This is a genomic window from Histidinibacterium aquaticum (assembly GCF_008710275.1).
In the GTDB taxonomy this organism is placed as follows: Bacteria; Pseudomonadota; Alphaproteobacteria; order Rhodobacterales; family Rhodobacteraceae; genus Oceanicola; species Oceanicola aquaticus.
The window spans coordinates 1-56,846 of sequence record NZ_VYQE01000008.1 but is presented as its reverse complement, the minus strand read 5'-3'; the positions used below and the strand labels follow the sequence as shown (position 1 = coordinate 56,846).

The 56,846-nt window shown below is 62.0% G+C and carries 52 protein-coding genes and 1 pseudogene (1 of these 53 running past the window's edge); 28 read left to right on the top strand and 25 right to left on the bottom strand.

From position 1 onward, the window contains the following. The 3 genes in view from F3S47_RS18860 to F3S47_RS18850 are tightly spaced (each overlapping or abutting the next) and all read right to left on the bottom strand, a layout consistent with a single transcriptional unit that may run on beyond the window. On the bottom strand, positions 1 to 935 hold the 5' portion of the coding sequence (locus tag F3S47_RS18860; protein ID WP_150446872.1) for a glycosyltransferase family 2 protein. 31 nt of this gene lie to the left of the window's left edge; only the first 935 of its 966 coding nucleotides appear in the window; its start codon is at positions 933 to 935; the stop codon falls past the left edge of the window. Further along, positions 932 to 1,456: a hypothetical protein gene (locus F3S47_RS18855; RefSeq protein WP_150446871.1), complete on the bottom strand. Its 525-nt coding sequence runs from the start codon at positions 1,454 to 1,456 to the stop codon at positions 932 to 934. Before F3S47_RS18855 ends, F3S47_RS18860 begins: the two co-directional genes overlap by 4 nt. Continuing rightward, a complete protein-coding gene (locus tag F3S47_RS18850) occupies positions 1,437 to 3,308 on the bottom strand; it encodes a glycosyl transferase (RefSeq protein WP_223877884.1) in 1,872 nt (623 codons plus the stop codon). The genes F3S47_RS18855 and F3S47_RS18850 overlap by 20 nt, the downstream gene beginning before the upstream one ends. 202 nt (positions 3,309 to 3,510) lie before the next feature. Here F3S47_RS18850 and F3S47_RS18845 point away from each other — a divergent pair, with 202 nt between their 5' ends. Next, positions 3,511 to 4,443, top strand: a complete 933-nt coding sequence (locus tag F3S47_RS18845) for a hypothetical protein (RefSeq protein ID WP_150446870.1) — start codon at positions 3,511 to 3,513, stop codon at positions 4,441 to 4,443. A 10-nt stretch (positions 4,444 to 4,453) separates the two neighbouring features. On the opposite strand, the gene F3S47_RS18840 is transcribed toward F3S47_RS18845, so the two are convergent. Beyond that, on the bottom strand, positions 4,454 to 5,566 hold the full coding sequence (locus F3S47_RS18840) for a hypothetical protein (RefSeq protein WP_150446869.1): 1,113 nt from the start codon (positions 5,564 to 5,566) through the stop codon (positions 4,454 to 4,456). A 202-nt stretch (positions 5,567 to 5,768) separates the two neighbouring features. Then, complete coding sequence (locus F3S47_RS18835) at positions 5,769 to 6,683, bottom strand: putative nucleotide-diphospho-sugar transferase (RefSeq protein ID WP_150446868.1); 915 nt, start codon at positions 6,681 to 6,683, stop codon at positions 5,769 to 5,771. Between the two features lie 319 nt (positions 6,684 to 7,002). On the opposite strand from F3S47_RS18835, the gene F3S47_RS18830 reads away from it, so the two are divergent. Continuing rightward, complete coding sequence (locus tag F3S47_RS18830) at positions 7,003 to 7,449, top strand: hypothetical protein (RefSeq protein ID WP_150446867.1); 447 nt, start codon at positions 7,003 to 7,005, stop codon at positions 7,447 to 7,449. Here the strand turns inward: F3S47_RS18830 and F3S47_RS18825 are convergent. From F3S47_RS18825 to F3S47_RS18815, 3 genes are all read right to left on the bottom strand, one after another. Beyond that, entirely contained in the window at positions 7,418 to 8,635 is a 1,218-nt protein-coding gene (locus tag F3S47_RS18825) for a hypothetical protein (RefSeq protein WP_150446866.1), read from the bottom strand. The two genes, F3S47_RS18830 and F3S47_RS18825, sit on opposite strands and share 32 nt — an antisense overlap. 30 nt (positions 8,636 to 8,665) lie before the next feature. Further along, positions 8,666 to 9,772, bottom strand: coding sequence for a UbiA family prenyltransferase (locus F3S47_RS18820; protein WP_150446865.1), 1,107 nt, complete (start codon positions 9,770 to 9,772; stop codon positions 8,666 to 8,668). A 65-nt stretch (positions 9,773 to 9,837) separates the two neighbouring features. Continuing rightward, a complete protein-coding gene (locus F3S47_RS18815) occupies positions 9,838 to 10,599 on the bottom strand; it encodes an FkbM family methyltransferase (protein ID WP_150446864.1) in 762 nt (253 codons plus the stop codon). 229 nt (positions 10,600 to 10,828) lie between these two features. Here F3S47_RS18815 and F3S47_RS18810 point away from each other — a divergent pair, with 229 nt between their 5' ends. The 4 genes from F3S47_RS18810 to F3S47_RS18795 all read left to right on the top strand — a co-directional run bounded on the left by F3S47_RS18810 (position 10,829) and on the right by F3S47_RS18795 (position 15,001). Then, positions 10,829 to 11,416, top strand: coding sequence for a hypothetical protein (locus F3S47_RS18810; protein ID WP_150446863.1), 588 nt, complete (start codon positions 10,829 to 10,831; stop codon positions 11,414 to 11,416). Positions 11,417 to 11,461: 45 nt separating this feature from the next. Further along, a complete protein-coding gene (locus F3S47_RS18805; protein ID WP_150446862.1) occupies positions 11,462 to 12,397 on the top strand; it encodes a hypothetical protein in 936 nt (311 codons plus the stop codon). A 116-nt stretch (positions 12,398 to 12,513) separates the two neighbouring features. Continuing rightward, complete coding sequence (locus tag F3S47_RS18800; protein WP_150446861.1) at positions 12,514 to 13,335, top strand: cupin domain-containing protein; 822 nt, start codon at positions 12,514 to 12,516, stop codon at positions 13,333 to 13,335. Between the two features lie 217 nt (positions 13,336 to 13,552). Beyond that, on the top strand, positions 13,553 to 15,001 hold the full coding sequence (locus F3S47_RS18795; protein ID WP_223877886.1) for a helix-turn-helix domain-containing protein: 1,449 nt from the start codon (positions 13,553 to 13,555) through the stop codon (positions 14,999 to 15,001). A 36-nt stretch (positions 15,002 to 15,037) separates the two neighbouring features. Here F3S47_RS18795 and F3S47_RS18790 read toward each other — a convergent pair whose 3' ends face one another. The 4 genes from F3S47_RS18790 to F3S47_RS18775 form a co-directional block, all read right to left on the bottom strand. Beyond that, positions 15,038 to 15,910, bottom strand: coding sequence for a CsgG/HfaB family protein (locus tag F3S47_RS18790; protein ID WP_191090251.1), 873 nt, complete (start codon positions 15,908 to 15,910; stop codon positions 15,038 to 15,040). Positions 15,911 to 16,013: 103 nt separating this feature from the next. After that, on the bottom strand, positions 16,014 to 16,334 hold the full coding sequence (locus tag F3S47_RS18785; protein ID WP_150446858.1) for a curli assembly protein CsgF: 321 nt from the start codon (positions 16,332 to 16,334) through the stop codon (positions 16,014 to 16,016). A gap of 188 nt (positions 16,335 to 16,522) precedes the next feature. Next, positions 16,523 to 17,125 carry a hypothetical protein gene (locus F3S47_RS18780; RefSeq protein ID WP_150446857.1) on the bottom strand — a complete coding sequence of 201 codons (603 nt, stop codon included), beginning with the start codon at positions 17,123 to 17,125 and terminating at the stop codon, positions 16,523 to 16,525. Between the two features lie 146 nt (positions 17,126 to 17,271). Next, the gene (locus tag F3S47_RS18775; RefSeq protein ID WP_150446856.1) at positions 17,272 to 17,907 is read right to left on the bottom strand and encodes a hypothetical protein; all 636 of its coding nucleotides are present in this window, start codon (positions 17,905 to 17,907) and stop codon (positions 17,272 to 17,274) included. A 545-nt stretch (positions 17,908 to 18,452) separates the two neighbouring features. Here F3S47_RS18775 and F3S47_RS18770 point away from each other — a divergent pair. Both F3S47_RS18770 and csgH (F3S47_RS18765) read left to right on the top strand, forming a co-directional pair. Beyond that, a complete protein-coding gene (locus F3S47_RS18770; protein ID WP_150446855.1) occupies positions 18,453 to 18,914 on the top strand; it encodes a hypothetical protein in 462 nt (153 codons plus the stop codon). A gap of 84 nt (positions 18,915 to 18,998) precedes the next feature. Then, positions 18,999 to 19,361: a curli-like amyloid fiber formation chaperone CsgH gene (gene csgH / locus F3S47_RS18765; RefSeq protein WP_150446854.1), complete on the top strand. Its 363-nt coding sequence runs from the start codon at positions 18,999 to 19,001 to the stop codon at positions 19,359 to 19,361. Positions 19,362 to 19,819: 458 nt separating this feature from the next. On the opposite strand, the gene F3S47_RS18760 is transcribed toward csgH (F3S47_RS18765), so the two are convergent. The 5 genes from F3S47_RS18760 to F3S47_RS18740 all read right to left on the bottom strand — a co-directional run bounded on the left by F3S47_RS18760 (position 19,820) and on the right by F3S47_RS18740 (position 25,076). Then, on the bottom strand, positions 19,820 to 20,512 hold the full coding sequence (locus F3S47_RS18760) for an invasion associated locus B family protein (RefSeq protein ID WP_191090250.1): 693 nt from the start codon (positions 20,510 to 20,512) through the stop codon (positions 19,820 to 19,822). A 513-nt stretch (positions 20,513 to 21,025) separates the two neighbouring features. Beyond that, positions 21,026 to 21,232 carry a hypothetical protein gene (locus tag F3S47_RS18755; protein WP_150446852.1) on the bottom strand — a complete coding sequence of 69 codons (207 nt, stop codon included), beginning with the start codon at positions 21,230 to 21,232 and terminating at the stop codon, positions 21,026 to 21,028. A 654-nt stretch (positions 21,233 to 21,886) separates the two neighbouring features. Further along, positions 21,887 to 22,561, bottom strand: coding sequence for a response regulator transcription factor (locus F3S47_RS18750; protein ID WP_150446851.1), 675 nt, complete (start codon positions 22,559 to 22,561; stop codon positions 21,887 to 21,889). 541 nt (positions 22,562 to 23,102) lie between these two features. Next, positions 23,103 to 24,575 (bottom strand): helix-turn-helix domain-containing protein, encoded by a 1,473-nt coding sequence (locus F3S47_RS18745; RefSeq protein WP_150446850.1) that lies wholly within the window; start codon positions 24,573 to 24,575, stop codon positions 23,103 to 23,105. 198 nt (positions 24,576 to 24,773) lie between these two features. After that, positions 24,774 to 25,076 (bottom strand): hypothetical protein, encoded by a 303-nt coding sequence (locus F3S47_RS18740; RefSeq protein WP_150446849.1) that lies wholly within the window; start codon positions 25,074 to 25,076, stop codon positions 24,774 to 24,776. Between the two features lie 403 nt (positions 25,077 to 25,479). On the opposite strand from F3S47_RS18740, the gene F3S47_RS18735 reads away from it, so the two are divergent. The 6 genes from F3S47_RS18735 to F3S47_RS18715 all read left to right on the top strand — a co-directional run bounded on the left by F3S47_RS18735 (position 25,480) and on the right by F3S47_RS18715 (position 29,478). Further along, complete coding sequence (locus F3S47_RS18735) at positions 25,480 to 26,364, top strand: hypothetical protein (protein WP_150446848.1); 885 nt, start codon at positions 25,480 to 25,482, stop codon at positions 26,362 to 26,364. Between the two features lie 94 nt (positions 26,365 to 26,458). Further along, the gene (csgH, locus tag F3S47_RS19755) at positions 26,459 to 26,821 is read left to right on the top strand and encodes a curli-like amyloid fiber formation chaperone CsgH (RefSeq protein WP_396280132.1); all 363 of its coding nucleotides are present in this window, start codon (positions 26,459 to 26,461) and stop codon (positions 26,819 to 26,821) included. A gap of 4 nt (positions 26,822 to 26,825) precedes the next feature. Next, positions 26,826 to 27,389 (top strand): hypothetical protein, encoded by a 564-nt coding sequence (locus tag F3S47_RS18730; RefSeq protein ID WP_150446847.1) that lies wholly within the window; start codon positions 26,826 to 26,828, stop codon positions 27,387 to 27,389. Between the two features lie 116 nt (positions 27,390 to 27,505). Beyond that, on the top strand, positions 27,506 to 27,892 hold the full coding sequence (locus F3S47_RS18725; protein ID WP_191090249.1) for a curli assembly protein CsgF: 387 nt from the start codon (positions 27,506 to 27,508) through the stop codon (positions 27,890 to 27,892). Between the two features lie 75 nt (positions 27,893 to 27,967). Then, positions 27,968 to 28,906, top strand: a complete 939-nt coding sequence (locus F3S47_RS18720) for a CsgG/HfaB family protein (RefSeq protein WP_150446845.1) — start codon at positions 27,968 to 27,970, stop codon at positions 28,904 to 28,906. Between the two features lie 2 nt (positions 28,907 to 28,908). Further along, positions 28,909 to 29,478 (top strand): invasion associated locus B family protein, encoded by a 570-nt coding sequence (locus tag F3S47_RS18715; RefSeq protein WP_150446844.1) that lies wholly within the window; start codon positions 28,909 to 28,911, stop codon positions 29,476 to 29,478. A gap of 67 nt (positions 29,479 to 29,545) precedes the next feature. Here F3S47_RS18715 and F3S47_RS18710 read toward each other — a convergent pair whose 3' ends face one another. Together F3S47_RS18710 and F3S47_RS18705 are read right to left on the bottom strand one after the other, a co-directional pair. Next, positions 29,546 to 29,866 (bottom strand): type II toxin-antitoxin system RelE/ParE family toxin, encoded by a 321-nt coding sequence (locus tag F3S47_RS18710; protein ID WP_150446843.1) that lies wholly within the window; start codon positions 29,864 to 29,866, stop codon positions 29,546 to 29,548. Next, positions 29,853 to 30,089: a type II toxin-antitoxin system ParD family antitoxin gene (locus tag F3S47_RS18705; RefSeq protein ID WP_317978267.1), complete on the bottom strand. Its 237-nt coding sequence runs from the start codon at positions 30,087 to 30,089 to the stop codon at positions 29,853 to 29,855. The genes F3S47_RS18710 and F3S47_RS18705 overlap by 14 nt, the downstream gene beginning before the upstream one ends. A gap of 346 nt (positions 30,090 to 30,435) precedes the next feature. Between F3S47_RS18705 and F3S47_RS18700 the strand changes: the two genes are divergently transcribed. From F3S47_RS18700 to F3S47_RS18660, 9 genes and pseudogenes are all read left to right on the top strand, one after another. Then, a complete protein-coding gene (locus tag F3S47_RS18700; RefSeq protein ID WP_150446841.1) occupies positions 30,436 to 30,870 on the top strand; it encodes a curlin in 435 nt (144 codons plus the stop codon). Between the two features lie 63 nt (positions 30,871 to 30,933). Continuing rightward, positions 30,934 to 31,317: a curli-like amyloid fiber formation chaperone CsgH gene (gene csgH, locus F3S47_RS18695; protein ID WP_150446840.1), complete on the top strand. Its 384-nt coding sequence runs from the start codon at positions 30,934 to 30,936 to the stop codon at positions 31,315 to 31,317. Between the two features lie 990 nt (positions 31,318 to 32,307). After that, positions 32,308 to 32,554: pseudogene (locus F3S47_RS18690) on the top strand (GDP-mannose 4,6-dehydratase); the annotation flags it as partial. A gap of 96 nt (positions 32,555 to 32,650) precedes the next feature. Then, complete coding sequence (locus F3S47_RS18685; RefSeq protein WP_150446839.1) at positions 32,651 to 33,745, top strand: polysaccharide biosynthesis protein; 1,095 nt, start codon at positions 32,651 to 32,653, stop codon at positions 33,743 to 33,745. Then, a complete protein-coding gene (locus F3S47_RS18680) occupies positions 33,742 to 34,893 on the top strand; it encodes an NAD-dependent epimerase/dehydratase family protein (protein WP_150446838.1) in 1,152 nt (383 codons plus the stop codon). Before F3S47_RS18685 ends, F3S47_RS18680 begins: the two co-directional genes overlap by 4 nt. Positions 34,894 to 34,938: 45 nt before the next feature. Beyond that, entirely contained in the window at positions 34,939 to 35,682 is a 744-nt protein-coding gene (locus F3S47_RS18675; RefSeq protein WP_150446837.1) for a phosphoadenylyl-sulfate reductase, read from the top strand. Between the two features lie 322 nt (positions 35,683 to 36,004). Beyond that, positions 36,005 to 38,125 carry a glycosyltransferase family A protein gene (locus tag F3S47_RS18670; protein ID WP_191090248.1) on the top strand — a complete coding sequence of 707 codons (2,121 nt, stop codon included), beginning with the start codon at positions 36,005 to 36,007 and terminating at the stop codon, positions 38,123 to 38,125. Next, positions 38,122 to 38,571: a hypothetical protein gene (locus F3S47_RS18665; protein ID WP_150446835.1), complete on the top strand. Its 450-nt coding sequence runs from the start codon at positions 38,122 to 38,124 to the stop codon at positions 38,569 to 38,571. The genes F3S47_RS18670 and F3S47_RS18665 overlap by 4 nt, the downstream gene beginning before the upstream one ends. Positions 38,572 to 38,703: 132 nt before the next feature. Next, positions 38,704 to 39,702 carry an NAD-dependent epimerase/dehydratase family protein gene (locus F3S47_RS18660; protein ID WP_150446834.1) on the top strand — a complete coding sequence of 333 codons (999 nt, stop codon included), beginning with the start codon at positions 38,704 to 38,706 and terminating at the stop codon, positions 39,700 to 39,702. 42 nt (positions 39,703 to 39,744) lie between these two features. On the opposite strand, the gene F3S47_RS18655 is transcribed toward F3S47_RS18660, so the two are convergent. Continuing rightward, complete coding sequence (locus F3S47_RS18655) at positions 39,745 to 41,625, bottom strand: glycosyltransferase family 2 protein (RefSeq protein WP_191090247.1); 1,881 nt, start codon at positions 41,623 to 41,625, stop codon at positions 39,745 to 39,747. 186 nt (positions 41,626 to 41,811) lie between these two features. On the opposite strand from F3S47_RS18655, the gene F3S47_RS18650 reads away from it, so the two are divergent. The 3 genes from F3S47_RS18650 (at position 41,812) to F3S47_RS18640 (ending at position 48,468) form a co-directional block, all read left to right on the top strand. Then, complete coding sequence (locus F3S47_RS18650; RefSeq protein WP_150446832.1) at positions 41,812 to 43,182, top strand: hypothetical protein; 1,371 nt, start codon at positions 41,812 to 41,814, stop codon at positions 43,180 to 43,182. Continuing rightward, positions 43,183 to 45,561: a glycosyltransferase gene (locus tag F3S47_RS18645; protein ID WP_150446831.1), complete on the top strand. Its 2,379-nt coding sequence runs from the start codon at positions 43,183 to 43,185 to the stop codon at positions 45,559 to 45,561. It abuts the gene before it with no gap. 411 nt (positions 45,562 to 45,972) lie between these two features. Then, positions 45,973 to 48,468: a glycosyltransferase gene (locus tag F3S47_RS18640; protein ID WP_150446830.1), complete on the top strand. Its 2,496-nt coding sequence runs from the start codon at positions 45,973 to 45,975 to the stop codon at positions 48,466 to 48,468. Here F3S47_RS18640 and F3S47_RS18635 read toward each other — a convergent pair. Genes F3S47_RS18635 through F3S47_RS18625 form a run of 3 tightly spaced genes read right to left on the bottom strand, consistent with a single transcriptional unit; the run spans position 48,465 to position 51,504 of the window. Further along, entirely contained in the window at positions 48,465 to 49,421 is a 957-nt protein-coding gene (locus F3S47_RS18635; protein ID WP_191090246.1) for a formyltransferase family protein, read from the bottom strand. The two genes, F3S47_RS18640 and F3S47_RS18635, sit on opposite strands and share 4 nt — an antisense overlap. After that, positions 49,421 to 50,161, bottom strand: coding sequence for a polysaccharide deacetylase family protein (locus F3S47_RS18630; protein WP_150446828.1), 741 nt, complete (start codon positions 50,159 to 50,161; stop codon positions 49,421 to 49,423). The genes F3S47_RS18635 and F3S47_RS18630 overlap by 1 nt, the downstream gene beginning before the upstream one ends. 50 nt (positions 50,162 to 50,211) lie before the next feature. Further along, positions 50,212 to 51,504 (bottom strand): nucleotide sugar dehydrogenase, encoded by a 1,293-nt coding sequence (locus F3S47_RS18625; RefSeq protein WP_150446827.1) that lies wholly within the window; start codon positions 51,502 to 51,504, stop codon positions 50,212 to 50,214. A gap of 734 nt (positions 51,505 to 52,238) precedes the next feature. Here F3S47_RS18625 and F3S47_RS18620 point away from each other — a divergent pair. Then, on the top strand, positions 52,239 to 53,072 hold the full coding sequence (locus F3S47_RS18620) for a hypothetical protein (protein WP_150446826.1): 834 nt from the start codon (positions 52,239 to 52,241) through the stop codon (positions 53,070 to 53,072). A 65-nt stretch (positions 53,073 to 53,137) separates the two neighbouring features. Next, positions 53,138 to 54,028, top strand: coding sequence for a class I SAM-dependent methyltransferase (locus F3S47_RS18615; RefSeq protein WP_191090245.1), 891 nt, complete (start codon positions 53,138 to 53,140; stop codon positions 54,026 to 54,028). A 428-nt stretch (positions 54,029 to 54,456) separates the two neighbouring features. Here F3S47_RS18615 and F3S47_RS18610 read toward each other — a convergent pair whose 3' ends face one another. Then, positions 54,457 to 55,398: a hypothetical protein gene (locus F3S47_RS18610; RefSeq protein ID WP_150446824.1), complete on the bottom strand. Its 942-nt coding sequence runs from the start codon at positions 55,396 to 55,398 to the stop codon at positions 54,457 to 54,459. 170 nt (positions 55,399 to 55,568) lie between these two features. Continuing rightward, positions 55,569 to 56,846 (bottom strand): glycosyltransferase family 2 protein (locus F3S47_RS18605; RefSeq protein WP_223877883.1); only part of this gene is annotated, 1,278 nt, incomplete at its 5' end.

Sequence of the window (56,846 nt, the reverse complement as noted above, 5' to 3'; positions counted from 1 at the left end):
AGGATGTCGCGGGCCAGCACGGGGTCCTCCATGGCGATCCGCGCGTAGAAATCGGGCCCTACATGCCGGGCGAAGAAGCGGGCGGAGAGGGCCTCAAGCCTCGGATGCAGCTCGGGCACGATGTTCTCGCGGAGCCAGCCGAGCAGGTAGCCCACGAAGCGCAGGAAGGGCAGGGCGAGCGGGCGGTCGGGCAGCAATCGCCTGGCCAGCACATCGAGCGACTCGAAGACCGCCAAGCGCGCTTCGCCAGTCTGGTTGGTGAGGCGGCCCCCGCCGGGGCGGACGATGTGCAGGGCGCCGATGCGCCCCGAGGCGAGGACGGTCCGGGCCGCGTCGAAACTCTCCCAGTGCAGGGCGATGTCGTTGTGCACCGGGATCTCGGAGCAGCGGATGCCGTTCTCGCGCAGGAAGGCGGTCCGGTAAATCTTGTTCCAGGGATAGTTCGCCGCCTGGGCGAGCCGGGCCGAAACAGCCTCTGAAACGGGCCCTGACAGGGCCGTGGCCGAGAGCCCGGAGGCGGCCCAGAGCGCCTCGTCGGCATGGGGCTGTGCCCAGCCGCGCCAGAGCATGCGGCTGTCGGCATGCCGGAAGATGCAGAAGTCGTAGTCGCGCCCCGCGAGATCCGCCCAGAGCGGGCCGATCTCCGGGCTCAGCCGATCGTCGCCGTCGAAGTAGAGCAGGTGGGAGGCGCTCACCGCCTCGAGCCCCCGGTTCCGGGCGCCCCCGGCCCCGCGGGAGACCTCTTCGCGCAAGAGCGTGACGGGCAGGCCCCGGGCGGCGCGGCGCAGCGCCCTTTCCTTCAGCGGCGGGTCGCTTCCGTCGTCGACCACCACGATCTCGCTGACGGCCTTCGTCCCGGCGGCCTCGCGCAGGAGCCGTGGCAGGTCTGCGTGGTCGTTTCGCGTCGGGACGACGAGGGCGAGACTCTCGGTCATGCCGTGAAGACCCTGAAATCGAGGAGCGTCGCGCGGAAGGGGCGGGTGGGGAAGAAGAGGATCACCTCGCGCCAGGGCGGGTCGGCCGGCGCGTCGGACCGGTCGCCCAGGGCGACCGCGTCCATGTGGCTGCCGATCTCCGGGCGCAGCAGCAGGTGCTTGTCGAAGAACCGGTCAACGAAGCCCTCACGGGTGCCGGAGCGCAGGCATGCCCGGGCGCGGGTGATCTCGGGCGCCACGCCGCTGCACATGAGGCCCAGGAAGCCCGCCTCCTTCAGGAGACCTCCGGAGAAGCGCATGTGGAGGGCGCACCAGCCGCCCGGCCCCGAGGTGCGCACGTCCAGTTCGAGCAGGCGTCCCCGCGGAGAACGCCACTCCCCCTCGATGCCGAGCGCCGGATCGGCGTCGACCCGGATCCGGTGAGCGAGACGGGTGCGGGAGGACAGCGTGCCCGAGGCCTCGCGCCGTACCAGGGCCGCGATCCGCCGGTTGGTGCGATCCTCAGGCCGAGCGAACAGCACGGGACGGACTTTCGGGTGTCTTTGAGAGGCTGGCGGCTCGCGGTTCGAGCTCGAGGGCCTTCTGCCAGAACGCCTCGCTCGTCAGCCGTGGATAGGCCGCCTGCCAGTCCGACTTCAGGCCGGAATAGTGCCTGTTCAGGCGCAGGAGATTGCGCAGGAGGCGCCAACCCTCCCGGAAGGCGGCGCGCTTGGAATGGCGGACGGTGTAGCTCTGTCCGCTCTCCGGGTTCACCGTGGTGATCTCGGCCGCGCCCCAGACCCAGCGGATCCGCGACCGGGCCTCGGATGTCATGGTGATCCGGTTGCCGATCCGCGCGAAGCCCGGAAGCAGGTGTCCGTTGACCGTAAGCTTCATCAGCCAGCGGATGACCGGGTTCCACGGGGAGAACCGCTCCCGCTCCGGAGGCAGCGGGCCGTCCATGGGGGCCCAGGCCTCCTCCCGGCGCAGGGCGGCGAGGTCGGCGCGGCGCTGGCTCATGTCGGCGTTCGCCGCGAACCAGTCGGGCCCGCGCATCACGTCCTCCACGGCGAGGTTGATCGCCGAGAGGGTCTCGTAGTGCATGCGGATCACGTTGCGGGCCCAAAACCAGACCGGGATCTTCAGCAGCCGTAGCCGGCCGCGGTCCATCTTCGGCAGGCTCAGGTGGTGGGCCAGGTGGCTGCGCAGATCGAGGTACCAGGTGAGGGGGCTTTCCTTGCCGGTGAATCCGTCCTGGAAGGAGGCCACGCCGTTCAGGGTGACCGGTGCGAAATCGTGGGCAAGGGCGAAGCTCACGTCGTCGCCGCGCACGAAGAAGGGGAAGGGCAGGTGGCGCACCGCCTCCAGCGGGAAGGCGAAGTACCACCAGCCGCCGTAGAAGTTGGGCGGGTTGGGGCCGGCCGCGTCGAACTCGATCTCGCGGACCTCGGAGAAGCGCCGCAGATCCGCCGCGAGGTGCTGGGGGATGCAGCGCCCGTCGAAGAGCGCCCCGTTCTCCCAGAGCCGCCAGGGCTGATCGACGGTGATCATCGCGCCGGCGACGGCGGTGGCGGGATCGGTGGCATAGGCGAGGAAAGTGCGGGTGCGCTCCAGCGCCTCCATGTGCACCGAGGCGTCGTCGTCCATGAAGAGGCAGTGGCTGGCCCCTTGCTCGCGCGCCTCCAGGAGCCCCCGGGCGAAGCCGCCGGCGCCGCCGAGGTTCTCGGAGGGGATCACGGTGACGGTGTCGGAGGGGGGCAGGTCGAGGCTCTGCCCGTTGTCGACAATCTGCATCCGAATCCGGTCTTTGAGCTCCGGATGTGTCTCTATCCAGGCCTGAAACCGCTCCGCCGTTCGGGTGGCGGCAGCCTCGCGGCGGAAGGTGGTGACCGAGACCACGAGCTCCGGATCGCGGAGGGGTGCCTGTGCGGTGAGCCAGTCAGCCGCCTCCAGCCGCGCCGGACCGAGGGCAGTGAGCTGCAGCGCCAGGATCCGCCGGTCGTCCACCGGGCCGGGCAGAAGGGCGTCGAGATCAAGGGTCGCGGGGTCGCTCTCGGAGAGGGTCACCACCTCGGTCCTGACCGGCGAGACCGGGCCCCGGGGCCGAGTCTCAAGCAAGCAGACCTCGAAGCGCCCCTCCCCCGCGAGTTGCAGCGAGAGGCTCTCCAGCCCCGTGCGGTTGCGCCACTTGCCCAGGGCGAAGAGGTTGAACCAGGTGTCGAACCGGACCCGCCCGCCCCCGCCAAACTCCAGCCGCCGGTCTTCTTCTGAGAGCCCGACGCCCCCCCAGCTGTGGAGGTAGAGCGCACGCTCGGTGCATAGACCCTGTTCCGGCCAGATCAGGCTTTGGAGAAGGTGGCCGTCCCCGGCGGTGGTCAGCTGGCGATCTTGCACGTCACGGCCCCTGCCTGCGCGGTCCAATGGCAGCGTTCTACCGGTGGCCCTTGGGGGGCGCAACGGACCGGGCCGGGGCCTCTCCAGAAAGCGCTTTAGGCCGCAGTCGCGCTGTGCTTGAAGGTGCCCGAATGACAGGCAGGGATATCGACGTGACGGCAAGAACCGGCGGCAGGGGCCCCGCCCGGAAGGGCGGGTGGCGATGAAGGCGATCGTACACATCGGCACTCCGAAGACCGGAACGACGACGCTGCAGCACGCGCTTGTCGCGAACCGGGAGGCGCTGGAGCGGCAGGGGGTGCTGCACCGGGTCCATGGACCGAGGCCGAACCAGTCCGAGCTGCTGATCATCGCCCAGACCCGGATCGGCAGGCCGGTGAGCGACGGGATCCTGCAGCGCATCTTCGGCTTCTCCTCGATGGACGGACAGAGCCGGGTGGCGGAGGAGATGACCCGCCGGATCGACGCCGACATCGAGACTACCGACTGCCCGCGCTGTCTCTTTTCCTGCGAGATGCTCGGCTGGCCCTACCGGCGGCGGCGCTCGATACAGGCCTACCACGACTTCTTCTCCGAGCGCTTCGACGAGGTCGAGTACATCATCTACCTGCGCCCCCAGGACAGCTGGATGTTAAGCTCCTACTCCCAGAACCTGAAAAACGGCGGCACGGATACCATGGCGGAGCACCTCGCCCGGTTCGAGCCTCCCGACTACGACGCCTTCGTCCGCAGGCTGGAGAGCGTCGTTGGGCCAGAGCGCCTGCAGGTCCGGCTTTTCGACCGGGCCCGGTTCGAGGGCGGGGATTTCCTTACTGACTTCAGCCATGCCGCGGATCTGGAGGGCCTTACGGTCTCAGAGGAGGAGCGTCGCAACGAGAAGCTCACCGCTGTCGAGGCGGCGCGCATGCGGCGTGTGAACGAGATTGCCGCGCGGCTCGGCCATGGCTGGCCCGGCTTCCTGCTCCGGATTGGTCTCAACCGCTCCGCGGCGCTGCTGGAACGGGGAGGGGCCCCCGCCCTCGCCTTCAGCGAAGAGGACAAGGCCCGGATCCGGGAGGTGGCAGCGCCCTCGAACGAGGCGCTCCGCCGCTACCGCTTCCCCGAACTCGACACCCTCTTCCCTTCGATGGCCTGAGCCTGAGGGGTCATTCCGGCTCCGAGTCGAGATCGAGCTGGTCGAGGTAGTCCGCGACCGGCCCGGGCAACCTGCGGTGCGCGAGTTCCCTTGCGCCGGCGAGGGCCTGGGGTGCGACCTTGGCCTCGGGATGGGGCAGGATCCGGGTTACGGCGTTCAAGTCGTCGAAGAAGCCGGAGCGGCCCGCGAGCTCTCCGAGTTTCGCGTCGATCGGGGCGAACTCCTCCAGCATCTGCTGCCGCATGGGCTCGCCGAAGAGTTCGATGCTCCGCGAAGCGGGCAGGCCCAGCGTGTCGGCCGACTTGCTGAGCAGCGCCCTGAGGCGCTTCGCCTCCTCCGGCGGCAGCTCCTGGTTGGCGCGCCGGACGATCTCGTAGATCCCCCGGTGGAGGCTGGGATTGGTCATGGTCGCATCGGAGGCGAGCCAGGGTCTGCGGATGCCGAACTCGCCGAGGAACTTCTCGATGAGCCCGCCGGAGGCCATCACCTCTCCGTAGCTCCAGAGATGGAGCCGGGCCTCGGGAAGGACTTTGAGCCATCCCCGTAGCATACTCATGTAGTTGAAATGGATGGTCTTGCGGTAGAACTCCACGCCGCGGCCGGAAAGCGAAGGCACCTTGTGGCCGAACTTCAGCCGCTGGCTGTGCCAGGAGGGCAGGTGGTCGTCGATGCGCCGGAAGGCGGCGACGAGATGTATCTCCCCCTCCGGCAGGGAGTCCCGCAGCCTGGAGATGAGATCGGGCTTCTGGCCCAGCCGGCCCATGACCTCCGAGGCGAGGACGAGCGTCTCGGGTGCATGATGCTCGGTCAGTGTCTCAATCGTCCGGAGCATCTGGCCCGAGGGCGGCAGGTTCCGGTGAAAGGGCGGGACCCGGCCGGTCTTCGTCTCCGCGAGCATCTGGAAGGCGAGGGCGTTGTGGGGCTCGCGGGCGTTGATCGGCAGGGCCTTCCGGCGGATCCGGCGGGGCCAGAGCGCGGACTTGAGCAGCAGCGCCTGGCCCTCGGCCTCCACCGGCGGATAGAGCAGGCCGCTCTTCAGGAAGGCACGGCCGTTGCGGGACAGGAAATCCTGCAGAGCGGTGGAGCCGACCTTGTGATGTCCGATGAAGAGAATTGTTCTCACGGTGTGAGCCCTCGGCAGATCAGGGGTGGCGGGACCCCGTCGTCGCGGTCGCTTTGTCCGTGTCGTGCGGCCCCGATCGCGTCTTGGTTTCGCTGCGGGATGACCGCTGTCCGCGCTTTCTAGCTGTTTGATCCCGAGGAGCAACTCCACCCAGCGCAGGAGCGACAGGGTGTGTCTTTTGCCCATGGTCGGGAAGGGCTGGTCAGCGCCGTCCGAGTAGTCGGCCTGCCGACTTGCGAGCCCATCGCTTGGCCCGGCGCTGCAAGGTGTCGGGAGGAGTTCGCTTCGGCACGGGCGGCGGCTCGGGCTGGTCCTCGGGGGGTTCGCAGACGGTAGTGTCGAAGTTGCCGTTAACGAAAGGATCCTCCTGCAACTGCTTGTGGACGAGATCGCTGAGCTTCGACCCCAGCGCCTCCCGCACGGTCAGCGGCTTTGTCGGATCCCCGGGTGGACGCTTGTGCAGGGTCGCTTCGTGGATGATCCGGGGACCCGCGCGCAGCCCGCCCAGCAGCCTGATGTAGGGCGGATGCTTGATGTTGTACTCGTAGGGCAGGGCGGTGAAGGCGATCTCGCCGCTCCAGAGCAGCCGGCGCAGGGTCGGCTGGTCGAGTCGGGCCTCGCTCTCGCGGACCTCCCGCTCCCACCGGGCGAGGAACTCCTGCGTCCGCGGCGTCTTCCGGACCGCGAGAACCCCGGAATTGATCACCGGAAAGGCCCTCGGGATATCGGGGTCGCCGTATCCCATGGGTTTCCTGCGGTTGACCCCGTGCGCCCCGGCTATCTCGAAGTTGTCGAGCAGGTCGAAGAGCTCCGAGACATCGGTCAGGACCAGGATATCGGCGTCGAGGAAGACGGTCCGGTCGAAGCGGGTGCGCCGGGTCGCTTCCATCTTGGGGCGGAAGAAGCCGTCGCCCAGGGCGTGGATCCGGTCGAAGATTGGGTCCTCGACGGCCTGGTCCGTAAAGAGGTCGATTTCCGCTTTTGGCATCGCCAGCCGGAGCGTCCGCGCCGCCCGCCGGGCCAGCGTGGTGTAGTCGGCGCCGGTCGTGGCGAAGACGAAGCCTCGAGACTCCTTCGGGTCGCCACGTGTCGCGTGGTCCGGCGCGGTTGCCGACATCTATCCTGCTCCCAGGTGGGCCGGTCACGGCCGGCAGTCTTGTGGGACTATTGCCCTCCCCGCGTTTTCTCGCTGCCCGGGTAAGAAGGCAACCAGCAACAGTGCAGTGCCGCCAGTGTTTGGTTGGGGCGCCTAGGGTTGCGCGACCTTGGCATCCCTTCGGTGGGCAATGAGAGCTCCGGAAGACACATTGTTCCGGCTCGCACCGCTAATCAGCGAGAGACTCTTGATCCGAGGGTCCGGTGGAGTGTTCGTCGCCATAGTCGACCCATCAGGGAGCGGAGGCCTTCGGACTCCTGAACCATGACATGAGCACCCGATGAGACCCTTGCCGGCTCTTGCCCTGAGCGTCTGCCTCGCGTCGCCTGCGCTGGCCGACGGACCGGATCGCGCGTCGGTCCTGCTGGGCTCGCGTCATGTTGAGCCTGCCCTCGACTTCGACGAGGTCAATCCCGGACTGTTCCTGACCTGGGAGAGGGACCTGGACTGGACGGTGGGTGCCTTTCACAACAGCTACGGGCGGACATCGGTGGCGGCGATGGTCGGCCGCTCCTGGGAGATCTCCGAGGACGTGGGGATCGGGGTCTTCGGAGGGGCTGCCCATTATCCCGGTGACGGTCGGACCTTCTCCGTCTCTGCCGGCGATGTCGTCCCGCTCGGCGGCCTGCAGTTGCGCCTCGGCAATGCCTTCGTCCAGGTCATTCCGAGCGATGGAGAGTGGGCCGACGCGATCGTCACCGGGGGCCTGACCTGGCGGCTGCCCTGAGGCCAGAGGCGGCCTCGGTCCGTCCCGGGATGGGTCCTAAGGCGAAGCGCAGGAAGACCGTGAATGCCAGCAGGGGAAGAAGATACACCCTGACGTATTTCAGGTACGGGAAACCGGCGAGCCACATCGCGAAAACCGCCAAGGTCATCGCGCAGAGGAGGCCGAACCAAGTCAGCTGTTCGAGCCATTCCGCTCTCTTGAGGAGAAGGTAAAACACGAGGGCGGAGGCGGCCCCGACGATCCAGTAATCATAGACCTTCATGCGCGGGTTCAGGAGGGTGACGAGGATCAGAGCCGTGAGGAAGAGAAGCGTCCTGGACTCCTTCGGATCGGGAGCCATCCCGGAAAAACGCCAGACACCGAACAGGAGCGTTGCGAGCCCGGCCACGAAGAGGACGTGCAGCACCAAGGCGGGGTATCGCCCGACGAACTCCCCGAAGACCGAATAGGGAGCGAGGCCGACGTCCTGGCCGGCCCCGCCCCCGGAGCCGAGGGCCTGCAGCCTCAGGGAGGCCAGGAACTCGCCGAAGAGATCGGGATGGGACAGTGCCTGCGCCCCGAAGAGCACCGCCCAGGAGAGCGCGCAGAGAAGCGAGGCTGCGACCCGTCTCCTGCTTCGCTCGGCCAGGACGCCGAAGACGAGGTAGGACAGGAAGTAGGGCTTGATCAGCGAGATCAGGCAGACGGTCACGAAGAAGGTGGCGGCCCGGGCGCGGGAGGCAGGAGCCTGGAAGACGGCGAACGAGGCGGTGATGGCCAGGAAATGGAGGAAGATGGTGACATTGCCGCTTCCGACCGATGTCATGAAGATGCTGCTGACCGTCAGGACGGAGGAGGCGATCGCCGCCAGGAAGAGGGGCAGCCCGATGCCGGACCTCAGGAAGAGGAGCGTGGCCGCGAGGTAGAGAAGCAGAAAGGCCGCCGGGAGCCATGTCCCGAGAGACGCAAAGGCGAAGAGAACGTAGGGTGAGTAGACGAAGTAGAGGCCCTCGAAGGACTGGTAGGCGGACTGCCCCTGGTTGAAGGCCGTAACGGCCGCTTCGTAGACACCCAGGTCCCAGAACACCTCGGGCCATTGCCGGTAGAGAAGAAGCAGGTTCCAGACGACCCCCAGCGCAAGCAGCGCGGCCAGGAGGCCGCGCTCCGTCTTTCTCGTTGTTTCCGGAAAGACCCTACCAACCGTCATTCGATAACCTGCCGCATGAACCTTGTCTCTTCAGGGAGACGAGAAGGGGAGCATCGCTCCGAAGAGCGCGAAACCCGCGATCAGGGCGACACTGACGTGGCTCGCCCGGTCCTTCGCGGCAAAGACGACGGGATCGTCGTGCATGGCCCCTCGGTGAGCGATGAAGACCATCCGGGTCAGCCAGTACAGAAGAATGCAGCATATGCCCCAGAGGGCCGGGGGATATCCGTAGAGCTGCAGGACCGCCGGCGAGTTCAGGTAAAGCGCCATGACCAGGACGGAGACGTAGCCGGAGGCCAGCCCGGCCGAGCAGACGATCGGCAGGTCCTCGATGCGATAGCCGCGCCCCTTGGCCTGCAGTTCGTCCCGCTTCAGCATGTCCACGAGCTCGGCCTGGCGCTTCACCGCCGCGAGCGAGAAGAAGAAGAAGATGGAGAAGGCCAGGAGCCAGACCGACAGGGCGATGTCGCTCGCCACGCCGCCGCCTATGATCCGGAACGTGTAGAGGCCCGCCAGAACGCAGATATCGACCACCACCTTTCGCTTGAGCCTGAGCGAATAGGCGGCGGAGACAATGAAGTAGGCCATGAGCGTCAGAAGAAAGAGGCCGCCGAGGAGGGCCGCTACCGCGGCGCCGGAGAGCAGCAGGCCCCCACCGAGAACCCGTCCATGGGAGGTGGGGATCGCGCCCGAGGCGAAGGGGCGAAAGCGCTTCCTGGGGTGGGCGCGGTCCGCCTCGATGTCGAGCAGGTCATTCAGGACATAGGCGCTCGAGGCGACGAGACAGAAGGCGACTGTGGCGAGCAGGCTCTCTGAGAACGTCGCCAGGTCGAAATGATGCCCGGCCAGCAGGGGGAGGAAGACCAGGACGTTCTTCAGCCACTGGTGGGGCCGCACGACTTGCAGGTACGGGTAAATCGACCCGCTTCCGGCGAGCCGAGGCTCTTTCGCGATGGTCTCCCCGGCGTTTCCGGCGGGGAGGGGCCCCGGGGCCGCACTCGTCCGATGTCCACTCAAAGGTCCGCTCCCGTCTCGGCCCGTGGGCCATTCGCAGAATGCATCACGCCATATTTTTTTCGCAAGCTCGCCGCTTTCCTGCCGAAATCTTGGAGGCGGTCGGAAACAATGACGCCTCATTCCGGGCACTATGAGGAACCACGCGAACAGAACAGGGAATCACCTGTTCTTCGGAGCCCCGGGCTTCAGGTGCGGCGTTCGAAACGGGTAATCGGGCCGTAGACGGTCGGAGTGTGGGTCTCGTCCAGAAGACCGGGGGTGAACTCACCCTCCACGAGGAGAAGCTCGATCTTCGAGGCCGTCTCCTTCGAAAGCGACAGCAGGATTTCCTCCTCCAGGCTCTCGATGTCGACCTTCAGCACGTCGATGCGACCACGCTCGGCGATGATCTCCGACAGGACGCGCTCGGCAGAGTGGACGTCCAGCTGCACTTTCTCGGGGAAATCCAGCCCCGCTCCGCCGTAGCGCCCGGTGGGCTCAAAACCGAACTCCAGCGTTCCGTCCTCGGCGGCGACACCCACGGGGTTCAGCACCACGCGGTCTGCGTAGGGGGCCACCTGCTCGGTGAGCTTGGTCACGTTCGCCGGGTTCGGTTCGTAGAGCCAGACCTTCACCTCGGGATTGCGGCTCAGGAAATACAGGGCCGAGATGCCCACGTTGGAGCCGAAATCGACCGCGGTCCTGATGCCGGGGGAGACCTCGTAGTCGAGCCGGCAGAAGATCTCGTTCACCGTCAACCGGTCGTCCGGTAGGAACATCGTCGCCTCCACGGTGCCGATCGGCGTCGCCAGCGAGACGTGCTTGGGATACCCGTCCTGCCGCCGGAGCACGTAATCGAGCAGATGCTCCACCGGGGGAGAGGTCACGGCGAAGCTGTTCGCGAACGCGCGCCAGTGACGGCGTTCCGTGATGGCCCCCATCTTGGAGGCAAGGGCCCGCTTGTGCATCCGGTCGTTCCCGTTTTCGGCAGTCCGTTACGGAGCGCCTGTCCCGGGGATGGATGTTGACGCCAAGGAAGGGCCTTCGCAACGATTTCCGTCTCGCAGCTCTGCTCCGTGCCGCTGCCGGCCACCCCGGATCCCCAGAGCCGCGATGGTTGACGCGGCGGCCCCCGACGCGACAGGCTTCTGGCCCTGAGTGGTCCGGATTGTCTCAGTTTCATCGGAGGTTATCGATATGACGCTTTCAACACCCACCGCAGCGCCAGGTACGATTCTTGGCAGCCTCGCCCTCTCGCTGGCCCTGGCCGGAGGTCCGGCCGTCGCCCAGAAGGAGCCGGCCCTGATCCGGCAGCATGTGCTCGAGCAGGTCTCCGTCTCCTCGGAGCCCTTCCACGAGCCGGCCCTCGACGAGCTGATCGAGCCCACGATGTGGCGCGTGGCCATCGAGCAGTACGGCGGCGGGCAGAGCATGCTCTTCATGGCCGTCGACGACGGCGAGGTGCTGCGTATTCACCGCCACGGAACGCCCGAGAGCCGGGAGAACTTTATCAGGCTTCTGCCCGACGACTTCCGTGTCGGGTCGGAGGCCGAGGCCCGGCGCATGATCGCCGCCGTCCTGACCCTGCATTCGGAGTTCAGCGAGCCTGAGGTGCCCTTGGAGGAGATTCGGGTGGAGGCCCGGGACGGGGAGTATCTCTTCGTCGACGGCGACCGCTTCGGCGAGGCGACGGGCTACCGCATCACCTACGACGCCGAGCAGCGCCCGACGGGGTTCGAGTACAGCTGGGAGCTCGATACCGAGCCGCTGGAGGAGGCGGGCTAGGACGCACTGAACCCGGAGGGACGATAAATTCAGCCAGGAGGAAAGATGAGTCCTAAACGTTTTGCAGCGATCCTTCTGTTTGCCATGGCGCCGGGCCTCGCAGGGGCGCAGAGCCCGGAAAGCGTTAACGTCAGTACCGACGGGATTACCGTGACGCTCTCCGTGGCCGGTGAGACCATCACCCGGACCTTCCCGCCGCAACAGGACACGGCCACGATGACCATGGCCCCCGATCGCCGGAGCTTCACCTTCCGGATGAACGGGACCTCTCTCCTGTTTCATCGTGTGTGCGGCGCCGCGCTTGACCTGTCTGAGGCTGAGGGGATCGAGGGGCTCGACACCGATGCCTTGAAGGGCAGCGGCCCGGCCTGGCGGGGATCCCTGCCGGTCTCCGATGGCTCCTACGACTACGTGGCCTTCGAACAGGGGGATGGCAGCTATCGAGGCTATACCGTGATCCGGATGGCGGGGGCGGTCACCCACGGGAGATGGGAGTTCAGCGGGTCGGGAGCAGCCGATGGCACCGAGCCGGAGCCCGCCTTCTCGGACGCGCAGCGCGACCTCGCGCTCGATCTCCTGGCCGAGGTTCTGGGCCTGCCGCGGCAGGGACTCGGCGACTATGTGACCCTGTCCCGCCTTCCGAGCGGCGGGCAGGGCGGGTTCGGCCCTGGCGTCGTGGCGGAGCTGGCGCTCGACGGGGCAGGCCGCGCCCTCCCGGCCGAGCAACTCCGCGACCAGCCCTGCGCCGGCCCAGAGGAGGGCGGGCCGGCCGAGATCCTGACGGTCCGGATCTTCCGCGAGGGCCCGGGCGGCGAGCCGCCGGAAGTCCAGGTCGAGCTCAGCGATCCGAGGACCCGCGACATCCGGGACTTCGGCCTCGAGGACGCCGCGGGAGAAAGCCGACAGGACTACAGCGCGGCGCTCTCGGAGGCTGCAGCCCAGCTGCAGTCCGGCGATCCGGTGAGTGGCCTCGCCCGATAGCTGGGCTCAGCAGTTTGGCTTTGCGCTTTCCCCCCGGCCGGGCCTAGCTTGGCCCCGGGGAGGCCCGGCCTCGCGGATTGGCCGCGAGGGGTGCCGCGGGTCCGGGGGAGAGAGACATGCCTGTCTTCAAGCGCGCCGGAGAGGGGGAGGCCACGCGGCCCGACACCCCCCGGGTCATCGATCTGCTGACGCGGGAAAGCACGAAGAGCGACCACGTGGAGGCCGCGCGGATCGCTGTGCCGAAGGGGACGGGGTACCAGGCCGATGTCGCCGCGGACGAGGTCGTCTGGTTCCAGGTCCTGCGGGGCTCAGGCTCGGTCAACGGCCAGCCGCTGGACCGCTCCCGCGTCGCCTTCACCTCTGCCGCCGGTTCCCTCGACCTCACCGCCGAGGAGGATCTCGACCTGCTCTGGGTGAGGGTGCCTGCCGCCTCGCGTTTCGACCCTAAGCTTGCCTCGGACGGCCGGGAGCTGACCGTTATAGACTGGTCCCGCGAGCCGATCCTGCAGTCGGAGCACGACTCCCGGAACCGGATCTACATGGCGACCCCGGCGCTGGTGGGGACCGATGCGATCAAGGCCGAGATGGTCACCTATCCGCCCGGCACCGCTGCGCCGGAGCACCATCACGTGGGGGCCGAGCATTTCCAGTTCGTCCTCTCGGGGAAGGGGACCGCGGTGCTGAACGGCGAGCCCCTCGAGCTCGCGGCGGGCGATGTCCTTTACCACTATGAACACGAGCTGCACTATTTCTTCACCGACCCGGGCTCTGGCGAGGACTTCGTCTTCGTGGAGTTCTTCGTCCCCGGCCATTGCGAGACCGTCTGGGTCGACGCCGCCTCCGCCTGCGCCTGGCTGCCGACCGGGAAGGATTCCACCGGCAACGCCCCGACCCGCGAGATCGCCTACCACGTGCATGGGGATGACGGGGGGATCTAGGGGCGGCAAGGGCAGAGGTGGCCGCCGGGCCTGTATACAGAAAGCGCTACAGCACTAGGCCGACGCTATCACTAACGTCGGCCTAGCAGGAGTAACGCTAATCGCTCAAGCTTCGGGAAATTGGTCCTAGGCCATACTGGCTTTTAAGTCGGATACTGGCCATCGGGGGGGTCCAAAGTTGCCGTCAGTTGACCATGCAAGCGACAACGCCTTTGGGATGCGGTTCGGTCGGCTCGTGCGCTCCTACCGCGAGGATACCGGACTGTCGCTGCGTGATCTGGCTGTTCGGGTCTGGGACGACGAAGGTCGCAAGGCCAGTCTCTCCCGGCTGGAGAACGGACGGGTAGGGCGGCCGGCCGCAAAGACGGTTCAGCTCATTGCGCTGGCTTTGGACATTCCTCAGGAGGAGATCGACCGCCTGCATGAACCGGCGTTGGAACCCGTGGTCGATCTCTCTGCACAACTCGACTATCTCTCCCGATCCAGCCGCGACCAGCTCGAAGCCCTGGCTCTGCGGTTCGAGATCGAACGGGTCTTCGAGCGTCCGAGTTCTGAATTGCGGGAGCTCCTCGAGCGGAAGGCGGAAGAGTTCCGGGCCTACAGACGCCAGTTTCAGCTGCTCGACGATCGTCAGGAAGAGATCGTCGCGGCGCGGACAGCGGCCAATGCGGCGGCCGAGCGGATGGATTTCGAGGAGAGCGAAAGCCAGCTTCGGGTCGCTGACAGGCTCCAGACGCTGTTGGCTGTCGAGACCAAAGAGGTGCGGGCGACACAGGCCCTCATGCAGGGGCGTGTCGAGGAGGCTTATACGATATTCGTTTCTGCTGCCGAGGCGCTACGCGAGATCGACCTGTTGGAGATGGCGCTCCGGCGGGATCGTTATTGCAGGCAGCTCTATTCTCACGGCGTGAGATATGGCCAGGAAGGCCTGTCGTTCGCGCTGGAGCTACAGCGACCGGCCGTCGAAGCTCTCCAGGACACGGATTGGCGGGAGGACTGGGCGAAAGTTCTTTCGAACCAGGCCATGGTGATGGCCACCATGGCGGCTCATGGGGACGACGAGTCAGCCGAGCTACTCGACGGAGCGGTCCAGGCATTCCGCGAGGCACTCTCTTACTATTCCAAGGAAGAGACGCCCCGGAAATGGGCGCTGACCCAGCAGAACCTCGCGGGGGCCCTGCATCAGCTCGCCGTGATGACCGAAGACCGCGCCCGGAAGACCGAGCTTTTCGAACAGTCGATCAGCACACTACGCCTCTCCCTGGGAATCCGCAGGAAGGAGGTCGTGCCGGACGAATGGGCGATGACGATGCACAATCTGGCGATCTCCTTGCGCGAACTGGGGAAGGGATCGAAAGACGAAATCGGTCAGCGGTACGTCAGGGAGGCTGTGGAGGCCGGCGAACAGGCGCTGACGGTGCGGACGCAGGCCGAGCATCCTCTCGACTGGGCCGTTACGAAGGAACAGCTTGCTTGGGCCGAATACGCACTGGCCCTGCATCCGACAATCAATGACTCGGAACTGCACATCCGAGCAGCCTGTACGCACGTCGAGGAACTGCTTGTCGGCTGCGACCGCGGGAAGTTTCCCCTGCTTTTCGAAAGGGCGACGGAACTGCGGCAGGAACTGGAAGAGGCGGCGAGCCCCCCAAAGGTCGAAACCTGAGGGCCGCGCGACGGCTCGCACGGCCCTCAGGGACATTCAGCTTTCCGGTTCGGCCTCTGCGTACATCGCCTGGACCTGCGAAGGCGTATAGCCGAGCCGGGCAAGTTCGTAGCGACGACGGTAGTTTTCGATGACCTCATTGCCGGCAACCTGATCGGCAAAGGACCATTGTCCTTCCTCAGCACCCTCGACAATCATGGCAAGCACAGCGAGTTCCATCGCTTCACGCGTCGCGAAGATCTCGGGTTCGTTGCGCGAGTAGCCGGTCTCGAACTCGAGGATCTCGTCCACCGCGACAAAGCGGAAGGCGTCTCCCTGCACCCGGACGGAGTAGACGGTCTTGGTGGTCGTCACGGAGGTCAGGACACGGCCGGTCGAGACGCTGACGGCGCGGAGCGCGATCGTGACTATGTCCTCGCGATACTCGTTGAAGCTGCCGATCCCGAGGAAACGCGCGCCGGTGCCGCCGGTGACCTGGTTGGTGTCATAGCCGACGATCGAGCCTTCGATCAGCGTACCGGCGAAGCGTAGCGGCGGCAGCGAGACACCGCCGGTGAAGGCCGCCTGGGTCTGTTCGATGATGCTGCGCTCGCGCAGGAGGTTGTCCACCCGGGCCCGCTCGACCACGTTGAACCACTGGCCGTTGCCAGCCTTAGCGAGCACGTCCGTCAGAATGTCGGCACCGCCCTGCGTCACGGCGCGGGAGAGCTCGGAGTACTCTTCCTGCGGCTCGTTCTGCCCTGTCAGGTCGGGGAAGGCATAGACCGCGACGTCCAGCGGCTGCGCCGGGGCCGGCAGCCGCTCCACCGTGAGGCCCGTCGAGGTCGCCGCCATGACCTCGGCCCCTTCAAGAAGAAGCGCGTCGCTCGCCGGTACAGCGATCTCGCAGCCTGCAAGTAGTCCAGCCATGCTGGCGCCGAGACATGCACGTCTGATGAATTTCATAGGCTTTCCTCGACCAGTTTTCTTACCGTGTCCCGGCCCCGGGTTTTCTTGCTTGTGCCCGGCGGGATCAGTCTTCCGTACCGACACCGACTTGCGGGACTTCGACACCCGTGTTGCCGATGGGAATGATGATTGTCGGCCCGCCGATATTGCCGCCCCCGCCGACCCCGGGAGTGGGAGCCTGCCCGCCACCGCCGCCGCCTTGGAGTTCGTCGGGATCAATAGTTGCGGTGCGCTGCACTTCGGCAAGGCCGAACAAGAACGTGCCGATATTCGGGTTCCCGCCGAAGTTCGGGTTGATGAAGTTGAAGTTGCGGTTCTCGGCGGCCGCCGCTCCACAGGTGAGGGCACCGACCACAGCAAACGTTGTGAAAAGCTTGACGTTCATGGTTCGACCTTTCGAACTGTTCGGCGGATCAGTACCACCGCTTGCGATTTCTCCAATACCGGGAGAGTGCCTCACAGAAGGTCGGCCCGGCATTGTGCCTCCCGCGCAACTTACACGAAGGGTGCGGTCAAGGGAAAAGCGCCGGCAACTTCAAATGTCGCCGGCGCCTAGTTACAGGCTAGCTCGCCTTAGAATTGCAGAACCGTGGTGGCGTTGCCGGGCCGGATGACAATACTCCCGGCGCTATCACGCCCGACGAATGCATTCACGGCGGCATCGTTGGCGGATTGAACGACACCGACCTGCAACCGGCCGCTGGGGGACTCCCCCGCGGAGACGCCTGCACTCGGTGCTGCACTGCCCGAGGCAAGGTAGTCGGTGACGGTCAGATCGACTTGACGGCCGGCGCCGAACTGCGCGACTCCGACATCGGTACGATTGCCGAAGACGTTGACATCGGCGCGGTGGAAGGCCCCGACCTGCAGCGTGCCGACACGGTTCCCGTAACCGACAATGGTCGTTCGGCTGAGGTTGCCGAGACCGAGCTGCGCGGTGCCGCTCTCGTTCGACCGACCGGCGATGACGGCGGACGACTGGTTGAGGACGCCGTACTGCATCGATGCGGAGGTATTGCCGCGACCCGCGGTAAACTGCGCGGCCGTGTTGACGGAGCCGACCTGGTGGATGGCCGAGTTGTTGCCGGTACCACCGCTGATGTTGGCCCCACGATTCTGGTCACCCAGCTGCGTCACGAACGCTTCGTTGGCGAAGGCGCCGGTCGCGAGCGTCAAGATGCAGGCCGCGGCAGTAAGTGTGCGTCGGAAACAATGCATCTCAGAAATCCTGGAAATAAGAGAAACCGGCTCGTCCGCTACAGCGGACAAGTGATGTGAATTCGCAGTGTCGGTGGCCCCGAAGGGCCACCGACGAAGGACGATTAGAAGCCTTGGTAAACATCAGCCGTGTAGGAGCCGAAGTGCGGCGGGGACACGGTGGCGCTGTGGAAGCCCGGGTTGCTGAGGTCGGGGTAGGTGTAGAGGCTCGGCGAGCTGAGCGAGGACGGCGTGGAGGCAGAGATATGGGACGAGGTGCTGTCCTGCGACCAGTTCACGGCGACGTTGTTATTACCGTTCTGGATGGTCTGCTGCTTGGCGCCTTGGCCTGCTTCACCGTCGGTGCAACCACTAAAGATGCCGCAATAGCCGTTGTTCACGATGTTCTCGTCGAGCGCGACGTTGACGGCGTTGTTGCCATTGCCGTTCTGCCAGATCAGGGACTCGTGCTCTGCACCAAGATCGGGAGCGGCAAGCTCGAAACCGAGGAAGTAGACGCCGGAGGCGGCGACGTTCTCCTGGTGAGCCCAAGCGGTGTTGCCGCTGCCGTTAGACAGGTTCACGGCCGACATGTTGTTGCCGTCCTGAGCAACGACCTGAAGGTTCGGGTTCAGGGTGTTGTTGTTGAACGAGAGGTTCGCACCTTCGTTACCGGAACCCAGCTGGGTGACGAAGGCTTCCTGGGCGTGCGCGGCGCCGGCGAGGGCGATGACCGCGGCAGAGATCATGAGCGTTTTCATGGCGTTACTCCTGGTTTTAAAAGAATGTGTGTGCCGGCGTTATACTGGCCGGTCTCGCAGTCCAGCTGCCCTGCTCATGAACAGCTGTTAGGTTGGCTTAATACATCCTTCAGCCAACTTTCCGCATTAAATTTGCCGCATTCCTGCCCTTTTTTCATCGGGTTGTGCAAGATATTGCGCTTGACAAGGTCACCGTCCCCAAGTCGGAAACAGAGGGGGAGGTGTAAGCACAACTAATAGTTGTGCTGACTTCCGCAGCGTCATCCTGCAGGCGAATTCTTGCCACATTCTTGCGAATCGATCAGCGAAATTTCGCGAATCATATCCCAAGACATGGATCGCCCGATGCCCCGCGCATCCTGGCAGGGCAGCTCAGCGCGCCCGAGCGCACCCGGCCACGAAATTGCACCGAAATGACCACCTCCGCGCCCATCGGCCGCCCGGCGGGTCCTGTTCCCTGAACGCATCGAAACCCGAGGCGGGGCAAGCTCGGGGAAGGACCGGACACCTCCCGCCAGCGCAAGAGCGACCGAAAGGATCCATCGATGCAGTACTCCAAGATCGCCGCCCTCGTCCTGGCCATCGCCCTCCCCTCGCACGCAGCGGCGGACGAGGCCTTCATTTCGCAGATTTCCGCGGGGCCCGTGAGCGTCTCGCTCCCGGCGCCCGTGTCGGCTCCGGTCAATGTCTCGGCCATGCTCCTTGAGGCGCCGCGCCCGACGATCTCCACCGCCTCCGTCAACCTGGACGCCTACCCGCTCGTGGCGGCTCCGACGAACGGCGCCTATGCCGACATCAGCACCACTGGCGACCACAACAGCGCCAATATCGTCCAGAGCGGAATCCACGCCGCTTCGATCCGCCAGTCTGGCAACATGAACTCAGCGCTGATCACCCAGAGCAACGGCGCCGGAAACCGCGCCTCGATCTACCAGGCGAGCAGCAACGGCTCGGCGATGATCTCCCAGTCGGGCAGCAACAACCGGGCGCTGATCGTGCAGAACTGAAGTAAAGCAGGGCCGCCCTGTCGGTGATTGGTGCGCCCCTGCGGACATGCTAGGATAAAGCATGATGCCGCAGAGGTGCGTGCCATGCCGACCAACCCTCTAAGATATGCCTTGCTCGCACTGATCTTGGCGCCGACGCCAGGCGCCGCGGAGCAGGAGTGCGAAATCGCTCTGTCCGAGACGAACGGCGCCACCTCCATCGTGGCGATGGCGGATGCCGCCGACTGGTCCGGCGGGCGGTATGCCATGAGTGTTTCGGTCCGATCCGGAACGAACCGCTCGACCAGCATGCAGAGTGGCAGCATTGGTGGCGAGCCGGACGAGAACGGGCATGTTCCCCTCTCCCGTACGGTCGTCAATCTTCCGGCCGGCAGCGAGGCGGATATCGTCGTGACTCTCAGCCGGGGAGACGCCGAGGCCGGGTGCCAGACCCGCCTGACACGGTGACCGCGAGCTTACCTTCAAGGCATTCTCTGGCGACGGGTTGTCCTTCCATTCCCCCTTCCGCATAACGTGATCCCAAGGATTTCGAGACGGGGAGATATCTGTGCTGCCAGATAGGACCATAAGAACGTTGATCGTCTCTGCCGTGGTCTTTGCATCACCGGTAGCCGCGTCGGCTCAGGCTTTTCTCGACTACGACAGCCCGCCGGTGGTGCCGGCGCGCCAGGCTTTCGTCGAGCAGATCGAGAACTTTCCTGCATTCCGGCCTGTCGCCCCACCACAGCAAGACGTGCAAGCCGCCCCAAGTCAGCCCGCTCCTCCGGCCCCACCGCCGCCCCCGGAGGAGGAAAACGTGATCCTCGAGTTCGGGAACGGGGTGGCCGTACCCATACCCCGCGCCCGGCTGTCGGGTGGCTAGGACTCGCCGAAGACTCCTGATCAACGACTAAAGACTCGCTCGCCTAGAGCGCCTCCTCGCTCTCGCTGTCATCTGCTGCAGGATCGTCCAGGGCAGAAGATTCATCGTCGGGAGCATCCTGCGGGGCGTCATCGGCCAACCCCGAGGTGGCCGGATTGTCCGGGCCCTCGCCTGCCTCGGGGCGTACCTCCTCCAGGCGCTCGAGGCCTTCGCCAAAGCCCGTCAGAGACAATGGAAGCGGGATGACGTTTCCCGTCGGGATTCTTACGAGCATAGTGGCTTCGTCGGCACCTGTAAGGCTGTCTACGACCTCTGGACTTATTGTCCCCTCAATAAGGCATCCGTCACCGATGCATCGGGAAACGGGTAGGACGATGAGTTCATCATCCTCATCTAGCCTCAAACGAGGGGGCTGTTGCAGACTGATCCCGAGAGGCAAAGCGAACTGAACAGCCACGGAGCTGTCGGCCAGGATCGTGACCGCCGCCGCGAGCGCGACAGTGTTCGTGTCTCCGGCCTGGACTCGCTGATAGATCTGGCAGGGGCCGCCGTCCTCGGTGACGGCGAAGCATTCGAGCTTCCAATCCCCGATGTCCTCGGAGGTTGCGGGTAGGGGAGGCTGCCCGGTCTGGGCCGTCGTCGGACCTGCCAGCCCAGAGATGCCCCACGCCAAGGCCAAGGCAAGCGGGGGCGTCCCCGAGACGCTCCTTGGGGCGAAGTCACGCAGTTTGGCCATCAAAGGTCCCTCAATAACTGTCGGCAATCTTGAGCAAAAAATGTCGAAATCATCTCGTGTGGCCCTTCGCCCCCGAGAGGTCCAGCTACACAGCCTCATACCGTAAACAGGGTTCCGGGCAAACCTGTGGCAGTTCCTCGTCGTCAGCTCGTCAGCGTCATGCGGTGAGTGAACGTGGGCGTTGGCCGTTATGCTTCCCAGAGCAGGATCACGAAGAACTGGCACACACGCTTCCAAGGGTAGGGAGGGACAAGTGGGCGCACAAACCCCGAAAGTATTCACACCAAAGTTGAGTGAAGGGCGGCGCACCCACGCAAAATGGCAGAAAACCCTTATGAATCTGAGTGTAGTTCATAATCAAACGGTGGCTCCGTGAGATCTCTTCAGAAACCTCGAATACCGGGCTCCGCGCCCCCCGCGGTAGCGTCCGCCCGGGGGAAGGACCCAGAGCTAAATGTAGATGCTGCCGCAAGATGTAGGGGTGACGGGATAATCGGCCTACCATATGAGGTATCAACCCGTGCGCCCGGCCTCACGTCCCCTGACAGGCTCCGGGCCCTCGATCTCCCGCCCGATCTCGACCGCCGCGGCTACCCGGTCCCCCGATCTCCGGCCCTCCGCGCCGCCCGCCTCCGCCTCCAGCCTCCGGGCTTCCCGGCCCTCGATCTCCCGCCCGATCTCGACCGCCGCGGCTACCCGGTCCCCCGTCCTCCGGCGCAACCCGGTCCCCGGATCCGCCCGTCGATCTCGACCGACTCCGGGCTCCGGGCTTCCGGCGATCTCGACCGCCGCGCCTCCGCCGCCGCCTCCAGCGTCTGGGCTTCCGGGAAACCTGGTCCCGCCTCCGCCGGTCGAGATAGCCGCCCGGGGACTCGTCCGGGCTCCGCCCCGTCCCCTAACCGGGAAGCCCGCCAGATAATCGCGCCGCGCAACCTGGTCCGCCCGGTCGAGATGTAGCCGGGCAGGGCTCCAGCCCTTCTCTGGTCCCAGGTCCTGCAGGACTCCGGCTCAGTCAACGGCACGCCGCTAACCGCTGCCGCGGCGCCCCGCCTAGCTGCCGACAAGGAAGGATTTCACCGGCAACGCCTTGGCCCGGGAGATCGCATACCACATGCACGGGAGGACGGGGGTTCTAGGGCCGGCACCCGGATATGACTCGTAACTGGCCCACTCCGGTCAACTTCGGACACCCGCTCTCGCGCGGTCGTCCCGTAGGATGACCTCATTGCAGCCCCGTTTCCGAACCGTACCCGAACACCAAAAAGCCCAACGGCCCCAAAGTCCGCCGCCGCACCGGCCCCCAGTCCTGCGACGAGATGCTCAGCTTGATACGCGTTCTGCGGTTGCCAAGCGGCGGCGGTCATTAAGTCCCCGCTAAGCGTTCGCGTGACGCGTTTTCGGCGAAACCCGGGGTCCTTTGCTCAGCATCGCCGCGCTGGTCGTGATCCCATCGAAAAGCCGCGCGGCCTGCGTTCGGTTTTCGACGTCGAGCTTCCGGAAGATGGCGGAGGCGTGCACCTGAACGGTGCTGGTCGAGATCTGCAGCAGTCGCGCGATCGCCTTGTTGGAATAACCCTTGGCGATGTGCTGAAGGATCTGCAGCTCCCGGTTCGTGAGCTGCCGAGCCTGGGCTTGGGGCGGCAAGCTGACGACCTGCGGCGCACCGGTGATCGCGCAATTGCCGGCGGGCAGGACGGTATGGCCATCGGCCACGAGAGTGAGGATCGACTTGATCCGCTCCTCGCAAGCGCACGTCGGAACGATTGCGCGGATCCCGATCGACATCCCGGCGATGTCGGCCGCGTTGAGCTCGTCGGTGAAGAGTATGATCGACAGGCCTGGGCTGTTGGCGGCGATCCGGTTGATCAAACGGCTCAAGGACGAGGAGAATGGAAGGGACAGCAAAAGGATGCCGCTGTCTTCGGGTTCAAAATCTCGCCCCTCCAGCTCGGCGACGCGGTGGCTTTCGAAATTCCACCCTAAGTCTTTAATAATATTAGAAAATGCGGACACCAGCAATAGGTTGTCCGTGAAAATGTAGACAGTCATCGGGCAGCGCCTCTTAACTCAGGCACCGAATACCGAGGTCGTGGCTATGCACGCGTCTTCCTGCCTTACCGAAACTATTCCCGAAGGCCCGGATGCTCTCGAATATCGATGCGTTCATTGTTCCCCGCTTGCCGCCGCGTTCGTCCGGTTAGGAACCAGAGACCAACCGGCGGACCGACTCTTGATACCTCCCCTTGTTCTTGGACTATGCGTGACCGTCAGCGTCGGGATACAGGATGTCCTGTTACACCGACATGTCTGTTACGACGACGCTGAGACATAATTCTACAACAAAAATTGACGTAGCGTCAAATATATTCTTGAGGGAATGAATACATTGTCCTTCTGGAATGTATTAATTCACCATTGTAACGAAAATGAAATCAATCTTTTACATTCGTTCAATTTTGATCCGAGATCGTATTGCCGAATCTGAATTGTCGAGGGTTTTCGTTTTTGCTGTCTTTCCAAGTCGTTCGGCTCGCGCTTGGGGTCCGGTTGCTGGCATCCTCCTCGGCCCGCTCGGGGCAACAATGACGCGCTAGGGGGCGATCCGCGCCGTCCTCATGACCCGCCTGAACTCGGTAGCCTTGTCGAAATAGTAGGGCGAGGTTTCTAGGGAATAGACCGTCAGCGCCGCATCGATGTGCGACTCGGCTGCCGCGAGGTGCGGAGAGGGGTCGTTCGTCGTGCGGTGGTTCGCGAGGGCGAACCGGACCTGCGCCAGGTTCTCTTGCGTCATGGCCCATTCGAAGGGGGAGCTGTCCTTCGTTCTGATCGCCAGGGACCTCTCGCAGATCTCCACGGCCTCCATCAGGTGCCGGCGCCCCACTTCGTCTTCGGTCGCGGCGCCGAGATCCCTCAAGGCAACCGCGAGGTTCTGCATGGTCATTGCCCACTCGCGCGGGCTGGCGTGCTGGTCGCGCACCTCTAGGGCGACGCGGAACGTGCCGATCGCCTTTTCGAGCAGGTCGATGCGGCTGGCGGTGGCGTCCGCCCGGTCGGCGAGCAGGCAAAGGGCACCCCCCAGATTGTGCTGGGCCACGCCTGATCTCTCGCGATCACCGGTCCGGCCGAAATGCGTCAGCACCACTTGGTAGTCCCCGACCGCCTCCTCCAGGAGCGCGGTGCCCGTCCCGCCTTCGGTCCGGTCCCCGAGATTGGCCAGTGCATTGGCCTTGCTCATCAGGAACTGGGCCCACTCCTCTCCTCGCTCCGGGAAGGCCGCTAGGGCGTGTCGCGCCATGTCGACCGACAGGGCGAGGCCGTCGTTGCCGTAGAGCAGTCCGTGATCGTAGAGCTGGACAAAGTAGCCCTTCAGGCGCCGCGCCGTCTCGAGGCTGTCCACGGTGCGGAGCGCGTCGGCGGCCGAACGGAACAGTTCGAATGCCTTGTCCACTTGTCCCCGCAGCAGGGCATAGCTTGCCCGGGCCTCCTTGGTCTCGACGAAGAGAAGCGTCTGCAGACGATCCGCGATCAGCAGCTGATGCTCGCACTCGTCGAGGTCCAGCCGGTCGGCCGCCGCGTTCGCGGCGGCGCGGGCGGCGACGATCTCGTCCTGGCGTTCGTCGAGGAGGTCGATCTTGCGGCGATATGCACGGTACTCGTCGGCCTTGGCCTCCAGCAGCTGGCGCAGGTTCTCGGAGGACCTGTCGTAGGCGCGATCGATTTCGAACCGTGCGGCGAGCGCCTCGAGCTGGTCGCGGCTGCTGCGGGCGAGATCGCCCAGGTGCTGCGACAGAACGGAGCCGATATCGGCCGAGGGCGCCCGGAGGCCGTCGATCTCTTCCTGCGGGATGTCGAGGGCGAGCGCGATCTTCTGGACGGTCTCGGCCGCCGGCCGGCCGACCCGCCCGTTCTCCAGGCGTGAGATGCTGGACTTGCGCGCCTCGTCGTTCCAGACGCGGATCGCGAGATCGCGCGCGGAAAGGCCGATATCCTCGCGGTACGAGCGGACGAGCCGCCCGAACTTCGCACCGAAGGCGTTACCGCCGGATCGGTCACTCCCGGTCAACTCCGGTCACCCGCTTGCTGGTCGGTACATGACATAAGCATGAGAGCTGCTCATCCCGGATTTCCTGAACCGAACATCGCGATCGCAGCAAGAGAGGCAGGTCGGCCGGGCCCGGTCCGGCTCATCCCCGGACCGACCGGGCGACCGCCATGCCACGACCGCCGGCCCCCGGACCGGCGACGGCATGGCCCCCCTCGCTCAGCGCACCGAGAGGCTCACGCGGGGCAGCCCCGCTCCCTCCCCGGTCTGAATGCGTTCCAGCTCGAGGATCTCGGGCGTGGGCGTCAATTGCTGCTGTTGTTGTGTCCGGACCGCGGCTGCCTGGACGGGCGCCTGGGGCCTGGGGGCCGCCTGGCGGACGGAGAAGGGGATCTGGTTCGCCTGGACAATGTAGGCGGTTCCCCGGGCCGAGGTGATCTGCTGCACATGCGTGCGACCGTCGGCCTGCGCGAGAGAACCGACCACGGCAAAGACACTAACAAAAGATGCAAATACCTTCATCTCTGGTTCTACTCCCTAGCTACAGGACGCTCCGGACCGGGGATCCCGGCGGAGCAGTCTTGGGATGAATACCACAGTTTTCCGGAACGAATTATCAGTTCTTGGCGATACGGATGAGTCGCATGCGATTCGGTGCCGGGTCGCCTGTGCCCCGTGCCCACAGCGCATGATTCCGGTCGTATCCGGGTCCGCCGGCGGCCACCTACTAAAAACCACTAGACGATTCCTGCAGGGGTTCTGCCGCAAGGCCTGAATCGCATTCAAATCATCTAGGTGAAAATATGGCCGGCTAATCCTCTTGCCTAGCCGGACTGCTGAATATTCGAGGAGATTTTCGGGGCGTAGCTTCCTGCCCCGGGAGCGGTCGTTCGGTCGCTTTCGGTTCAGGAAAGGGAGCACTACAATGAAAAGCATTCTTCTTGCATCCAGCGCACTGCTGCTGAGCGTCGGCATGGCCTCTGCACAGACGACCGCCGGCCCCGGCGGCGCTCTAGAGGCAGCGGCTGCGTCGAACGACATCGCGAGCGCGATCCGCTTCGGTAGCTCGGCCATCGCCGACGATACCGGTGTCGACGAAGTCGCAACCGCTGACTCCGGTGGCCAGTTCGCCCAGGCCAGCAACGCTGATGGTTTTGCCGACGTCGCGCCCGACGGGTTCGCGCCGGTTTCGCTGTCGAAGGCGGCTGGCCAGCCGAACACCAACATTCAGGATCAGGTCGGCAACGGTAACATGGCGTCCGGCTACCAGGTTGGTTCGGCCAACGGCAACATTCAGTTCCAGAATGGGAACACGAACAATGCCATGACGACCCAGCTGGGCAACGTGAACGTTGCCGTCTCCTATCAGGTTGGCAACTCGAACGATGTCTCGATCCTCCAAGATGGCAATCTGAACTCCGCCGCTGTGGCTCAGGACGGCAACGACAACACTTCGTCGATTACCAGCCTCGGCAGTAACAACGCGGCCGCCGTGGCCCAGGACGGCAACGACAACACGTCGACCATCTTCCAAGGCACCGGCGTTCTCGACAATGCCGCTGCGCACGTTCAGCAAGGCATCAACAACGAGGCGGCGAGCTTCCAGTTCAGCAGCGACAACCTTGCTGCTGTCCTGCAGAACAACGTCAACGCCGGCTCGACCAACTCTGCCGTGCAGATCCAGTTTGGCGGAGCGCTCAACGCCGCCGCGGTGGTGCAGTCGAACGGCGGTGGTGGTACCGGCAACGCCAGCTTGCAAACGCAGAACGGTACGGGCAACCAAGCCGCTGCCTACCAGTTCAACCCGTAAGTCACGGGCCGGCTCGGCATTCTGCCGGGCCGCGACACGAATTCCCGAAGGCGCGGTCCTGCGCCTTCGGGAGCCATTAGATGGGTCAGGCGCAATGCGATCTTCATGGCTCATTCCCGCGACATTCCTTCTGGCATTTCCAGAGAGCATCGACGCCATGGACAGCCCGGGCCCCTGCGAGATCAGTTTTGTCCGGTCCGGTGACGTTCTCACCATTGAGGGGATCGCCGATCCCGCCTTGTGGCCTCAGGGGCAGTACATGCTCCGCGTCGAGGTCCGGCAACGGGGCAACATTTCTGTCTCGAGCCAGGGCGGCCGCATTGATGCCCGAGGTTCGGCCGCCGCACCGATGGTCCTTTCGAGGACGCAGGTCTCCGCCTCGGCCGGTAGCGACGTCACCGCCGAGCTGATCCTCCGGGACGGTCCGCGCCAGGCGAGCTGCTCAGTGAAAGGATAAGGCGATGAGACATCTTATCCGCAGGATCCGGACCGCCGCCGCGGCGTTGAGGATCGCGGCCCTGGCCGCTGCACTGTCTCTCCCGGGTCTCGCCCTTGCGGAGGGCTTCGGCTTCCAGGTCGATAACGGCCTGAGCGTCGAGCAGGTGACGGTGACCCGGACCTCCCAGATGCCGGCCGCCAACCGCAGCGGGGCCACGAACTCGACCATCCGCCAGGCGGGCAACCAGAACCGCGGCTTCACCGCGCAGTACTTCAGCCGGTCGGCCGTCAGCGCCCTGCTTCAGGGCGGGGAGCGGAACACTGGCGGCGTGAGCATCATCGCCTCCCCGGGCAGCGCCGCCTCGCTGATCCAGCTGGGCCGGGACAACTACGGGTCGGTCAACGTCATTGGCGGGCGCAACAACGTGGTCTCGGCGGCGCAGGTGGGCAACCGGCTGTCGATGGAGCTGAACCTCGTCTCGTCGCGCCGGACGCGCCTCGTCTATGGCCAGGCCGGCGAGGGCTACGGGGGAAGCATCACCATCCGCAACGCGCGGCCCGGCACGGTCATCCGGCTGAGCGATTAGCGATGGGCGGTGCGTCGGGGTGGCGGCGCAATTCGGCAACAGACTCCCCGTCACGGCCGGGCTGGCCGTATTCCGCCTATCCGTTTCGTTTACGGATCAGGCGGGATCGACTATGGATGAATGGATATTTTTCAAAGCGCGCCGCCAAACTTCAGCAGCGGTTCTTTTTTCATGGTTTGCCGGCGCGGGACGGAGGTCGGAAAATGATGAAGCGAAAGTCCATGCTTGCGATCTGCATGGTCATGGGTCTGCCCTCAGCCGCCGCGGCACAGGGCCTGGTCTATGCCCCGCTGAACCCGGGGCTCGGGGGCAATCCCGATCTGACCGGCTATCTGAGCGAATTGGCGAGTATTCAGAATAACTTCGACGAAGGCGGCGGTGGCGGTGGTTTCCCCGTCATCGACTTCCCCGACATCGATATCGACCTGGGCGGCGGCATCGGCGGCGGCGGCAGTGGAGACGACAATGAGAACGGCGACGGGGACTCGGATCCCGACTCCTGAAGCCGTCAGTTACCCGAAGGCAGATTTTCAGAAGCTATCGACAGAGTAGCAGACAGAATACGAGGACTGGGGCAGATGCAGTTTGTATTGAATGGAGCGCACCGATCGATTCGGGTCGCCGTCCTCGTGGCCGCGATGGGCCTCTCGGGATGCGCACAACTGGGGGATCGGGTCGGGCGGGCGTCGGACCCGCTCGCGACCGACCCCATCGAGACACCCGTCACGCGCACCGGTGCGATGCTGTTCAACCTCGCGCCTCCGTCGAGGCAGATCGACGTCGCGGTATACGGCTACGAGGACAAGACCGGGCAGAACGAGGAAGAGCCCGGCCTGACCCGGTTCTCGCGCGAGGTGACCCAGGGGGCCGAGGACGTCCTCTACGATATTCTCGAGGAGGTTGGCGGCGGTAGCTGGTTCAACGTCGTGGAGCGCGCGGGGCTCCAGGAACTCCTGACCGAGCGCGAACTCATCGACGAGACCGCCCGGGCCTATCGCGGGGCTGCGACCTCGCCGCTGCCACCGCTGCGGTTCGCGGGCACGATCATCCGCGGCGGGGTCATCGACTACGACTCCAACGTGGTGACCGGAGGGGCCGGCGCCCGGATCCTCGGGATCGGCATCAACCAGGAATACCGCGAGGACCGTGTCTCGGTCGCCCTACGGGCCGTGAGCGTCGAGACGGGCGAGGTGCTGTCGTCCGTCACGACCGAGAAGACGATCTACTCGGTCCGCCTGCAGGACTCGATCTTCCGGTACGTGGCGAGCGACCGGATCCTCGAACTGGACGCGGGCGTCTCTCAGAACGAGCCGACTGGCATCGCCCTGCGCCACGCGATGGAACTGGCCGTCTTCGCACTCATCGTCGAGGGCACGGAAAAGGGCGTCTGGTCCTTCCGCGACCGGAGCTATCAGAACTCGTTGCTGAGCCTCTATTACCAGCAGCGTGCGCAGTACGCCGATCTCGACGCACAGATCGCCGAGCCGCCGGCCGAACAGTCGGCCTCGGGGTCGTGACCATGCGACATCTGGCCAAGGCGTTCTTCTCGGCCCTGCTCTTGCAGATGGCCGGGATGGCCTTCGCCCAGGGCGAGGACGGCCCTGCGCCGGTCTCGAGGGAAGAGGTCGGGGACTGGGCCATCGAGTGCTTCGACGAGGCCGAAACCGAGTGCCAGCTGTATCAGCGGGTCCTGACGCAGGACCCGCTCGTCGTGGCCATGGTCGTGACGTTCTACCCGATCGCGGACGGCGCGTTCAACGCGCAGATCGCGCTGCCCCTCGGCGTCGACCTGTCACAGCGCCCCGAACTGCGTCTCGACGCGGAGCCCGGGATCCCGCTGGCCTGGTCACGCTGCATCGCTCTTGGTTGCCTCGTGGAGGGCAGCTTCAATGCAGGTCTCATGGCCCGTATCCAAGACGCCGATCAGGTCGTGCTGGCCGTCTTCAACCCGAACGGCGGCGAACTGACCATTCCCCTCTACATGGAGGGTTTCGAGGAGGCCGTCTCACGGCTGTCGACCGCCGAACCTGCCCTCGAGCCCGAAGCCGAGGCGGAGCCGGCCCCCGAGATCGCGCCCGAAAGCGAATAGCCGGGCCTGTCCCCGCGGCGACAGGCGGAGCTGCGCGACGTAGCTGGCGTACCAGTCGATAAGCGTCTCAGCCGTCGATGATGTCGAGCAGTGCGCGCCAGTTCTGCTGGCCGCCGAGGATGCGCAGCACGTCCAGATGATTTCCAGTGACCTGGTAGATGATCAGATGCTGCGCTGACGGGTGGATGCGAACAGGAGGGACGAACTCCAGTCGTTCCCGAGCGATATCGGGCATGGCCGACAATAGCTCAAAAGCCGCGAACAGCCCCTCGAGGTAAGCTTCAGCTTGTTCCGGTCCCCACTCTCCGGCTGAATACAGCCAGATCTCTTCGAGGTCTTGTTCTGCGAGGGGTCTGAGGCGGTAGCCATCCAGGCTACGAGCCGCCATGGCGGGTCCGCATCCTCTCACGGAAAGCGCTGACATCGAGGTCGCGAGGGGGCCCGCTGTCGAGGCCGGCTTTTATCTCGGCCTGCAGGGAGGCGATGGCTTGCTCTCGTTCCTGGTCACGGCGGATCAGGTGACGGACGTAGTCACTCGCATTGCTGTACCGCCCATCCTCGGCACGGGTTTCGACCCAGTTCTTCATCTGGTCAGGGAGAGAGACGTTCATCGTAGCCATGCTATCATGAGAGTCAGAATGGCAATCTTTGTCAACAATGGTTACCGTCCCGGGACGGGCTTCAAGCGGTTGTCCCTCATGGGCGGTTGAGTGCGGGTCGATTCCGAGGACTCATTAGATAGGCAATGACGAAGACTGGCCCCGAGTTTGGCGGCGACCTCACCCGGAGGCGCTTCACTTTGGGCTTTCCCCGCTAACCGATAGCGACGGCGGGTGATCGCTTAGCGGGGCGGGATGCCGTGGGGTCGGTCCTGCCGGCGCAGATTTCCAATGCTGCGGCCCGGATAGAGCACTGAAACCGCCCGTATCAGGGCCTCAGACGCAACGGACCGACATCATGCACGTCAAGACGCTCATTACTTCCCTGGCCCTCGCCGCGACGCTCGGCATGGCGAGTTCTCCCGCGCAGGCGGACAACCGGATCCATCTCGACCAGAGAGGCTTCGACCAGGCGATCGGAGCCTTCCAGGACGGCGGCCACAACCGGCTCAGCGTCCGCCAGAAGGGAGGGGGGAACACCTCGATCACCATGCAGGACGGCCATCGCAACCGCACCGTCGTCGGCCAGGGAGGACGCCACAACGAGGCCTACGGCCGGCAGCGGGGCCGCTGCAACGTCCTCGGGATCTCGCAGTTCGGGCGGGGTGGCTTGGCCGACGTCGATCAGCGGGGCCGCTGCAACGCCGCCGGCGTGATACAGTCGGGCCGGGGCGATACCGCGGAGGTGGTCCAGCGCGGGCGCGGCAATGTCGTCGTCATCGTGCAGGACTGATCGCCGACCGGGTGGAGCAGGTCTCCGCCCGGTCCACATTCCCTTACAAGGATGGAGGGCCCGATGATGCCGCCTCTCTTCTTCTCTCTCCTCGGAGCCACGGTCTTGGCCGTGACCGGCACCGTACAGCTCGGGGGGCCGGACCCCGAGGACATGCCCCGCTGCGTGCTTCGGATAGAGGACCGGGCGGGCGAGGCCCTCGTGCGCTCGATCATCGAAGCACGTGACCCGGTACAGGGGACCTACGAGGCCACCGTCACGAAGGCGAACAAGACCGGCGCCGTCGACGCGAGCCAGGGCGGGGCTTTCAGCCTGGGCCGAGGGGCACGCCTGGTCCTGGGAGAGATGCTTGTGAAGGGGTCGGCCGCGGAACTCGACGCGACGCTCGCGCTGCGCATCGGAAGGCATAGCGTGCAGTGCCCGGTGGTTGTTGACGGGGTGTTCTAGGACTACACGACAACCACCCACACTCAGGGCTGAAGATGCGCTCACAGCGCGAGTTCATCGCAGCCCAAACCGCAACCGCCTGAGTGTCCGGTGAAATGGGGGCAAGTCCAAGCCGGTAAAATCGGTAAAGTTGGGGGCGGCTTCGGTCGCCCTTTTCTTTTACCAAAATTCCCATACGGCGAACCGTTTTCGCCCGGCCACTCAACAACAACAGCCAACCACAGCCCTCAACCACAGCCTGAACCCCCTTATTTACAAGGCTCAAATGGCCTTTTCGGGACCTTTGTAGGTTGGCGATTTCCATCTGTGCCACAGATGTCGTCCCGCGAGAGCATGATTCAACTACTCCGAAATGCCCTCTCTTGTTTCTGTATGTTCTGAAGATTCCCAACAACTCAACCACAAATCCAATGATCTCAGTGACTTATGCTGTGGTTGAAGGGTGTGGTTGAGTTGTGGTTGACGATGCTCAACCTACACCAGTCGCCTCTCGGCGGGGGTCACACGGCCTAAGCGCCCGATATGCCTCGTATGGTAAAATTGGTAACGGGGTCATTCCCATATGGCGCAAAAATACGTAAGCAATGCTGACCTACCGCGAAAATTGTCCGCTTCCGGGGCTCCGCGCACCCCCCGGTAACGCCACCAGCCGGGGAAGGACCCAAGCGACACATGGTAAAAGCGGGAATGGCGGTAAACCCGGGAACCGTTCCCATAGCCGCCCGCCCGATAGATGGCGACGACGACAGCCCGCCAGATGGCCCCACACCGGGCGCACCATGGCCGTTGGAACATCGATCAGCTTTCCGACAGAGACAGAGCAGGTGCAAGCGGGAGTGACACTTCTGCTTTGCTCAGGGGTGCGCTTAAGGATGATTATGTTTCATTCTTGACGGCTCTTTGGCGCCGTTCCACCCACTTAGTCTGCGCGACCGTTGCGTTGGCCTTCGGTATGGGGCACTCGGTGTAAAGGCGAGTAAGAGGCATATAATGAAGAAAGCGTTGATAACCGGCGTCACAGGCCAAGACGGGTCCTCGCCGAGGTCTTGCTTGAGAAGGGCTAAGGGGTGCATAGCATCAAGCGCCGGGCCTCGCTCTTCAACGCTCAGCAGGTGGACCACATCTACGAGGACCGGGTCCTCACGCGGCAAACCAGCGGTTCAAGCTGCACTACGGTGACCTCACCGACACCTTAAACCTCACCCGCATCCTGCAAGAGGTACGCCCTGATGAGCTATCCTGGGTGCCCAGTTGGGCGAGCTGAAGTTTCCCCCTTCCCTAGAATTGGCGCGCCCGCTCGCTAAAAGCAACCATACACGATGAAATCACCGAGATGCCCGATCTGAAAACCTATTTTACCAATAAAAACATCGTCGTTACGGGAGGCGTCGGCTCGGTAGGCCGGGAAATCGTCGCAAAGCTTCTCAAGTTCTCTCCGAAGCTCGTTCGAGTGGTCGATAACAACGAAAGCGGTCTCTTCGACATGGAGATGACCTATGCGGACCACGGCAACATTGAGTTCTATCTCGCCGATATCACCGACGAGCGAGAGATCCGGCGAACCTTCTCGAACATGGACATGTGTTTCCATTCCGCGGCACTCAAGCACGTGCCTTCCTGCGAGAGGAGCCCCTTCTCGGCGGTGAACGTCAATATCCAGGGCTGCGAGACGGTGGGACGGGCAGCCATAGAGGCAGGGCTCGACAAGGTGATCTTCACCTCCTCCGACAAGGCGGTCAATCCGACCAATGTGATGGGCACCACCAAACTGATGGGGGAACGCCTTTTCACGGCGATGAACTTCCTTCGATCCCATCAAAGCAAGACAAGGTTCGCTTGCACGCGTTTCGGAAACGTCTTGGGGTCTCGGGGCTCAGTCGTGCCTCTATTTGCCAACCAGATCGCCAAAGGCGGGCCGGTCACCCTTACCGACGACCGCATGAGCCGCTTCGTGATGACCATGTCCCAGTCGGCTGATCTGGTGATCGAGAGCATGGTTCTGGCAAAGGGCGGCGAGGTCTTTATTACCAAGATGCCGGTCCTGAGGATCAGCGACCTTGCCCGCGTCATGATCGATCAGCTGGCCTCTCTCTACGGCTATGCCCCCTCCGAAATAGAGGTGAACACCGTCGGTGCCCGGCCGGGCGAGAAGATGTGGGAGGAGCTTTCCACCGAAGAGGAGGCCGGCCGCCTGCTCGAGGGCGAGAAGTTTCTCGTGGTCCTGCCGGCTGGTCACACCCGATCGCAGCGAGAACAGACCTATGCCTACCAGGAGGTCCGTCTTGAGCCCTCCGAAGTGGTCTATCACTCCGACCGCCAACCGATCATGAACGACCAGCAGATAGCGGAGCTCCTGATGCAGGACGCGGTTCTGCCATCGGAGGTTAGGACGCTAGTGGACAGCATGCAGACGGGAGAACAGCAATGAAGGTTCTTATCCTTGGGGGCGACGGCTACATCGGATGGCCGACGGCGATGAAGCTCTCGGCCGCGGGCCACGAAGTCATGGCCGTAGACAACTACCTCCGGCGCCGCCTCATGCGGGAAATCGACTGCGAGGCCCTCTTTGAAGTCCCCAACCTCCATGAAAGGGCACGCGTCTGGGAAGAGAGTTTGGGCAAGCGGGTGGAGGTCCGCATCGGGGACCTCGACGACTGGAGCTTCGTCTCCTCCCTCTTCGAGGAGTTCAAACCCGACTCCATCATCCACTATGCAGAACAGCCCTCCGCGCCCTACTCGATGCTCGACCGGCGCGCCGCGCGATTGACGCTGGACAACAACCTAGGGGTCACCTTCAACGTCATTCAGGCGATGGCTGAATATACACCCGAGGCACATCTGGTGAAGCTCGGCACCATGGGGGAATACGGCACGCCCAACATTGATATCGAGGAGGGCTGGATCGAGATCGAGCACAAGGGCCGCAGTGACAAGTTCCTGTTTCCCCGGGCAGCAGGCTCCTTCTACCATACAACCAAGGTCCTCGATACTGACATGCTGTGGTTCTACGTGCGCGTCTGGGGTCTGCGGGTGACGGACCTAATGCAGGGTCCCGTCTACGGCCTGGCGACGGAGGAGAGCGGCGAGGATGACCGTCTCTATTCCTTCCTGAACTACGACGAGGTCTTCGGCACCGTCCTGAACCGCTTTATGGTGCAGGCTGTTGCTGGCTACCCCCTCACCGTCTACGGTCGCGGAGGCCAGACGCGCGGATACCTTCACCTCAAAGACGCTCTCCAATGCGTGCAACTCGCCGTGGAGACCCCTGCAGACAAGGGGGAACTCAGGGTCTTCAACCAGTTTGTGGAGACTTTCTCGGTAAACGACCTGGCAGAGCGCGTACGGGAGAGTGGAGATCGGCTGGGCCTCGAGGTCGAGGTCAAGAATCTTCCGAACCCGCGCAAGGAAGCAGAAGAGCACTACTACAATCCGGCTCACACTGGGCTGATCGACCTCGGCTTGCAGCCCAACAAACTGACCGACCAAGTCATGGACGACATGATGAAAATCACCATGCGGTATCGAGACCATATTTCGAACGACCGGATCTTCCGTGGAGTGAAGTGGAAAAAGTAACTGGTCGCGTCAGCGCTATCTCGATCCTAGGCCGAAAGTAGTTCAATGGCTGCGGGTACCTCCGAATCCTGGCCCCCTGGTGGGGTCGATCCTCTGATCGAGTCGCTCGCGGCAGATCACGGGATCGAAGCCGGGCGGCCGAACGTGAAGGCACTGCTCCGGGATCCGCGGCTGGGAAGAGTCGCTGTGGTCTCCTCCTTCGGTGCCGACAGCATCGCACTGCTGCACTACATCTCCCGTGTTAGGATGGACTGGCCCGTGCTCTTCTTGGAAACAGGGAAGCATTTCCCGGAGACCCTCGAATACGTCGATGCCGTCTCCGAGCGACTAGGCCTCAGGGTCGAAAAGCTGCAGCCCTCCCCTAGGACCCTCGAGGAAGAAGACCCCGACGGAACGCTCTGGTCCGCCTTCCCAGACTATTGCTGTCAGATCCGAAAAGTCTTTCCCCTCCAAGACGCCCTAGAAGGCTACGATACTTGGATCTCGGGCCGGAAGCGCTTTCAAGCGACGACGCGCCATGCGCTTCCCCTGCTCGAACGAGATGGAAGACATCTCAAGATCAACCCCTTCGCCATGTGGTCGGAAGAGGACATCTCGGGTTATATCGACTGGCTCGACCTGCCGCGCCACCCCCTTGTAGGTGAAGGCTATCCGTCGATCGGCTGCGCCAACTGCACGCGTCGCGTGGCCGAAGGGGAGGATCCGAGAGCGGGCCGCTGGGCCCATGCTCCTGACAAAACCGAATGTGGTATTCACCTAGGGCCAGATGGAAAGTTCCGCAGAGGATAAAGAGCTACAGGGCGTTTCTAGGGAGAGCGAAAGACCTCGGCGTTTTGAGGTCTCCCCAGGGCGAGTCTATGAATTGCGGCTTCTGCTGCAGCGGATAGAGATTAGCCAACAGGATCAGGAGATGTCCCGGACACCAGTCTACGCGGTGTTCCGAGACCGGCAGGGACGCAGGCTGGATCCCCGGCTGATCCAAGGGACCCCGGTTATCGGCGACCAGGATCCTATGTCCGTGGAGACGCTTCCACCCTGCGAGCTAACCGAGGCGGTCTTGGCTGGAGGAGAGGCTTCCCGTTTCTTGCTCGCCCCCCCCGGAGCCGTGGAGTTGGAACTAGAGGGATGGGGTGATTCCACGGCTTTACGTCGCGCCGCGCTCCTTCCTATTGCCGTTCTATGGCATGGGCCGGAAGGAGAGAGATTCGCCGACCAGGTCGGCAGGATCACCGCGCTGCGCCGAGGCCTGCTCGAGCGGACTCTGGAATTGGGGAAGGGCTCGCGTGCAGCGCTGAAGGTTCTGGAAGAGGCGCCGCGACAGCAGATCGCCGACTTGCGCCGCTACTTCCAGCCTGGCGGGGATTGGGAGCCAGTGATCGAGACCTTGGGAGAGGGCGCCGAACGGGAAGATTTTCGGCTTCGGATGGACCGTCTGCGGGCGCAGGTCGAGACGCCGCCTCGGCTGGGGTTTATCGGCTCCGAACGTGGCTACGAGCGCTTGGCCGGGATCAGCGAGATCTTCTGGCTCAGGGAAAGTGAAGCGGAGGCCCAAATCGATCTTTTCTCACTTGAGATTATCGTGGTGGAAACCGTGCCGACTAGCGGGTTGAACAAGGAAGATGCTGACTGGCTCCTCGCCTTTTCGGCCCTCGACGGCAGCCTGCCCGAGCGCGGCGCCCGACTCTTCGAGGCGGCGGAGGCCGCCGGCATACCGGTACACCTCTGGGCCACCGGCGCTCCGGAGATCGCCCCCCTCTGGCGGGAGGCTGCGCGTCGGGCGGACCGAGTTCTGGCCGAAGTGATCGGCTCCGAGGGGCAGGACTGGGCCCCCATTGCGCCGGATGTACTTCTTCCCTGTACCACCGAACCGACCGCCTGCTCGGTAGCCCGCCAGAGCCCACCCCCGGCGGACTTGATGTTGGTGCCCACAGCTTCGGATATCTGCCAGTATCCGGACTTCGCCGAGTTCGTGGATACGCCTGGCCTCTATGCCACCTTGCTTACTGAATTCCGGTACCGCTTCACCCCCCTCATCTTGAGCCAGCGATTGTCCCAGACCGACCCGCAAATCTACGGTGAACATACGCGCGCCGAGGAACGCGCCCTACTCGTCTCGGCACGGATTGTCCTGCTGCCCAGCCGCAGCCTCCGGCCGGATGCCGAACTGGTGCAGATAGCCGTGGACGCCATTGCCTCGGGCGCGATCCCGGTGCTCTGGGGTATGCCGCGCACGGCAGCGCCCCAGCTGGAGATGCTGGATCGGGTCTTCTCGCCCACCGATCTCATGGAGCTGCAAGCGGCCTACCGGGTCACCTGGGTCCGGGAGCGGCGCTGGAGGGCGCTCTACCGCCAAGTGATGCGCGATTGCGTCTGGACGGGCACGCACCGCGAGGCGCTCTTGGGACGCGATCCCTGCGGCCCGAAGTTCGACAGGCCCCACACGAGCGTCGTCCTGGTGACCAAGCGCCCCCACCTCCTTCATCACTGCCTGGAGACCTTCCGCGCCCAGAGCTGGGACAATAAGGAGCTCATCCTGATCTTCAACACCGGTGAGATCCCCGAGGACCTACCCGAGCTGGCCGAAAACGAGCGGGCCTTCGCGCTGCCGGAGGCTGCGAACATTGGCGAATGCCTCAACCGTGGCATTACGCAGGCCAAAGGCCGCTACTGGTGCAAGCTCGATGACGACGACTTCTATAGCACAACCTATCTGGAGGAGACGGTCTACTACTATCGCTCCGCCCAGGCCGACGTGGTCGGCCGGCGGTCGGTCTATTTCTACTTCGCCGGGGAGGACGCGACATATTCGCGAGAGAAATTCGCCGAGCGCTGTGGCTCTCTGATGACCACGGGCTCGCTTGCTGGCGCAGCGCTTTCCATGGACCGTCGCTCCAAAGAGGTCCCCTTCTCTGTCATGGATAGAAATTCAGCCGATACTCACTGGTTGCTCCAGCTTCACCACAAAGAAATACGGGTCTACAGTGCAGATTGCACCTCGATGATCGTCTACCGTAGCGCTGACGAGACGACCCATAGCTGGAGACTGAGTGCAGATTCCAAGAAAATGGAGCAATTTCGTAGGCGCACCACGGGAAACATCTTCGAGCTTCCGGTAGCTGAGAGGCTGACCGGAGACCTTTCTTCCGAGATGTCTGGAGGGGCTGAGGCTATGCAACAGAGACTTGAGGCCTTTCGCCATCTCTCCGAGGCCGTCGAGATGGCTCAATTGTGAGCGAGGAGAATTGCGACAACGGAGGGCTGGAACCCTCCGAAGAACAGCCCGCCCAGATGCAAGCGGAGCTTGAGAAGTGCTTGGAGCGTGAGAAGCGTCTTCGGAGCCACTACGAGAAGCTTGCGCAGCGCTATGACCTTCTAGAGGAAGCGGTAGAAAGCCGCATGCGGCATCGCCTTGGGCAAAGCGAAACCAGAATAGCAAAGCTCAGCAGATCCCTCACGAGCGCGCATCAGAAAAAGAAAGATTTGACGACTGAATGCCGCCAACTTTCGCAAGCCAAAGGTGAACTCGAGAAGGAACGAAAGAGGCTAGAGCATTGCCTCCAAAAGGTTCAGCAGGAGGCGGATTTTCATCGCAGGGATGCTGAAAACCTGAGAGGCAGCCTTTCTTGGAGAAGTACAGCTCCGCTTCGCTGGGTGAAAAGGCTTGTCTCCCGAACATGAGGCTCTGGAACTGATGGTCCGAGCGCCGGCTACCGGTTGCGACGAAGGCCCGTGAGCCCTGTGCGGGAGATGTTGGCAGCCGTCAGCTAGATGGGTTAGCTGCCTCTCGAACAAACAGGCAGGAGACACGCCATGAAATGGCTGGTGACGGGCGGCGCCGGATTCGTTGGATCGAACCTAATAGCGAGCATTCTGTCCGAGCGGCCCGATGATCGGGTGGTCGTCCTCGATAACTTCTCGGCCAGCGCCTACGATGAGTTCGCCAGTGCCCCCCCCCTCGCGCAGGCCGAACGCCTCGCTCCGGACGCGCCCGTATGGGATGCGAACCGCACGCTCGGAGTGATCGAAGGCGACATCCGCGACATGGAAACGGTCGAGCGGGCCACTGCCGGCGCGGACATCGTCGTGCACCTGGCGGCCAATACTGGCGTCGGCCCCTCGGTCGAAAATCCGCGCCTCGACAGCGAGATGAACATCGGCGGCACGCTCAACATGCTTGAAGGTGCGCGGGCAGCAGGAGTCAAGCGTTTCGTATTCGCTTCTTCCGGCGCCCCGGCCGGGCTCACTGAGCCGCCGATCACCGAGACGATCGCCCCTCGCCCGGCCTCGCCCTACGGAGCAAGCAAACTGGCGGGGGAAGCGTATTGCTGCGCCTATGCAGTAGCCTTCGGCGTGCCGACGGTGGCTCTCCGGTTTTCTAACATCTACGGGCCCCGCTCTTGGCGAAAGGGCTCGGTGGTAGCGACGTTCATTCGCCAAGCGATGGCGGGGGAGCCGATCACGGTAAACGGCGATGGCACGCAAACGCGCGATTTCATCCACATCGACGATCTGACCCGTGCCATCCGACTGGCCGCCACCACGTCGGGCCTGTCGGGAGAACTCTACCAAGTGGCCACCGGCTGCGAGACTAGCGTCAACCAACTGCTGGCACTACTTCAGGAGAAGTTCGAGGCGGCTGGTCTTCCTGCGATCAAGCGGCGTCAGGGCGAACGGGCCGCTGCCGATGTACAGCGCAACTTCGCCGATGCCTCGAAGGCCGCGCAGGAGCTTGGCTGGCGACCGCAGAAGGATCTTTCCGAAGGTCTTGCGGAAACGCTCGACTGGTTCCTGCATTATCGGCGGGATTAGAAGCCGATCGGGGAAAACCCTCTTCCCTATCCAAAGTCAAAATCAGTTCCGGGGTGTTTCACCTGGAACTGGCGTGACCTGCAACGGTGGACCCTCTATGCCCTCCAGCAGAACCTGGAGCGACACCTGCACTTCCTTGAAGTGAACATTGTCGCTGCTGCGTGCGGTTTGCCATGTATGACTACGGACGTCAGAGCGTCGCTCGACTACCGCGTTGAGAGCATCGGCGCTGGCGCAAAGTAGCTCACGTTCGTCTATAAGCTTGTCGAGGAAAGCAACATCAACGCCGCCATGCTGCCCATCGGGGAAACCTCCTAACCGGCGCAGCAACGAGCGACGCACGGTATGGGAGAAGCCAGCCAGACGCCCCCCACCGCTGATTTGATCGCTGGTAAAAATCCGGGGCATTTCCAACAAAGTCGGTAGATAGACGAGGCGACCCTCATCGACATAATTATAGAAACAGGCATTCTTGCCCATCATGTCCGGGTTCAGCGCAGCGGCGCCTAGCATCATGTCCTCGACGTAATGTGGCCCGTAGTGATCGTCGTCATCCATGCGCAGTACATAGTCTCCGCTGCCACGCGCGCCGCCGATGTTGAGCGCGGTACCCGGTCCGAAGCATCGCGGCAGAAAGACGATCTGCTCGCCCGCTTCCGGACGAAGCAATGCACTGTCCCACCGAGCGGGGTCGTCGGTATTGGCTACGACGATCAGTTCCCTGTCCGGCCAGGTCTGTGCGCGAAAGCTCTCCAGCACTTCCTGCAAACGGTCAGGCCGGAAGGTTGGTGTGACCACGGTGGCGCGCGGACGTGCCTTTCCGACGGTACTCGAAGCCGAAGCCGAAGCCGCGTAAGCCGCCAACTGCTGAGTCATTTCGGCAGCGGCATGGTCACGGTGAACCCGGCGCCAAGCAGCTTGGAGATGCATCTCTGCAAAGATCGGATCCATAGAAATACGACTGACGAACAGGCGGAGCTCGCGGAGCTCAGAAAAAACTTGGGCAAAGCCACTGCGCGGGTCGTCATCCGGTATTTCACCCAAGATCACCACCGCACAGCGACTGGCAGCGGCATGTAGCGCATGCTGCACATCGCGCCCTGGTGCGCGGTCCGATCTGGCGACCTGAACCAGCAGGTTGGCCTCTCCGAACAGATGGCGCAAATGATCGGGCGTCACCGTACCGAGAGAGGACCCGACCAGTGTCTGAGGCAACGTTTCCACTCGGTGTTGGCGCACGACCCGGTCGGCTGAGCAGAGGCCTAGACCGAAAGGAGTGAGGCTATCTAGCAGGGCGGCGACGTCCGGATCGTCAATGGCCTGTACGAGATCGAGCGAAAGCACCGGCGGCACCTCCCAAGCTTCGTCATGCTGTTGCGGAACGAAGCCATGATGAAGAGCAGGCTGCATGGCGGCCTCTACCAGATCGGCCGCGATGCCCTGCCGTGCCAACGCCTTGCGCGCTGCAGACGAGGTCACGACTGCATAATCTGCTGCAGCCGCTAGGGGCGCAAAAAGATCGACCTGACAACTATCGCCACGCAGCAGGGCGATACGTGGGATGCCAGCCTCCTCCGCCCTCCGCATTAGATCATGTCCGTCAGCTTGAGAGCCGGCCCAGTCTAGGAAGGACAGCCCCCATTCTCCTGTCAGGTCATCTTGGGCACATTCGAGAACCAATAAATCGATCTGGCCGGCAGCCAGCACGGCCGGCGCGATGCGCGGAGTCAGTGCAAGCGTCGGCGCCTCGAAACGCAGCAAGTCGAAACCTTCGGCCGACCCCACGAAGCCGAAGCGCGTGCGAAGCCAGGGAGCACGTTGCGAGGTAGGCACTGGCGGAACCTCAAAACCTGCACAAGCAGCAATGTGCGCGGAACGGAAGGGCGAACCCATGCGCTCAAAGCGGTAACTCTGGTACGGCAAGCGGAAATCCTTTGACCTGCTCCTGCAAGGCCGACAGAGAAATCGTTCTCGGTCGGTTCTGGCGCGAGATGCTAGTCCCCGTTCACCGCCAAGACAATGACGGACCAAGCTCTTGAAATGCAGGGTCGCGCCCATGATAACCGCTACCTGCGAACGAGCTTCGCAGCGCCTCTTGAGGAAGCTCCCATGTCCGAACAAACGTCAGTTGCGTCACCCGAACCGAACGGAAAACAAAAGGCTGAAGACAAAACCACAAAACGAGTAGTCGTCATTTTAGGAAGTGGACGCAGCGGGACATCACTCTGCGCGAAGATACTCTCCCGGCTAGGTATAGCTATGGAGACCACACTGCATCGTCCGAACGAAATGAACCCAGAAGGATATTTCGAGGATGCTCAACTTGTGGAAATCAACAAGCGTCTATTGGCAAAGCTTGCACCCGTTTCAGGCGTGGCGCCGAGAAGTGATGTTGCTGACGCCGAAATTGGATCCGAAATGCGCGAGTTGCGAGCGCATCTCAAGGAGCGGACCTTGGCATCACACAATGTCTGGGGCTTCAAGGACCCTCGCGTTTCGATGCTATTGCCACTCTATCGTCGAGCGTTCCAAGCTGAAGGCATTGTGCCAAACTACATTTTCTGTGCGCGCTCTGCAGGAGCGGTAGTAGAGTCCTTAATGCAGGCCAGCGGAAAATCACGTGAGCTATGCGAACAAATGTATTTTTCGCGCACCTTTCTAGCTCTGCGCGATAGTGCAGCAAACTGCTATGTCTTGCACTATGAGAAACTCTTAGAATCCCCATCTACGCAAATCGGCGCCCTATGGACTTATGTTGGCGAAAAACACAAACCCTCACCAATAGACGACAAGCAGTGCGAAAACCTGGTGGAGAAAAAATATAACCGCTCTTCGCTGATGGCCCAAAAAATAACGAATCCGCTTGCGTGCAGGATGGAAGCTCTCATTGAAAACATGGAAGGCACACAGTTCAATCGCGATTCCGTCCTAGAAGAACTTCGAGAGATTGGCTTAATAAATTCAGGATATCAGGCCTGGATCGACATCACGGCAAAATCTATAAATGACCTTAAATCCAGTCTAGTCAAGCCAAACGAAGCCGTAGAAAAGAAGGAAAAGGAGTGGGCCTCGAAACTCTCACAGCAAACCGCCTGCGCGACGGCACTTGGCGATGAACTTTCCAGATTGCAGGCTGAGGTCTCTCGCTTAGAAAAGGAGAGGAATGCAGCCATCACGCGAGCCCGCTCACGCGAGGGTGAGATCGAAGTTATGCGCTGCAAGAATGAAGAGACGGAAGCAAAGTTGGCTCGCCGTAGTCATAGTGAAACGAAAATCGTCATGAACGAAGAGTTGCGTAAGACTAGAGCGAAACTAGATGCTGCTAATGCAGAGTTGGAGCGGCTCTTGGGATCAGTACGGCACCGCGCCGGAACGCTTTTGGTCGATGCGATCCGGCACCCCGGTTTGAAGACGCTTATCCTGCCTTGGCGCCTGCTTCGCCTCAGGTCAGGTGATCCCTCGGACAAGGCGCGAAACTAGATGGACGACGCCAAGGCTGTACCTGCGAGAAAGGGGGCAAGCGCCCTGCGCGTGATGGTTTGCATTCGCAATCTGCAAAGTGGCGCAGGTGGTATGGAGCGCACCGCAGCAAACTTGGCAAGCTATTTGGCCAGCAAAGGCCATATTCTATCAATAGCCTACCGTGAAAACCAAAAAGGAAGTTCTCTATACCACCTAGCTGACGAAATACAGCACCTCCCTTTTGATGGTAAAGCAGATTCGCTAGTCGAAGTCGCCAGACGCTTCAGCCCGGACGTAATTGTCTACTTCTATGCGACCTCCGTCGAGGCTCCTCATATTGTGGCGCTTTGCCAAACAAATGTCCCACTAGTTTTGCACGAGGGCTCAAATCCAGGCCGAGTAATAGGGAATAATTGGGCGGCACCCAAGGGAATTACAGAGGCCCAAGCTGAGTTGGAAAGGTCCGCAATGATGGCGAGTTGCACTCGTCTTCGGTTTACCCTTCCTCAGTATCGCAAGAGCGTTCCCTCGACCCTACAGGCTGACTCCGTTGCATTTCCCAATGCCTTCCCCCCCGCCGATCCAGTAGATATTTCACTAAGATCGCAAGCTACCAGAAAGATTTTTCTTAATATTGGAGGGTTGAAGAAGGTAAAAAATTTAATAGCCGCCGTCCGCGCATTCTCTCTCATTGCGGATGATCTTCCCGACTGGGATTTTCATATTTTCTCTGCCGCCCCTCGCGCTAACACAATCCGGCCCGAGCTAGAAGAATTTATCGACAGAAAGAATCTCGCAGGCAGGGTAAAGATACATGATCCAACTCCTTTGATCGGCCGCGAATATGGCCGCTCACATGTCCATGTTATTTCCTCAAAGGAGGAAGGATTACCCAATTGTGTAGCGGAGGCTTCTCGTCATGGCCTTCCTTCGATCGGCTTCGCTTGCTGTGCAGGCACAAACGCGATGATCATTGACGATCATAACGGTCTACTAGTTGATTGTGGCACAGACGAAATTCAGGCTTTGGCAGAAGCAATGCGACGCGCGGCTACCGACGATACCGCGCGAAATCGCTGGGGAGCTACTGCTTTACAAGAGAGCGCCATCTATGATCCGGATCGAATCTTTTCTCAGTGGGAAGCTCTCATCAGGGAGGCCGCGGATGACCGTGTGACGCCCAAGGAGCGACTGCTTCGCAGGTTCGGTGAGAACGGCAAATGGCGGCAACTTCGGGCGGTTCAGCGGGCTTCACTAGGAGCAAGCCCTTGGCCCGTCGCACGAACTGCATCTGCAACTCGTCCTTCTGGTGAAGCGCCACCGAAAGTCAGCATTATCGTGCCGCTCATCAACAAGGAAGCCTCGATCGCTGAAACGCTGGAATCAATCGCCGCCTGCTCCTATCCAAAATCTTCGAAGGAGGTGGTCGTGGTCGACGATTGTTTGACTGACGGATCGGCGACAATCGCAGGCACAATCTGCGCGCGGAATTCATGGAAGCTAATACGACACGACCGCAACAGTGGGCTCTCCGCAGCACGCAACACCGGCCTTGATGCAGCAAGCGGTGAGTTTGTCCATTTTTGGGGCGCGGGCGACCTGTATGCTCGTGACGGCCTTGACACGGTAATATGTGCTATGCGCGAAGACGGAGCTGACATTGGGACCGGCATTGCCGCAAGTAGCGGCCAAGTACTCGCTCAATATACTTCTTCAGCCCGAGACATTTCAGCGATAAACTTCGCAGGAATGCCTGAAAGTCTTTCAACTGCTTCTACTCGTTCTAATATCTACCGACGAAAATTCTTGAATGAATATGGGTTGAGGTTTGAACCCGACCTCTACCTGCAGGATTCTGCTTTTGATCTCTGTGCGTTCCCGCTAGCCGAGAGAATTGCAATGACATCGGCTGTATTGGGAGAGTACCGGCGCCTTGAAAATTGCGAATCAAGGCAGTTTGACGAAGAACAGTTCTCTTCAGCGTTGAGAATTGAACAGCTGACTTATGAGCACTACACAAGTTATGGTATTCACGGACTGGATCTCAGGCGCCAGCAACACATTCTGGAGATCGTACTGCCTCAGTTTGTAAGTCGATCCCAGCGCAACTACGCCAAAATTGACGAAAAAACTGATCTCTCTGACCTAAAATTTGAATTTCTTGCGGAGCTCCAGAAACGTCTCCCTCGTCTCTCCCAGGGTCTCGTCAGCATGACGAAATCGTCTATGCGATTGCGGTTGGCCTATTTTGCTATTCGTGAGGGATATCTCGCATGGTTGCCTTCGATACTTGCGGGAAAATTGCCTAGTAGTTTGCGTTCCGATATTTTAGCGGAAACCCCAGAAGAGAAAAATGTCGTTGATAGTTTGATTATTGGGCTGAGTGGCGAAGAGTGATTTATTCGAGTTGCAGACCACTGCGCGAAGCGCTCTCTCGAGCTTCAGACCTTCGGATGGTATAGGTCGTAAACTGGTATTACGAATCCGGTTGGGATCTCGTTGCTGGTCGAGCGGGATTGTAGGTGTTGTAGGCCGAGCGAAAGGGACATGAGGTAAAAGACGGCATGGGTCAGATCTTGGACCAAGACGAGCTTCGGCGAGAGACTGAGCGGCAGCAGCGCGAGTTGGCACTTTTGGCCGAGCGGATTCGGGAACTTTCAGCAGAACTTGACGCCGCCGCCGGCCTTTCCGTCGAGCTTGAAAACGCGCGGGCCGAGATAACTGCATTCCGCTCTAGCACCTCCTGGCGGGTGACCGCACCTTTGCGCGCGGTGGTCCGCGCCCTCAGGGGCCGGTGATCCACACGTCATGACAGATCGGGATCTCGTCCGCTCCTCCCCCTTCTTCGATGCCGAATGGTATTCGTACCGTTACCCAGACGTCAGAAGATCCTCTCTGTCGCCGTCGGAGCACTACCTGTTGGTCGGCGGGCTTCTTGATCGTTGGCCGGGGCCCGACTTCGACCCCGTAGCCTACCGGCTGACCCACCCCGAATGCGGCCAGCGCAATCCGGTCTGCGATGCGCAGGAGCGTTACGGGCAAGAAGGTCTGAGGGTCTTTCACGATCCTAACCTGGTGCTCTTGGCTGCCACCCGGCTGAGCGAAGTTCGGGGCTATGAGCAAGCCCGCGCCTTCGCCCGCGACCAGCTTCCGGGAGCGCTCGCGCATAGCACCCTGGCACTTGATCTCGCCGAAACCGCGGAGCGCGGTGCGGAAGAGCGCTGGCTCGAAATCCTCAACAGCTACCTGTCGCGCTTCGGGCTCTCAGAGCTCGCCCTCACGCCTGGAACAGGAGGGACGCTCTTCGAGCGGATCACGGCTCCCCCCGCTCTCGGTATTCGGGAAGGCCCGCTGGTGAGCGTCATTCTGCCGGCTTTTAACAGCGCAAACTGGATCGAGCGATCGGCGCGCTCGATTCTCGATCAAACCTGGCGCGAGCTCGAGCTGCTGGTGGTGGACGATGCGAGCACCGATGAAACTTACGAGGTGCTGCAGCGCCTTGCACAGGAGGATCCGCGCCTGCGTCTGCTGCGCAACTCCGTCAACGTCGGCCCCTATGTCTCCAAGAACCGGGCACTGAAACATGCCAGTGGCGCTTTCATCACCGGTCAGGACGCGGACGACTGGTCACACCCCAAGCGGATTGAGCGTCAGGTTGCCGCCATGGAGGGTCGTGAGGCTGTTTTCAGCGGAGGCATTCGACTCGCCGCCTCGGGGAAGCCCTCACGGATCATGCCGCTGGGGCGCAATACCGAGGACGGGATCACGCTGGCCTCCTTCATCACTTTCATGGTTCGTGCTCCGGTGATGCACGAAAAGCTCGGCGCCTGGGATTCAGTTCGCTTCGGAGGCGATTCAGAGCTGGTGCGGCGGCTGGAGAAGATCAGCGACGGGCCGGTGCCGCGGGTGCTCGAGCCGACAATCCTGCAGCTCGATCACGAGGGCTCGCTCACCAACGACGTGGTCTTCGGCCATTCCCCGCATACCGGAATGAGTAAGCCGCGCCGGGCCTACCGCGACGCCATGCAGCACTGGCACGCGGACCGCACCCTGCGAACCGGGCGCATCGGTTTTCCGCGCGACGCCCTGGCGCGGCCCTTCCCGGTGCCGCCCGAGGCCGAGGTCGACCCCCCCGCGATCCGGGAGACACTCGGGGGCGAGGGCCCGGAACCGCGCGTGCTGCGCCGCCAGGTGGGTATCGTGACTAACATGCGCTTCCCCGGCGGCAACGCTTCTTCGACCCTCGACGAGGTCCGTTTCTTCCGCGAGCGGGGCATATCCCTGGCCCTGATCCACTGCCCCAATTCCTACGACCGCGGCAAGCGACCGGTCGCTGAACGCTACGAGCCGCACGCCGACCTGATGGAGGACTGGTGGGCCTATGATGAAATGCACTTCGACCACCTGATCCTGCGGAATCCTTCCCCCTTTTGCCAGACGCCTCCCGATCTGCTCGACAGGCTCTCGGCGCGACACGCCCATGTGGTGATCAACAACTCCGCCTTCCGGGCGAACGGCAATCTTGTCTACGAGCGAGGAAAGCTCCTAGAGCGCGCCGCCCTGCTGAATGCCGAGACGGTCACTCTCTGTCCCATCAGTCCCGCCCTGCGCGGCGAGATCTCGGAGTCTCTGCGGCAGGTAAATTTCAGGATCGCCTTATCCGAGAGGGACTGGTCGCCGACCTTCGATGCCGAGGCGTACTGGGCCGAGCCCAAGCCTGATATGTCCCCGCCCTATCTCCTCGGACGCCATGGGCGAGACGCCGTAGAAAAATGGCCGGAGTCGCTCAAACGGCTGGAAGAGGCCTATCCGCCGACGGAAGAGTTCCGCCTCGCCGCCCTAGGGGGGGCGGATGCCGTGATCAACAAGCTCGGGAGCCGGCCCGGCAACTGGGAGATCGCGCCCTTTGGCAGCATCGATCCGAAGGACTTTCTCGCGGGCCTCGACGCTTTTGTCTACTTTCCCGACGGCAACTACGTCGAGGGCTTCGGACGCACCATCGTAGAGGCGATGATCGCAGGCGTGCCGGTGTTGCTGCCGTCCCAATTCCGCTCCACCTTCGGGGAGCTGCCGATCTACCTGCCCCACGCTAGCGTCGCCGAGGCCATGCGCCATATGGCTGCGCGGACCGAGGATCGTCTCGGCTACCTGCGCGAGGTGCAGCGGATCGCCTGCCAGCGCTACGGGACAGAGCAGTTGGCCATCCGTTTCCCTGAATACGAGGTCCCGCAGGACCCGAAGGGGGCCGGGCAGCTCTCGGAGGCGGCCCGGGTCTTCAAGGAAGCCGTGGAGGCCGCAGGCTAGTCGAGTTTATCGCCAGCCCAGCCCGTCCCTGGCGGCGGAATGAGTTCCTCGTAGTCGGTCGCCAGCATCCAGCCCTCGGCGGCAGCGATCAGCAGCCGCCCAGAGCCCGCATCGACGATCCGGCCAGGCTCAGCGCCGGGATGTGCGGCGATCTGCCCCGACGCCAGGCGTTCGGCGCGCCAGATCCGGAGAACAGGGCGACCGCCGATGCAGGCGAAGGCTCCCGGGAAAGGACGGGCACAGGAGCGGACCAAGGCGTGCAACTCCTCCAACCGCTGTGTCGCGAAGGCGAGGCCTCCGTCCTCAGGGGTGATCTTGGGCAGTTCCACCGAGGGGCCTGGGGGCTGCGGGACGAGATACTCTTCGAGTCGCCCTTCTCGCCAGGCCGCAGCCAAGGCGAGGGCGGAGCTCTTGATGTGGTCGAGGGCCAAGTACTGGAGCACGTCGATGGAGGTCTCGGGGCCGATCTCCAGGCGCCGGGTCTCGAAGACCGGCCCTGTATCGACCCCCGCCTCGTAGCGGAAGCAGTTGTGCCAGACCTCGGAGCCGCCCAGCCGGATCGACCAGTTCAGCGGTGAGCGCCCGCGCCCGTGCGGAAAGCGGAAGCAGCTCCCGTGCCAGCCGAAGACACCGCCCGCGAAGCGGTCGAGCACTGCCTGCGGCAACAGTCTCTGCCAGCCAGTGCAGAGCCCAAGGCCACCTTCGAAGCTCTCGAAGAACTCCCGGTCGCCCGCATCCTTCAGGGAATAGCTCTTGCAGGCGTAAAACCCAATCCCGAGCCGCTCGCAAAGCTGCTCGAGACCCTCGCTGCGCCCCGAGATCGCCGCGACCCGGGCAACCTCGCCGGAGAGGGTAACGAGGAAGTCGGGCCGCGCGCCGTGGCGGTCGAGATATCGGATGAGTTCTTCGGTGGTCGTTTTGTTGCCGAAGACGACGAGATTTCTGTGGGACATCACTCGGCCTCGAAGGGATAGTGGGTGCATTCTAGGGAGAAGGTCTTCTCCAGACGGCGGGTCGCCAGTTCGGAGACCGCGGCGAAATTCCCTTCGGTTCCCCGCAGCTCATCGGACCATTCACAGGGATGGGTGAGGATCTGGACGCGGGCCTCTTCGGTCACGTCGAAGGGATGGCCATGCGCCCACCGCCGCCGACTGTCGCTGCAGTAGCGGATCGCCCGGGGTGGCGGCGAGACGTCGAAAAAGGAGGGGCCATAGGCATTGATCCGGCCGCGGTAGCTGTCCTCGCGCAGAGCGAGCTGCCAGGGGGCGGGGCGGTGGAAGCTGAAGCGATCGATCGCTCGATCCAGGATCCCCTCGAGAATCGCAACTTGCAGGTCGAACTCCCGCTCGTGTGCCGGGCCGAGCGCCTCCAAACCATGCCGGTGGAAATGCAGCCCGATCCGGTGGCCGAGGGAGCGGATCTCCTCTAGGGCCTCACGGCCCTGCGGACCGGCGGGATTGTAGGCATCGCTGGTGACCTGGACAAAGAAGCTCGAGGTGACGCCTGCCTCGGCTTCCACTCGGGCCAAGGCGAGCGCGCGGTCGAGGCTGAATTCCACGTCGTGGCGCAGGAGGACGAAGTCCAGCCGCCCAGGGGCGTCTGCGAAGTCGACCAGCCGTCCAGCGTAGAGGGCAAGGATCTCGCGGTATTCGTCGTAGTGGAAGCTTTCCCTATCCTGGATCGGCGGGGGCATGGTATCTTCCCTGCTGGCGGCTCCAGAGGCGCGGGGGATCGCCTTGCGCCTCACAGCCGGATGTCGCTCTCGTCGCGGCCGAAGACGGCTTTCATGTCGAAGAATACCCCGCCATCCGAGAGCAGGTCGACGAGCTGCGGCGCACCGCCCTCGACGATCTCCCGATGCGGTACGGCGAGCACCACCGCCCCGTAGCCTCCCGCCTCCTGCGGGAATTCCTCGAGCATCTTGATCCCCAGATCCCGGGCCACCTCTGCCGGGTCTGCCAAGGGATCGTGGATCTCCACCTCGAGGCCGAAACCTTTCATGGCCGCCACCATCTCCGTGACTTTGGTGTTGCGGATGTCTCGGCAGTTCTCCTTGAAGGTCACGCCGAGCACCAGCACCCGGGCGCCACGCACCACCTGCCCCTTGTTGATCATCGCGGCGATGAGGCGCGAGACCGCGTTCTTCGCCATGCCGTCGTTGATCTCGCGGCTGGTGCGGACGATGTCGGGGATGTATCCTTTTGAGGCGGACTTGTGCAGGAGATAGTAGGGATCCACCCCGATGCAGTGGCCGCCCACCAGCCCCGGCGAGAGTCGCTGGAAGTTCCACTTCGTTGCTGCGGCGTCGAGGATCTCGTGAGTGTCGAGCCCCATATGGGAGAAGACAATCGAGAGTTCGTTTATCAAAGCGATGTTGACGTCGCGCTGCGTGTTCTCGATGATCTTCGCGGCTTCGGCGACGCGGATGCTCGCCGCAGGAAAGGTGCCGGCATCGATGACGCGGGAATAAAGCGCATCAACCCGAGCGGCGGCCTTCGAACAGGAGCCCGACGTCACCTTCACGATACTCTTGAGCGGATGTTCGATATCTCCGGGATTAATCCGTTCGGGACTGTAGCCGACGAAGAAATCGGTGTTGAGAACCAGGCCCGAGAGGCTTTCTAGCAGCGGAACGCAGTCCTCCTCGGTGGCGCCGGGATAGACGGTGGATTCGTAGATCACCAGATCACCGGGCGAGAGCAGCCCCCCCAACGTCTCGGTCGCAGCCAGCAGTGGCCCAAGGTCGGGCTGTCGGTAGCGGTCGATTGGGGTCGGCACAGAGACAATGTAGGTATTGGCTTGGCGCAGGTCTGCTGCCGCATTCGTCACCCGCAGCCCGGCGGCACGCAACTCATCGGGCTCCACCTGACCGGTGCTGTCCCGGCCGGCGGTGATCTCGCGGACCCGCAGGACGGAAAGATCGTAGCCGATGGTCGGGAAATGCTCCGCGAAGGCCACCGCTAGGGGCAGGCCCACATAGCCCAGCCCGACTACCGCAACCTTGATGCTGTCCTCGTCCGGAAGTGCCGCCGTCACCCTCGTCTCCGCGCCGTTCCCGACCTGGCTAGGGGAGTATCGCCGCTTGGCGGTCTCCCGAGATCTGCCTTATTCCGGGCAGATACCGTGTCACCTCGCCCACTGAAAGATCCAGAATGCGCAGAGCGGCCCCCTCGCAATAGACGAAGACCCGGCCAGCCCTGCAGTTAGCACAACACGGATCCGCGGCTACTACGCCTGATCTCGGAGGGAAGCCCCTCGCCATCGGTGAAGGTGTCTTTCCGCGGCTTCCCTGTACTGCAAAGCACCTGCCAGAACTTCATTGGTTCGAGAGAGCGGGCAGCGCCCCCTTGGTCCTGAGCCTCTGGCCCGGCCCGGACCACCATCGATGGGGCATCGCCCCAAGAAATTGCAGACAAAACGGGTAGAGCAGACAGGCAAGCGGAGGTCTGTGTAAATCTCGAAAAGCGCACCACACCTAAGATGCTGCCTCCCAGACAGCGGACGGCGGCACATCAAAGCGCCTCTAAAAGTCGTCGCCCAACCCCGACACCTACGACTTGGCTCGCCCACAACGCTTGATTTTCTGTACTTCCATAACCCGTAGTTCTAGAAAAGCCCCCGATCCATCCCCACCAACCCAAGGGCTTCATTTGACATATCGCTCTGAAGACAAGAAAAAGCTCCCTGCCGAAACTGGCGGCGAAGGCTCTACGAAGAGAAACTCAGACTGGAAACCATCGATCCTTGCTACAACTACAAAGGGATCGGTAATGGGACTGAATACGCTAAAACAATCACTAAGAAAGTATACAAGTATAAAAACTGTCACTCCATCCGAGATGGAATCTCATTGGTCAGATCAATATGACTTGGCCCTCCTCCACAACACGATAGACGTCCCAAACCATATCCTAAGCAATTCTATTGTTTACGCGCTTCAAAGCGTCGTGAATCAATTGATACGATCTCCCGCCTCCCAGGAAAGATTAAGGACAAACAAACCGCTAGAAATCTGGTGCAACACTCGAAGTGCTGAAAACGATCTGCGCCGCGCCGGAATAGAGTCTGTGACAATGTACCGACCAGCACCAAGATTCACGCTTCCGACCTCGTATATACCACTTCCACAGAAGCGCAGAATACTATGGTACTACGATTCCAACCACAAGTTCATGATCTCCAGACTGGATGACATAAAAAGAACAATCCGAAACATAAGGGACGCCGAGATTCTGACATTTCCCGACGTCAACCCGCCTGTAGTTCAAGACAACGTTTCGGCCATCGGTCGTGTTCAACTCCAGCACTGGGTCCCACGGGTCCATGGCATGGTCAGGATATCCGACAGATTAGATTTTGGCAGGTCAAGCTTTGACGTCTACTCGCACGGGAGGTGGCTGTTGTATCACGATATGGAAGAAGATTTCTCTTTCACCCGAAAATACGTTGCAGAGATGCCCTCAGCAGTTGATGAGCTACTTGCCACCCAGACCAACAGCGAAGCTCAATCTCGCTTTGAAGACGCTAGGAAGTTTGACCTAGAAACTCTCGCGGAGGTTTGGGAGAGCAGAGTTCGCTGGCTCATTGCCAATCGAAATTGTTAGCCCTCTTCGGCTCAACTAGGACAACCTCCAGCAGCCAATGCTCTTTAATGTTCGGAGAACTGAGAATGACGACACCATATGACAATAAATTCTTCGACAGGCAATCAGAACCCTCACTCAAGTCTGCGAGAATTATTGTCCCGCTACTAAAGAAGCGCATGACTGTAGACAGTGTCTGCGATGTTGGTTGCGGCACTGGAGCTTGGCTAAGCGCATGGCGGCAGGAAGGCGTAAAGGAAACAATTGGTATTGATGGCGAGTACGTAGATCGCTCGCAGCTACGGGTCCCCTCGGACTGCTTCATCCCCCATGATCTTTCTTCCGAAGAGGAGCTACTTTCGGATTTGGTCAAAGAAAGAAAATTCTCATTAGCGACATGCGTTGAAGTTGCGGAGCATCTTCCTGAAAGACGAGCGACCTCATTTGCGTATGAGCTTTCGTTGCTGTCGGACACGATTCTCTTTAGCGCTGCGGTCCCTGGCCAAGGTGGTGAAAACCACGTTAACGAACAGTGGCAGTCCTACTGGGTGACGAAGTTTAACAATCTTGGCTTTGGAGCTGACGATTTCCTACGCGACGAAATCTGGGACGACTCAAGAGTACGCTATTGGTATCGCCAGAATCTTCTTCTCTTTCGTCGGGGTGCCAATAATACTCGCCCGGCATCAAGCTTTGATGTTATTCATCCCACTAACTGGGATCGGAAGAGAACATCGTTCGAACGAAAGATCGAAAGACTCCGGGAGGGTTCTACTGAACGGCCCTTCGATGAAGGACTTGAGAATAGTCCAATGACGACGTGGAGGGGGACTACTTCTGCAGAGCAAGCCCTGAGAAAAGCGGAACGTCGATGCAAAGTTCTTGAGAACGAAAAGAAACAAATACTGTCGAGCACTTCTTGGAAGATCACTGCACCCCTTCGGTCTGCTAGCAGAATACTGATGCGAAAGAGCTGACAGACATACTTTGGTGATGAGCTTCCCAATTGATTGATGCATCGCTGGCCGTTGGTCGACGGCTACGACGCGCCAAGGCCTATAGCCCAAGGCGTTGTGGTCGAACGCCACTGTATTGGCGCCAATGCCGCTCGATTACGATCTGGGCACCAAGGGAGCGAGTAGAAGAGATACCCGTCAAGCAGCTCCTTGCGTAAGCGGGCGTGACATTCTCGCATTGGCCGTTCTCACAAGTTGAGCTAAGCTTGATGTAGACGTACCTCGCGCCCGGGCCCCGATCCGTTCGGGGACGGCGACAAGTTTGGCGATTTTTCTCGGACCGAGCTAACTCCAACGGTCTGCTGGTACGACAAGGCCAGTTAGAACTTCGACTACGTCAGGTCAGTCGAACTTCCTGTCGGCGGGGATCATCCGCGCTTCCTTCGTGACTACTTCTTAACGATCAATCCCGAGTCCTCGCCCCCGAAGTACTCTCGCTCTACAAATAGATTGCTATCGCGATATTCATTCTGAATCCTCTCTCTATCCCTAGGACCAAGCAAAGTCTGAGCGCCACGACTACCAACTCCAAGATCATTTAGATATGCATCGACCTCGAGAGCTCTTTGGCGTAGTTTCTTGGCAGCCGATGGAAACATGTTGGCGAGTCGCTGAAGATTAATAGCTCGAGCGGACGCTGACTGATTACTCTCGGCCAAATATTTCAAACAATTCATATTCGCACCTCCGATCTCACTCAAGAATGATCTGATCAAATCTTCTTTCTCACGCTCATAAGACTTCACGATCACCCTGTCACCGCTTGTCGACAAGGCGATCTTTTCCAGCCGCGTCCTATGGTCGAGATGCCTAGCATCGGCAGTACTCAAAATCCGAACAGGCCACGGGTATTTTCCCTTCTTCAAGCCTTCTGTAAAGAGGGAGACCACAAGGTCATCCTGGCGGCGAAGATATAGAATCCATGATCTATTAGCATGCCTAAAGATGCCACGCAGATGTTCGTACACGAACGAGCCGGTGACCGACGGTCGCGCTAATACTTCAGAGGATACTATCAACATCCGAGGTCGATGCGCTTCTATCTCATTTTGCATTTGCTCGGCATGAAGCCTCATCTTCACGCGGTTCCCGGCAATCATGTCCTTGATCAGTGGATGGTGATAGTGCTTTAGCGGCCCCCACTCGATACTCCTCCCACGTCGCGAGATATCTCTTCGCCCTCCTTCCAGATAAAGAACTTCAGACTCTCTGAGGCAGGCCGTATTTGCAGCCAAGAACTTCTGAATGGATGTTGAACCTGTTTTGTGAGGACCCAGATGGATCAAAATGTCTCCGCCAAACTCGACGACCGGCAATTGATGAGTCGGCATATTTAGAATCCCTCTATGCTCTGAGTTGCAGGATAAGAGACTAAGCCTGGTCTGCCTCTATCTGAGATGAGCAGATGGTGAACTTTGTGTGGTCACTTTTGAGCGTACAGCGCCCCGAAACATCCTCCAGGGAAAATGCAACGCCGACCATCCGTCTTGTCACGCGGAATTCAATATTTTACCCGAACGTCAGGTAGAAACTTTTGACCAACGCCGGCGTCTTCCTGCAAGCGAAGAGTAACGTCGCATGTGACCGTTTCTCCGTAAACGACGACTTCCACTACTCCGTCAACCAGTCGACTCCGGACCTCGGGGCAAATACCCATTGCTGACGGCAATGGAGCGTCATAAATCTGCGCTTCTACCAGTCCGATGCGACCATACTTATCGATAAGAACCGGAAGCTCGTCGAGAAAGTTCCGTATGGAACCACTCGGCTCACGAAAATCGCCAAAGATAACTAATGGATAGTGCCCCGGCTCCTGATCTCGATTACCCCGTTTCGATCGCATCATACGGGGAGCTAGGAATGCACCTTCAGTCCAATTCTCGTAGCGAAGGCTAGGAGCTTTTGATATGTGAAATTTCTGCGCGTCATGATATTCTCGGCGTACACCGTAATAAACACCGCTTAAACCCGTTGTATTACTTGTGGTGACCGAAGAGTCGCTGATTCTTTGGAAGGACAATGGTCCTGTTCTCAGTTTCCTGAATGACCTCTCGCCAAAAACCTTCTGAATTCTTCCAATAAACTCGCTATCGGCCCCGAGGCGAACTGTGTCCCAGTAGCCAAGCTGCTTGGCTACCGGAGTCCTTCTAAACATCAACGAGGAGGTGTTGTATGTGATGAGGTGACTTCTTACCTTGGCGAAGTCCAATTCATTGGTTGTCCTCGCCTGCTCTGAGGTGCAGGCCATACAATCCGGGTTCGCCTCCATATATGCGACTTGTCGCTCAATCTTTTGAGGATGTGACCAATCATCTGCATCATGTAGAGTGACATATTTTCCTTCCGCAATGTCAAGACCGGAATTCCTCGCAACATATGCACCGCCGTTCGTATTCAGACGGATAAGGTCAATAGTGCCGCTGTCGTCAATGTACTTTTCCACGGCACTAATGGTTTCCCCTTGGTCTGTACTACAATCGTCGACAACAATTATCTGAATATTCTTGTAAGTTTGGGCCAAGAGTGACCTTAGGGCAGTACCTATCGTGCTGGCAGCGTTGAACGTAGCAACAATGATCGAAACAACAGGTCCAGATCGGATACTGTCTACTTCCCCCTTTGCCATCAGCCGATCGTAGGGCGAGCCTTCAACGAAATTCGAAAGCCCAATCGGTAGTATATCGAAGTATCGCAGCGCCTGGTTGATCCAAATGCACTTATGCTCTGGTGAACAATGGATGTTGGACCTCGCTAAGATTGCATCCGGCCCAATGTTCCC

Excerpts from the sequence above, each read along its gene's own strand:
- F3S47_RS18845 (WP_150446870.1), top strand. The coding sequence starts at position 3,511 with ATGAAGGCGATCGTACACATCGGCACTCCGAAGACCGGAACGACGACG.
- F3S47_RS18835 (WP_150446868.1), bottom strand. The coding sequence starts at position 6,683 with ATGTCGGCAACCGCGCCGGACCACGCGACACGTGGCGACCCGAAGGAG.
- F3S47_RS18830 (WP_150446867.1), top strand. The coding sequence starts at position 7,003 with ATGAGACCCTTGCCGGCTCTTGCCCTGAGCGTCTGCCTCGCGTCGCCT.
- F3S47_RS18825 (WP_150446866.1), bottom strand. The coding sequence starts at position 8,635 with ATGACGGTTGGTAGGGTCTTTCCGGAAACAACGAGAAAGACGGAGCGC.
- F3S47_RS18820 (WP_150446865.1), bottom strand. The coding sequence starts at position 9,772 with ATGAGGCGTCATTGTTTCCGACCGCCTCCAAGATTTCGGCAGGAAAGC.
- F3S47_RS18815 (WP_150446864.1), bottom strand. The coding sequence starts at position 10,599 with ATGCACAAGCGGGCCCTTGCCTCCAAGATGGGGGCCATCACGGAACGC.
- F3S47_RS18810 (WP_150446863.1), top strand. The coding sequence starts at position 10,829 with ATGACGCTTTCAACACCCACCGCAGCGCCAGGTACGATTCTTGGCAGC.
- F3S47_RS18805 (WP_150446862.1), top strand. The coding sequence starts at position 11,462 with ATGAGTCCTAAACGTTTTGCAGCGATCCTTCTGTTTGCCATGGCGCCG.
- F3S47_RS18800 (WP_150446861.1), top strand. The coding sequence starts at position 12,514 with ATGCCTGTCTTCAAGCGCGCCGGAGAGGGGGAGGCCACGCGGCCCGAC.
- F3S47_RS18795 (WP_223877886.1), top strand. The coding sequence starts at position 13,553 with ATGCGGTTCGGTCGGCTCGTGCGCTCCTACCGCGAGGATACCGGACTG.
- F3S47_RS18790 (WP_191090251.1), bottom strand. The coding sequence starts at position 15,910 with ATGGCTGGACTACTTGCAGGCTGCGAGATCGCTGTACCGGCGAGCGAC.
- F3S47_RS18785 (WP_150446858.1), bottom strand. The coding sequence starts at position 16,334 with ATGAACGTCAAGCTTTTCACAACGTTTGCTGTGGTCGGTGCCCTCACC.
- F3S47_RS18775 (WP_150446856.1), bottom strand. The coding sequence starts at position 17,907 with ATGAAAACGCTCATGATCTCTGCCGCGGTCATCGCCCTCGCCGGCGCC.
- F3S47_RS18770 (WP_150446855.1), top strand. The coding sequence starts at position 18,453 with ATGCAGTACTCCAAGATCGCCGCCCTCGTCCTGGCCATCGCCCTCCCC.
- csgH (WP_150446854.1), top strand. The coding sequence starts at position 18,999 with ATGCCGACCAACCCTCTAAGATATGCCTTGCTCGCACTGATCTTGGCG.
- F3S47_RS18760 (WP_191090250.1), bottom strand. The coding sequence starts at position 20,512 with ATGGCCAAACTGCGTGACTTCGCCCCAAGGAGCGTCTCGGGGACGCCC.
- F3S47_RS18750 (WP_150446851.1), bottom strand. The coding sequence starts at position 22,561 with ATGACTGTCTACATTTTCACGGACAACCTATTGCTGGTGTCCGCATTT.
- F3S47_RS18740 (WP_150446849.1), bottom strand. The coding sequence starts at position 25,076 with ATGAAGGTATTTGCATCTTTTGTTAGTGTCTTTGCCGTGGTCGGTTCT.
- F3S47_RS18735 (WP_150446848.1), top strand. The coding sequence starts at position 25,480 with ATGAAAAGCATTCTTCTTGCATCCAGCGCACTGCTGCTGAGCGTCGGC.
- csgH (WP_396280132.1), top strand. The coding sequence starts at position 26,459 with ATGCGATCTTCATGGCTCATTCCCGCGACATTCCTTCTGGCATTTCCA.
- F3S47_RS18730 (WP_150446847.1), top strand. The coding sequence starts at position 26,826 with ATGAGACATCTTATCCGCAGGATCCGGACCGCCGCCGCGGCGTTGAGG.
- F3S47_RS18725 (WP_191090249.1), top strand. The coding sequence starts at position 27,506 with ATGAATGGATATTTTTCAAAGCGCGCCGCCAAACTTCAGCAGCGGTTC.
- F3S47_RS18720 (WP_150446845.1), top strand. The coding sequence starts at position 27,968 with ATGCAGTTTGTATTGAATGGAGCGCACCGATCGATTCGGGTCGCCGTC.
- F3S47_RS18715 (WP_150446844.1), top strand. The coding sequence starts at position 28,909 with ATGCGACATCTGGCCAAGGCGTTCTTCTCGGCCCTGCTCTTGCAGATG.
- F3S47_RS18710 (WP_150446843.1), bottom strand. The coding sequence starts at position 29,866 with ATGGCGGCTCGTAGCCTGGATGGCTACCGCCTCAGACCCCTCGCAGAA.
- F3S47_RS18705 (WP_317978267.1), bottom strand. The coding sequence starts at position 30,089 with ATGAACGTCTCTCTCCCTGACCAGATGAAGAACTGGGTCGAAACCCGT.
- F3S47_RS18700 (WP_150446841.1), top strand. The coding sequence starts at position 30,436 with ATGCACGTCAAGACGCTCATTACTTCCCTGGCCCTCGCCGCGACGCTC.
- csgH (WP_150446840.1), top strand. The coding sequence starts at position 30,934 with ATGATGCCGCCTCTCTTCTTCTCTCTCCTCGGAGCCACGGTCTTGGCC.
- F3S47_RS18685 (WP_150446839.1), top strand. The coding sequence starts at position 32,651 with ATGCCCGATCTGAAAACCTATTTTACCAATAAAAACATCGTCGTTACG.
- F3S47_RS18680 (WP_150446838.1), top strand. The coding sequence starts at position 33,742 with ATGAAGGTTCTTATCCTTGGGGGCGACGGCTACATCGGATGGCCGACG.
- F3S47_RS18675 (WP_150446837.1), top strand. The coding sequence starts at position 34,939 with ATGGCTGCGGGTACCTCCGAATCCTGGCCCCCTGGTGGGGTCGATCCT.
- F3S47_RS18660 (WP_150446834.1), top strand. The coding sequence starts at position 38,704 with ATGAAATGGCTGGTGACGGGCGGCGCCGGATTCGTTGGATCGAACCTA.
- F3S47_RS18650 (WP_150446832.1), top strand. The coding sequence starts at position 41,812 with ATGTCCGAACAAACGTCAGTTGCGTCACCCGAACCGAACGGAAAACAA.
- F3S47_RS18645 (WP_150446831.1), top strand. The coding sequence starts at position 43,183 with ATGGACGACGCCAAGGCTGTACCTGCGAGAAAGGGGGCAAGCGCCCTG.
- F3S47_RS18640 (WP_150446830.1), top strand. The coding sequence starts at position 45,973 with ATGACAGATCGGGATCTCGTCCGCTCCTCCCCCTTCTTCGATGCCGAA.
- F3S47_RS18635 (WP_191090246.1), bottom strand. The coding sequence starts at position 49,421 with ATGTCCCACAGAAATCTCGTCGTCTTCGGCAACAAAACGACCACCGAA.
- F3S47_RS18630 (WP_150446828.1), bottom strand. The coding sequence starts at position 50,161 with ATGCCCCCGCCGATCCAGGATAGGGAAAGCTTCCACTACGACGAATAC.
- F3S47_RS18620 (WP_150446826.1), top strand. The coding sequence starts at position 52,239 with ATGGGACTGAATACGCTAAAACAATCACTAAGAAAGTATACAAGTATA.
- F3S47_RS18615 (WP_191090245.1), top strand. The coding sequence starts at position 53,138 with ATGACGACACCATATGACAATAAATTCTTCGACAGGCAATCAGAACCC.
- F3S47_RS18610 (WP_150446824.1), bottom strand. The coding sequence starts at position 55,398 with ATGCCGACTCATCAATTGCCGGTCGTCGAGTTTGGCGGAGACATTTTG.